Origin of the sequence: Marinobacterium sediminicola (assembly GCF_022343685.1) — a bacterium.
Classification (GTDB): Bacteria; Pseudomonadota; Gammaproteobacteria; order Pseudomonadales; family Balneatricaceae; genus Marinobacterium; species Marinobacterium sediminicola.
The window spans coordinates 1-57,671 of record NZ_CP092123.1 but is presented as its reverse complement, the minus strand read 5'-3'; the positions used below and the strand labels follow the sequence as shown (position 1 = coordinate 57,671).

Annotated in this window: 46 protein-coding genes and 3 tRNA genes; 27 read left to right on the top strand and 22 right to left on the bottom strand. The window is 56.9% G+C overall.

Going from position 1 to position 57,671, the window contains the following annotated elements:
* The first annotated feature begins 86 nt into the window (after window positions 1-86).
* From LN244_RS00245 to LN244_RS00230, 4 genes are all read left to right on the top strand, one after another.
* Window positions 87-2,234: an AsmA family protein gene (locus tag LN244_RS00245; RefSeq protein ID WP_239040863.1), complete on the top strand. Its 2,148-nt coding sequence runs from the start codon at window positions 87-89 to the stop codon at window positions 2,232-2,234.
* Complete coding sequence (gene mutY / locus LN244_RS00240; protein WP_239040862.1) at window positions 2,231-3,274, top strand: A/G-specific adenine glycosylase; 1,044 nt, start codon at window positions 2,231-2,233, stop codon at window positions 3,272-3,274. The genes LN244_RS00245 and mutY overlap by 4 nt, the downstream gene beginning before the upstream one ends.
* Before the next feature lie 14 nt (window positions 3,275-3,288).
* The gene (locus LN244_RS00235) at window positions 3,289-3,561 is read left to right on the top strand and encodes an oxidative damage protection protein (RefSeq protein ID WP_239040861.1); all 273 of its coding nucleotides are present in this window, start codon (window positions 3,289-3,291) and stop codon (window positions 3,559-3,561) included.
* 53 nt (window positions 3,562-3,614) lie between these two features.
* Window positions 3,615-3,690: transfer RNA gene (locus tag LN244_RS00230), tRNA-Phe, on the top strand.
* A gap of 197 nt (window positions 3,691-3,887) precedes the next feature.
* Here LN244_RS00230 and LN244_RS00225 read toward each other — a convergent pair.
* Both LN244_RS00225 and LN244_RS00220 read right to left on the bottom strand, forming a co-directional pair.
* Entirely contained in the window at window positions 3,888-7,130 is a 3,243-nt protein-coding gene (locus LN244_RS00225; RefSeq protein WP_239040860.1) for a PAS domain-containing protein, read from the bottom strand.
* 14 nt (window positions 7,131-7,144) lie between these two features.
* Window positions 7,145-8,725: a methyl-accepting chemotaxis protein gene (locus LN244_RS00220; RefSeq protein ID WP_239040859.1), complete on the bottom strand. Its 1,581-nt coding sequence runs from the start codon at window positions 8,723-8,725 to the stop codon at window positions 7,145-7,147.
* A 340-nt stretch (window positions 8,726-9,065) separates the two neighbouring features.
* Between LN244_RS00220 and LN244_RS00215 the strand changes: the two genes are divergently transcribed.
* Together LN244_RS00215 and LN244_RS00210 are read left to right on the top strand one after the other, a co-directional pair.
* Window positions 9,066-10,085, top strand: a complete 1,020-nt coding sequence (locus LN244_RS00215) for a substrate-binding domain-containing protein (protein WP_239040858.1) — start codon at window positions 9,066-9,068, stop codon at window positions 10,083-10,085.
* Complete coding sequence (locus LN244_RS00210) at window positions 10,085-12,160, top strand: putative bifunctional diguanylate cyclase/phosphodiesterase (protein WP_239040857.1); 2,076 nt, start codon at window positions 10,085-10,087, stop codon at window positions 12,158-12,160. The genes LN244_RS00215 and LN244_RS00210 overlap by 1 nt, the downstream gene beginning before the upstream one ends.
* Window positions 12,161-13,144: 984 nt before the next feature.
* On the opposite strand, the gene LN244_RS00205 is transcribed toward LN244_RS00210, so the two are convergent.
* The 3 genes from LN244_RS00205 to znuA form a co-directional block, all read right to left on the bottom strand.
* Window positions 13,145-13,231, bottom strand: a tRNA-Leu gene (locus LN244_RS00205).
* A 76-nt stretch (window positions 13,232-13,307) separates the two neighbouring features.
* A tRNA-Leu gene (locus LN244_RS00200) sits at window positions 13,308-13,394 on the bottom strand.
* A gap of 53 nt (window positions 13,395-13,447) precedes the next feature.
* A complete protein-coding gene (gene znuA, locus LN244_RS00195) occupies window positions 13,448-14,416 on the bottom strand; it encodes a zinc ABC transporter substrate-binding protein ZnuA (protein ID WP_239040856.1) in 969 nt (322 codons plus the stop codon).
* A gap of 74 nt (window positions 14,417-14,490) precedes the next feature.
* Here znuA and LN244_RS00190 point away from each other — a divergent pair, with 74 nt between their 5' ends.
* From LN244_RS00190 to LN244_RS00165, 6 genes are all read left to right on the top strand, one after another.
* Window positions 14,491-14,982, top strand: a complete 492-nt coding sequence (locus tag LN244_RS00190) for a Fur family transcriptional regulator (protein WP_239040855.1) — start codon at window positions 14,491-14,493, stop codon at window positions 14,980-14,982.
* Window positions 14,975-15,763 (top strand): zinc ABC transporter ATP-binding protein ZnuC, encoded by a 789-nt coding sequence (gene znuC, locus LN244_RS00185; RefSeq protein ID WP_239040854.1) that lies wholly within the window; start codon window positions 14,975-14,977, stop codon window positions 15,761-15,763. Before LN244_RS00190 ends, znuC begins: the two co-directional genes overlap by 8 nt.
* Complete coding sequence (gene znuB / locus LN244_RS00180; protein ID WP_239040853.1) at window positions 15,756-16,553, top strand: zinc ABC transporter permease subunit ZnuB; 798 nt, start codon at window positions 15,756-15,758, stop codon at window positions 16,551-16,553. Before znuC ends, znuB begins: the two co-directional genes overlap by 8 nt.
* Window positions 16,550-17,893: an MATE family efflux transporter gene (locus LN244_RS00175; protein ID WP_239040852.1), complete on the top strand. Its 1,344-nt coding sequence runs from the start codon at window positions 16,550-16,552 to the stop codon at window positions 17,891-17,893. The genes znuB and LN244_RS00175 overlap by 4 nt, the downstream gene beginning before the upstream one ends.
* Before the next feature lie 61 nt (window positions 17,894-17,954).
* A complete protein-coding gene (locus LN244_RS00170) occupies window positions 17,955-19,049 on the top strand; it encodes a PQQ-dependent sugar dehydrogenase (RefSeq protein ID WP_239040851.1) in 1,095 nt (364 codons plus the stop codon).
* A gap of 114 nt (window positions 19,050-19,163) precedes the next feature.
* A complete protein-coding gene (locus LN244_RS00165) occupies window positions 19,164-20,213 on the top strand; it encodes an LbtU family siderophore porin (protein WP_239040850.1) in 1,050 nt (349 codons plus the stop codon).
* A 48-nt stretch (window positions 20,214-20,261) separates the two neighbouring features.
* Here the strand turns inward: LN244_RS00165 and LN244_RS00160 are convergent, their stop codons facing one another.
* The 3 genes from LN244_RS00160 to prlC are packed head-to-tail and all read right to left on the bottom strand — an operon-like array spanning window position 20,262 to window position 23,187.
* Window positions 20,262-20,867: a DNA-3-methyladenine glycosylase I gene (locus LN244_RS00160; RefSeq protein WP_239040849.1), complete on the bottom strand. Its 606-nt coding sequence runs from the start codon at window positions 20,865-20,867 to the stop codon at window positions 20,262-20,264.
* A 2-nt stretch (window positions 20,868-20,869) separates the two neighbouring features.
* Entirely contained in the window at window positions 20,870-21,145 is a 276-nt protein-coding gene (locus tag LN244_RS00155; RefSeq protein ID WP_239040848.1) for a YheV family putative zinc ribbon protein, read from the bottom strand.
* A gap of 11 nt (window positions 21,146-21,156) precedes the next feature.
* Window positions 21,157-23,187, bottom strand: coding sequence for an oligopeptidase A (gene prlC, locus LN244_RS00150; RefSeq protein WP_239040847.1), 2,031 nt, complete (start codon window positions 23,185-23,187; stop codon window positions 21,157-21,159).
* Window positions 23,188-23,302: 115 nt separating this feature from the next.
* Here prlC and LN244_RS00145 point away from each other — a divergent pair, with 115 nt between their 5' ends.
* The 5 genes from LN244_RS00145 to LN244_RS00125 all read left to right on the top strand — a co-directional run bounded on the left by LN244_RS00145 (window position 23,303) and on the right by LN244_RS00125 (window position 28,899).
* Entirely contained in the window at window positions 23,303-23,848 is a 546-nt protein-coding gene (locus LN244_RS00145) for a gamma carbonic anhydrase family protein (RefSeq protein WP_239040846.1), read from the top strand.
* Between the two features lie 139 nt (window positions 23,849-23,987).
* Entirely contained in the window at window positions 23,988-25,301 is a 1,314-nt protein-coding gene (locus tag LN244_RS00140; protein ID WP_239040845.1) for an imelysin family protein, read from the top strand.
* A 7-nt stretch (window positions 25,302-25,308) separates the two neighbouring features.
* The gene (locus LN244_RS00135) at window positions 25,309-26,730 is read left to right on the top strand and encodes a di-heme oxidoreductase family protein (protein WP_239040844.1); all 1,422 of its coding nucleotides are present in this window, start codon (window positions 25,309-25,311) and stop codon (window positions 26,728-26,730) included.
* Window positions 26,730-27,806: an imelysin family protein gene (locus LN244_RS00130; RefSeq protein ID WP_239040843.1), complete on the top strand. Its 1,077-nt coding sequence runs from the start codon at window positions 26,730-26,732 to the stop codon at window positions 27,804-27,806. Before LN244_RS00135 ends, LN244_RS00130 begins: the two co-directional genes overlap by 1 nt.
* On the top strand, window positions 27,796-28,899 hold the full coding sequence (locus LN244_RS00125; protein WP_239042441.1) for a DUF1513 domain-containing protein: 1,104 nt from the start codon (window positions 27,796-27,798) through the stop codon (window positions 28,897-28,899). Before LN244_RS00130 ends, LN244_RS00125 begins: the two co-directional genes overlap by 11 nt.
* Window positions 28,900-28,975: 76 nt before the next feature.
* On the opposite strand, the gene LN244_RS00120 is transcribed toward LN244_RS00125, so the two are convergent.
* The 8 genes from LN244_RS00120 to LN244_RS00085 all read right to left on the bottom strand — a co-directional run bounded on the left by LN244_RS00120 (window position 28,976) and on the right by LN244_RS00085 (window position 37,792).
* On the bottom strand, window positions 28,976-31,348 hold the full coding sequence (locus LN244_RS00120) for a Lon protease family protein (RefSeq protein WP_239040842.1): 2,373 nt from the start codon (window positions 31,346-31,348) through the stop codon (window positions 28,976-28,978).
* Window positions 31,349-31,479: 131 nt separating this feature from the next.
* Window positions 31,480-32,310, bottom strand: a complete 831-nt coding sequence (gene aroE, locus LN244_RS00115) for a shikimate dehydrogenase (RefSeq protein WP_239040841.1) — start codon at window positions 32,308-32,310, stop codon at window positions 31,480-31,482.
* Window position 32,311: 1 nt separating this feature from the next.
* Complete coding sequence (gene hemF / locus LN244_RS00110; RefSeq protein WP_239040840.1) at window positions 32,312-33,226, bottom strand: oxygen-dependent coproporphyrinogen oxidase; 915 nt, start codon at window positions 33,224-33,226, stop codon at window positions 32,312-32,314.
* A gap of 34 nt (window positions 33,227-33,260) precedes the next feature.
* Window positions 33,261-33,818: an L-threonylcarbamoyladenylate synthase gene (locus tag LN244_RS00105; RefSeq protein ID WP_239040839.1), complete on the bottom strand. Its 558-nt coding sequence runs from the start codon at window positions 33,816-33,818 to the stop codon at window positions 33,261-33,263.
* 81 nt (window positions 33,819-33,899) lie between these two features.
* Window positions 33,900-34,964, bottom strand: a complete 1,065-nt coding sequence (gene purK, locus LN244_RS00100) for a 5-(carboxyamino)imidazole ribonucleotide synthase (RefSeq protein WP_239040838.1) — start codon at window positions 34,962-34,964, stop codon at window positions 33,900-33,902.
* 5 nt (window positions 34,965-34,969) lie between these two features.
* Window positions 34,970-35,458 carry a 5-(carboxyamino)imidazole ribonucleotide mutase gene (gene purE, locus LN244_RS00095; protein ID WP_239040837.1) on the bottom strand — a complete coding sequence of 163 codons (489 nt, stop codon included), beginning with the start codon at window positions 35,456-35,458 and terminating at the stop codon, window positions 34,970-34,972.
* 171 nt (window positions 35,459-35,629) lie between these two features.
* Window positions 35,630-36,736 carry a DNA-processing protein DprA gene (dprA, locus tag LN244_RS00090; RefSeq protein WP_239040836.1) on the bottom strand — a complete coding sequence of 369 codons (1,107 nt, stop codon included), beginning with the start codon at window positions 36,734-36,736 and terminating at the stop codon, window positions 35,630-35,632.
* 21 nt (window positions 36,737-36,757) lie between these two features.
* Window positions 36,758-37,792, bottom strand: coding sequence for a LysM peptidoglycan-binding domain-containing protein (locus LN244_RS00085; RefSeq protein WP_239040835.1), 1,035 nt, complete (start codon window positions 37,790-37,792; stop codon window positions 36,758-36,760).
* Window positions 37,793-37,955: 163 nt separating this feature from the next.
* On the opposite strand from LN244_RS00085, the gene def reads away from it, so the two are divergent.
* The 5 genes from def (at window position 37,956) to LN244_RS00060 (ending at window position 43,644) form a co-directional block, all read left to right on the top strand.
* Complete coding sequence (gene def / locus LN244_RS00080; RefSeq protein WP_239040834.1) at window positions 37,956-38,474, top strand: peptide deformylase; 519 nt, start codon at window positions 37,956-37,958, stop codon at window positions 38,472-38,474.
* A 66-nt stretch (window positions 38,475-38,540) separates the two neighbouring features.
* On the top strand, window positions 38,541-39,491 hold the full coding sequence (gene fmt / locus LN244_RS00075; RefSeq protein WP_239040833.1) for a methionyl-tRNA formyltransferase: 951 nt from the start codon (window positions 38,541-38,543) through the stop codon (window positions 39,489-39,491).
* A gap of 1 nt (window position 39,492) precedes the next feature.
* Complete coding sequence (gene rsmB, locus LN244_RS00070) at window positions 39,493-40,812, top strand: 16S rRNA (cytosine(967)-C(5))-methyltransferase RsmB (RefSeq protein WP_338037897.1); 1,320 nt, start codon at window positions 39,493-39,495, stop codon at window positions 40,810-40,812.
* Window positions 40,809-42,185: a Trk system potassium transporter TrkA gene (gene trkA / locus LN244_RS00065; protein WP_239040831.1), complete on the top strand. Its 1,377-nt coding sequence runs from the start codon at window positions 40,809-40,811 to the stop codon at window positions 42,183-42,185. Before rsmB ends, trkA begins: the two co-directional genes overlap by 4 nt.
* Before the next feature lie 10 nt (window positions 42,186-42,195).
* Complete coding sequence (locus tag LN244_RS00060; protein WP_239040830.1) at window positions 42,196-43,644, top strand: TrkH family potassium uptake protein; 1,449 nt, start codon at window positions 42,196-42,198, stop codon at window positions 43,642-43,644.
* A gap of 26 nt (window positions 43,645-43,670) precedes the next feature.
* Here the strand turns inward: LN244_RS00060 and LN244_RS00055 are convergent, their stop codons facing one another.
* Window positions 43,671-44,567 (bottom strand): lysophospholipid acyltransferase family protein, encoded by an 897-nt coding sequence (locus LN244_RS00055; RefSeq protein ID WP_239040829.1) that lies wholly within the window; start codon window positions 44,565-44,567, stop codon window positions 43,671-43,673.
* A gap of 168 nt (window positions 44,568-44,735) precedes the next feature.
* Here LN244_RS00055 and glyQ point away from each other — a divergent pair, with 168 nt between their 5' ends.
* The 4 genes from glyQ (at window position 44,736) to LN244_RS00035 (ending at window position 49,159) form a co-directional block, all read left to right on the top strand.
* Entirely contained in the window at window positions 44,736-45,701 is a 966-nt protein-coding gene (gene glyQ / locus LN244_RS00050) for a glycine--tRNA ligase subunit alpha (RefSeq protein ID WP_239040828.1), read from the top strand.
* A complete protein-coding gene (glyS, locus tag LN244_RS00045) occupies window positions 45,701-47,749 on the top strand; it encodes a glycine--tRNA ligase subunit beta (RefSeq protein ID WP_239040827.1) in 2,049 nt (682 codons plus the stop codon). The genes glyQ and glyS overlap by 1 nt, the downstream gene beginning before the upstream one ends.
* Window positions 47,750-47,886: 137 nt before the next feature.
* Window positions 47,887-48,459 carry a glutathione S-transferase family protein gene (locus LN244_RS00040; protein ID WP_239040826.1) on the top strand — a complete coding sequence of 191 codons (573 nt, stop codon included), beginning with the start codon at window positions 47,887-47,889 and terminating at the stop codon, window positions 48,457-48,459.
* Window positions 48,460-48,793: 334 nt separating this feature from the next.
* On the top strand, window positions 48,794-49,159 hold the full coding sequence (locus tag LN244_RS00035; protein WP_239040825.1) for a hypothetical protein: 366 nt from the start codon (window positions 48,794-48,796) through the stop codon (window positions 49,157-49,159).
* Between the two features lie 74 nt (window positions 49,160-49,233).
* Here LN244_RS00035 and LN244_RS00030 read toward each other — a convergent pair.
* Window positions 49,234-50,309 (bottom strand): IS3 family transposase gene (locus LN244_RS00030; RefSeq protein WP_239039826.1). Its coding sequence is split into 2 segments (ribosomal slippage): window positions 49,234-50,060 and window positions 50,060-50,309, totalling 1,077 coding nucleotides; the frame shifts between segments, so codons are not numbered across the junction.
* Here LN244_RS00030 and LN244_RS00025 point away from each other — a divergent pair.
* Window positions 50,259-51,203 carry a hypothetical protein gene (locus LN244_RS00025; protein WP_239040824.1) on the top strand — a complete coding sequence of 315 codons (945 nt, stop codon included), beginning with the start codon at window positions 50,259-50,261 and terminating at the stop codon, window positions 51,201-51,203. The two genes, LN244_RS00030 and LN244_RS00025, sit on opposite strands and share 51 nt — an antisense overlap.
* Before the next feature lie 142 nt (window positions 51,204-51,345).
* On the opposite strand, the gene gyrB is transcribed toward LN244_RS00025, so the two are convergent.
* Genes gyrB through dnaA form a run of 4 tightly spaced genes read right to left on the bottom strand, consistent with a single transcriptional unit; the run spans window position 51,346 to window position 57,671 of the window.
* Window positions 51,346-53,766 carry a DNA topoisomerase (ATP-hydrolyzing) subunit B gene (gene gyrB / locus LN244_RS00020; RefSeq protein ID WP_239040823.1) on the bottom strand — a complete coding sequence of 807 codons (2,421 nt, stop codon included), beginning with the start codon at window positions 53,764-53,766 and terminating at the stop codon, window positions 51,346-51,348.
* Window positions 53,763-54,872: a DNA replication/repair protein RecF gene (gene recF / locus LN244_RS00015; RefSeq protein ID WP_239040822.1), complete on the bottom strand. Its 1,110-nt coding sequence runs from the start codon at window positions 54,870-54,872 to the stop codon at window positions 53,763-53,765. Before recF ends, gyrB begins: the two co-directional genes overlap by 4 nt.
* A 44-nt stretch (window positions 54,873-54,916) precedes the next feature.
* The gene (gene dnaN, locus LN244_RS00010) at window positions 54,917-56,020 is read right to left on the bottom strand and encodes a DNA polymerase III subunit beta (RefSeq protein ID WP_239040821.1); all 1,104 of its coding nucleotides are present in this window, start codon (window positions 56,018-56,020) and stop codon (window positions 54,917-54,919) included.
* A gap of 28 nt (window positions 56,021-56,048) precedes the next feature.
* Window positions 56,049-57,671 carry a chromosomal replication initiator protein DnaA gene (dnaA, locus tag LN244_RS00005; protein WP_239040820.1) on the bottom strand — a complete coding sequence of 541 codons (1,623 nt, stop codon included), beginning with the start codon at window positions 57,669-57,671 and terminating at the stop codon, window positions 56,049-56,051.

The window sequence follows — 57,671 nt, the reverse complement described above, 5'->3', positions numbered from 1 at the left end:
AGGTTCATACTGCGGGATAACAAAGGATCATTCAGATCCGCTATACTCAAGCTCGTCTAATGTTCAGGGAAATGACGGGACCTTTCATGAAAGCAATCAAGCTGATTTTCGCCCTGCTGCTGGGCCTGCTGCTCCTGATCGGAGTTGCACTGGCAGCCCTTACCACACTGATCGACCCCAACGACTACAAGAACGAGATCCGTAATGCGGCGCTCGAGCAGGCTGGCATCGAACTGAAGATCGACGGTGATATCGGTTGGTCCTTCTACCCTTGGCTGGCGCTGGAACTGAACCAGATTGGGGTCAGCTACCCTAACAAGCCGGCATTGGGTCAATTGAACCGTGCCGAAGTCTCGGTCAGCATTCCCGCCCTGATCGGTGGCGAACTGCAAATGAACCGACTGCTGGTCGACGGCCTTGCACTGGAGCTGGTACAGGACCGTCAGGGCGGCAATAACTGGACCCCGACCAGCCCCGCGGCTGGCGGCGAAGCACAGGACCAGACATCAGGGGAGTCGGACAGCGCGGCATCAAGCTCACGTGAAAAAGGCCTTTCGATCGATATCGAAGCGATCGAGATCCGCAACGCTGCGCTGACCTTTACCGATCAGGCGAATAACAGTCGTATCGAACTGAGTGATCTCAACCTGACGTCAGGCCGGATCAGCGAAGGAGAGGCGTTCCCACTGGAGCTGGGAGCCAGCCTGCGTCAATTCACTGCTGAACAGCTGCAACTGCACAGCCGCGCCACGCTCGAAACTCAGGTAACACTCGATCTGGCAGGCAACCGTTACCAGCTGTCCGGCCTGACCAGCACACTGGAACTGATTGAAGGCGCCAGCATTCCGGCGGCATTGAAATTCGGCCTTGCCGCCGACCTGGACGCCCGTCTCAATGAGCAACAGGTCGATATTCGCCAGCTGAAGATTGATGCTGATCCTCTGACCCTCAGCGGCGAACTCAGCCTGAGCAGCTTCAGTCAGCCTCAGCTCAGTGGTCAGCTGAGCAGCAATACGTTCAACCTTAAACAGCTACTGACCACCCTTGGCCAGGCAGCTCCGGAAACCAGCGACAAGAACGCTTTGACCGCTCTCGCCTTCAGCGCCACCCTGGGAGGCCCTGCCGGTACCGTTCAGCTGAAGCCCTTGAGCCTGCAGCTGGACGATACCCAATTTAACGGTGAGGCCAGTTTCGGCCTGGATAGCCAGCAGATCGGTCTGAAGCTCAAGGGTAATGCACTGGATGCCGACCGCTATTTGCCGCCGGCAACCGAGACGACCCCGTCTCAGGCCCAGGCGGGTTCTGGCTCAAGCAAAGGCTGGCCCAAGGATGAAATCATCCCCATGGAACCCCTGCGCGCGCTCAATCTCAATGCCGAACTTGATCTCGAAAGCCTGAAGATCAATGGTATTCAGTTGGGCAAGCCGGGATTGACCCTCGCTGCCAGCAACGGCCTGATCAAACTGACCCGCTTCAACACCAGTGCCTTTGAAGGCCAGATCAGTACCACCGCTCAGCTGGATGCCCGCAAGGCGCCTCTGCGCATCAGCCTGGCACCCCGTGTAACCGGTTTGCAGCTGGGTAACGCCCTGAAAACACTGGCCGATACCGACGTTGTGGCAGGCAAGCTGGACAGCCGCGCCGACATCAGCATGAGTGGCCAGTCGATTCACGCCTGGGTCAACTCTCTGAACGGCAGCGCCAACGTGCAGATGGCTGAAGGCCTGCTCAAGGGTATCGACGCTGCCCAGTCCATGTGCCAGGGCATCAACAACCTGTCCGCACTCTGGATCAACGCCGAGCAGGTAGACAAAACCACGCCCTTCGCCGATCTGGGTGCGAACTTCAACATGCGTAACGGGGTCGTCAGCAACAACGATCTGACGGCCAGACTGGATGCCATGACAGTCGCTGGCCGGGGCAACGTTAACCTGCCTCAGCAGGCGCTGGACTATCGCGTGGGCCTGACCCTGGAAGGCAACCTGTTCAACGAAAGCTGCTCGGTAAACAATCGACTGGAAGGGGTGGAGGTACCGGTCAACTGTAAGGGTGGTTTCTACGATGAACCTGCCAAGTTGTGCCGTCTCGATACCAGCTTCATCTCCAACATCATCAAGGCAGAAGCCAAACGTAAGGTGGAAGAGAAAGTGGGCAGTCAGGTCGAGGAAAAACTGAAGGAAAAACTGGGCGAGGAAGGCGCCGGTCAGGTGCTCAAGGGGCTGTTCGGCCGATGACATCTGAGCAGTTCCACAGCGCCGTGCTGGCCTGGTTTGACCAGCACGGCCGCCACGACCTGCCCTGGCAGGCCGAGAAAACCGCCTACTTCACCTGGATCTCGGAGATTATGCTGCAACAGACCCAGGTGAAAACGGTCATCCCCTACTTCCAGCGTTTTATCGCGCGTTTCCCGACCGTACATGATCTGGCAGACGCCGATCAGGACGAGGTACTGCATCTGTGGACCGGGCTGGGCTACTACGCCCGTGCCCGCAACCTGCACAAGGCTGCACGCATCGTCAGTCGTGACCTGGGTGGCGACTTCCCCAAAAGCGTCGAAGAGATGGAGGCCTTGCCCGGCATCGGCCGATCCACGGCAGGCGCCATCATCTCCATCTCGACCGGACGACGTGCCGCCATTCTCGATGGCAACGTCAAACGTGTACTGGCCCGTTTCTACGCCGTGGAAGGCTGGCCGGGTACTCCCGCCGTGATGAAAGAGCTCTGGGCGCATGCCGAACGTAATACGCCGGACCATCGCGTGGGCGACTACACCCAGGCGATGATGGATCTGGGGGCAACGGTCTGTACGCGCAGCAAACCCGGCTGTCTGCTCTGTCCCTTGCAGGCCGATTGTCAGGCCAGAGCCTTGAACCTGACCGATCGCTTGCCCTCTCCCCGCCCGAAGAAAACCTTGCCGGTCAAGCAGACCATGATGCTGTTGCTCCGCAACGAGAATGGTGAGGTACTCTTGCAACAACGCCCTCCCAGCGGCATCTGGGGCGGGCTTTGGAGCTTGCCCGAAGTCGCCGACCTGCGTGACGCCCCTTCAACCCTCGGGCTGGAACTGGACGACAGTGCCACTGAAGTGCTGGAGCCGTTGCGCCATACCTTCAGTCACTACCATCTGGATATCACTCCCGCACGGGTGCAGGCCAAAAACCCCACAAACTCTGTCATGGAAGGCACGCCGGCACTCTGGTATAACGTGGAGCAACCCGCAAATATTGGCCTGGCGGCACCGGTCAAGCGACTGCTTGAGCGCTACGCCAGCTGAACCGGAGATCATCAATGAGCCGTACCGTTTTCTGCCGCAAGTACAAACAGGAACTGGAAGGACTGGACCGCCCGCCTTACCCCGGCGAACTGGGTCAGAACATCTTCGACAATGTATCCAAGAAGGCCTGGCAAGAATGGACCGATCATCAGACCATGCTGATCAACGAGAAGCACTTGAACCTGATGGATCCGGAGAGCCGCAAGTACCTGCAGCAGGAAATGGAAAAGTTCCTCTCCGGTGAAGAGTACGATCAGGCTGAAGGTTACGTGCCGCCGGAAAAATAATTTCGGCAAGTGCTTGACCTGTGGGGCGGTTTCCGATTAAATACGCCCCCGTTGCCCAGATAGCTCAGTCGGTAGAGCAGGGGATTGAAAATCCCCGTGTCGGTGGTTCGATTCCGCCTCTGGGCACCAAGATTCCTCAAAAAAGCCTCGTGAAAACGGGGCTTTTTTGTTTCCGGAATTTGACAGCCTCCTCGCCCAGCGATCACTGGAATCTGACAGTTACAGCCGCATCCGGCTATCGACCGGCCTGACAGTCCTTTCCCGATACAGGCGGGCAGAAGGCCCATTCAACCGATTGCGTCAAACAGGCAACAACTGTTGAACGCTTACCCAGTCTCCTGATCCAGTACCAGAATCTCCTCAATCGCCTCGAGAAGCACGGGCACTTCAAGCGGTTTGGTCAAATAGCGCTTGAATCCGGCCGCTAACCCTTTCTCAATATCCCTGCTCATGGCGTTGGCGGTCAGGGCGATGATCGGCGTATCGGCGAATGCCGGTATCTGCTTCAGAATCTTCAGCACCTGGTAGCCATCCAGGCCAGGCATGTTGATGTCCAGAATCACCAGATCCGGATGCGATTGTTTAACCAGCTCTATCCCCAGGTCTGGCGTATGGGCATCCAGGAGTTGAACGCCCGGGTAGCGCCCCAGTATCCCGCGTATCAGCTTGATATTTGACGGATTATCATCCACATAGACAACCGTCTTGCAGGGCATTCTCTGCTCGGTGGCAACCGTCCTGGTTGCAGCCGGCAAGTCATCTTCTGGCTCTGCCTCAGTGTCCAAAGGCATATCAATCCAGAAGCGGCTGCCGATGTTCAACTGACTGTCTGCCCCTATGCTCCCCCCCATCAGTTCAACCAGCTGCTTGGTCAACGTCAGCCCAATCCCTGTGCCTTCGATACCGCTTTTCTCGGCTCCGATGCGGTTAAACGGCTGAAACAGCCCTTCCAGACCTTCGGATGAAATGCCATACCCGGTATCCTCAAATATCAGCCGCAGCACATTGCCCTCACGCAGTTCACTGCAGAGTGAGACACTGCCATGATCACGGTTGTATTTGACCGCATTTGACAGCAGATTCAGGATCACCTGCTTGAGCCGCGTCTTATCGGCGATGACCCGCACGGGTTCGAGATGATCGGCCAGCAGCCTGATGCCTCTATCCCTGGCCAAGGGACGAACCAGGCTGCAGCTCTCGCTGACCAGATCGGACAGATCAACCGGTTCCAGCGAGATCGTCATATGACCCGATTCGACCTTGGCAAGATCAAGGATTTCGTTGATCAAATCAAGCAGATGGCGCCCCGCTTTAAGAATTTCATGCACGCTGTCCTTGTGTTCTGCTGCCAGGTCGACGTCATATTCCATTAACTGGCCAAAGCCCAGAATGGCATTCATGGGCGTGCGCAACTCATGGCTCATACTGGACAGGAAGTGGGACTTGGCGCGGTTGGCACGCTCAGCTTCATTGCGTGCAGCAATCAATGCGGCTTCATCCTCTTTCATCCGCGTGATGTCACTGTGGATCCCGATCATCCGCAAGGGTTTGCCATCAGAGTCATGCTCTACCACGACGCCACGGCACAGGACCCATTTGTAACGGCCGTTTTTGCACCTCAGTCTCAGCTCAACGTGATAGCGCTCTCGCCTGCCCGCCAGATAGTCTTCCAGAATTTGGCTGACTCCAGGCATATCATCAGGATGCACACTCTCGGTCCAGGTGCTGATATGGTGTGGCAGTTCATCCTGCTCGTAGCCCAGCATCTCCATATAAAGCCGGGAATGCGTCATGGCACCGGTGCTGATATTCCAGTCCCAGATCCCGTCGCCGGCCCCTTCAACCGCGAACGCAAAGCGCTCTTCCGTTTCCCTCAGTTTGCGCTCCGACTCAACCCGCTCGGTAATATCCTGCACCGTACCGGACAGGCCAATCAGGTTACCGGCTGCATCCCTTTCAGGCTGGCCCAGTTGATGAACATAACCCATTGAGCCATCAGGACGGATGATGCGGTTAATGACATCAAATCCACCCGACACCGTGGATTTTGCATAGGCCTGCTGCACGAGGGTACGGTCACTCGGATGGACAAGCTCCCAGAAGGCGTGAATGCTGGGAGGCTCCTGCGCTGACTGACCACCATAAATTTCGGCGGCGATGTCCGACCACTGCAGACGATCAGTAACGTAGGTGTAGCTCCAGTTGCCGATTCTCGCCAGGCGCTGAGCGCTTTGCAGCTCGGCCTCTCGCTTTTCAAGCCTGAGCTGTGTTTCCTTGCGCTCGGTAATATCCTGCACCACGCTGAGCAGCTTGGCCGGTGAGTCATTGCCGCCCTGCACCAGGGTGCCACGCTCCATCAGCCAACGCACTTCGTCCGCGGAGTCCTGCCTGATAATTCTGTATTCGATCTCGTAACTGCTTTCAGCTTCAAAGCCGTTGAAGTGCGCTTCCCTGAACAGATCTCGATCTTCCGGATGCACCGCACGGAACAATTGCCCCAGGCTTGGCTGAAGCTGATCAGGGAAACCGAACAGCGAGGGGATCTGCTCTGACCAGAAAAACTCACCGGAGACCAGATCACTTTCCCAGGTACCGATATTGGCAAATTTCTGCCCCAGACGCAGACGCTCTTCGGTCGCTGCCAACTCCCGGGTTGTGTTGAATCGGGCCATGGCACTGAGCAACATGTTGGCCAGCAGTACAACCTGGTCACCACATTCTTCACGCCATGTCGGTTGCAATTGCTCCGACGAGAACAGGATGACTCCTTCCATTCGGCGCTCGCCATTCAGGGGCACAACAAGCAAATCCCCCTGGTACTGTTCTGCCGAAAGGCCGGGGACTGCCTGAGCCAGATCTGCGAGTGTAAAGAATCGCGCCCGATCCCGGCTGGATCCGAGATCATGCATGAACGAGTTCAAGGCCGCGTCGAGTGGTCGTTGCCGGACTGCGTCACCGTTGGCCAAGGGCCAGTCAGTTTGCAACACGAGAGCCCCTCGTTCGACTCGGAAGAGCGAGGCACTGCCGGCACCAAGCACTGTGGCTGCGTCTGCCAGCACCTCATGCAAGACCTGCCCATAGTTTGAAGGCTGCAGCGCCAACAGGCGCTGGGCCACCCGCGTCAGGCACTGCTGCATCTCGCTCTGCCTGAGCAGCTTCTCCTGAACCGCCTGAACGTGAGTGATATCGGTGCGAATGGAAACGTACTGAAACGGTTTTCCCTGAGCATTCAGGAAAGGCGTAATCGTGGACTCCACCCAGTAGAGCGTTCCGTCCTTTCGACGATTACAGACCTCTCCTTTCCACAAACGGCCCGAGGTGATGGTCCGCCACATGTCTTCGTAGAAGGCTGGCTCATGCCGGTCAGACTTCACGATTCGATGGGTGTTACCCAACAGTTCATCACGGCGATATCCGCTGATCTCGCAGAACAGGTCGTTCACATAGGTAATACGGCCGGCAGCATCGGCCACACTGACAATGGCATGCTGGTTCAGTGCCGCAAACTGCCGTTCCCATTCGTATTCCAGCCGCGCCGAGCCGGGATCAAGCCTGATCATCTCAATCATGTCTTCGCCAGGTATCAGCGGCCCTGCTGGGCCCAGAACTGATTCGCCAGATCCCTGAACCCGGTGGCGACACCCAGTACTTCTGCACTGGCTGAGCCTGACTCACCGGCGACCTCCAGGTTCTGCTCCGACATGTCCCGTATGGTCACCACACTGCGATTGATTTCGTCGGCCACACCACTTTGCTGCTCGACGGCCGTCGCGATCTGCATGCTCATTTCATGAATCTGGTTGATGGAACGCCAGATCTCTTCCAGAGAGGACACGGTGACACTGCCCTGGTGCACACACTGTTCAGTCTGCCGCTGACCGGCTTCCATCACCTGAACGGCCATGCCCGAGTTGCTTTGCAGCTGTTCGATGATCTTGCGGATCTCATCGGTTGAGTTGCCGGTGCGGCTGGCCAGAGAGCGCACTTCATCGGCTACGACCGCGAAGCCTCGACCGGCTTCACCCGCACGCGCCGCTTCAATGGCGGCATTCAGCGCCAGCAGATTGGTTTGCTCGGCAATTTCATTGATGACGTTCAGCACTGTCGAGATTTGAGTGCTGCTGCTCTGTACCTGGCCGATCACATCAGCGGCCTGCTTGATTTGACCTTCAAGGGATGCGATGAGGTCCACCATGTCGGTCACGACCTTACGTCCCTGCTCCACCTGGCTGCGCCCCTCATTGGCATTGACCGAGGTACTCTGGGCGTTATCAGCCACTTCCTGGATGCTCGCGGACATTTCATTCACCGCCGCAGCCACCTGATCGGTTTCTGCAAACTGGCTCTGAACACCATCCCGTGAGCGGGCAACCGCTTCCCCCAGGCTGCTGGAGCTATGCATCATGTGCGCAGCTGAATCGGCAATACGGCCAATCAGACCCGCAGTTTCGGACTCAAGCGCTTTCATTGCCAGCAGCAGCTGGCCCACATCATCCCGGCGCCCCGTGTAGATATAGCGCGCCACCGGGTTGTTTATCACGCTGGATGCCTTGCTCATAGCCAGTTTCAGCGGTTGAAGCGTCAACATCTGTCCCAGAGCAGCCAGAATGACACCCGAACAGGCAACAGCCCATTGCGCCACGCCGGGCTCAGGCACCAGCCATGCCGACAGGAAAATACTGAGCAGGGGCAACAGCAGCCAAAGCAGGGTTTTACTGCTGAGAGACAGGGTATTTTTGAGGACTCTCGGTGTCTTGCCGGCCATCAGTTGAGGGTACACCTCCTCGGCACGCTGAACGAACTCTCGTGCCGGCTTACGACGCACCGATTGGTATTCGGCGACCGCACCACCCTTTTTGATCGGTGTTACATAGGCGTCAACCCAGTAGTGGTTGCCGTTCTTGCAACGGTTTTTGACCATGCCCATCCAGGACTCGCCAGACTTGACGGTGCCCCACAGCTGACCGAATGCCGCTGGCGGCATGTCCGGATGGCGGACAATGTTGTGATTCTGACCAAGCAGCTCATCGGTGTGGAATCCACTGACCTTGATGAAGTCCTCATTGACGTAGGTGATCGCACCCTTGAGGTTGGTCGTTGAGAGGATGTTCGCTGACGCGGGGTAATCTTCTTCTACATGTGTAACGGGCAGGTTTTTTTTCATTTTTTCTGGCACCTTTTATCGCATGACTGAATGCGATCACAACATGATGGTGTACCAAGGTATAACAGAAGCGTCTCCGAACAACCACACACAAATTAAGGAAAAATTCAGGTTGGGTGATATCTATCAGTAATTTTTTCATCCAGCCCAGCACAAACAAGAACCACAGCCTTTGATCGCTGATGGTCGCCATAAGCGAATCCATAGCCTGTCATCAGACTGTCACTGACTCTTCGGACCATGACCTTAGACAAATTCAGCCTGTATCCTGGCTTCAACTCGACAGGGATAGTGGTACTCTAGATCTCAATCGGGAACTACAGCCTTGGACCTGTACGCTATGCCTAAGGACTTATCGGCCACCTTCGTTATGCTGAAACAACTCATGTTGACCGGGTTGCTCAGTTGCATGCTGGCACTTCCCGCATTGGCCACGGAAAGGATGACCACCGCTGAAAATACTGTTCAGCCCCGCCTGGTCTACATCACCTCGGATACCCGCATCCCGTTCTGGGATATCATGGCACGCGGCATTCGGCGCCAGGCGCACGAATTAGGTTACGGCATTGACATCTACAGCGCTCATAATGACGCACGGCGGGAGCTCGAGCTGATCGCTGACGCCATCAAGCAGAAGGCTGAAGGGCTGATCATCTCCCCCACCAACTCTTCGGCCGCAGCCACGCTGATCAAGCTGGCCGACCGGGCGGGTATACCCGTGGTCATTGCCGATATCGGTGCCGATTCCGATGGCTATATCAGCTATATTTCGTCGGACAATTACACCGGTGCCTACCGAATTGGTCAGGTGCTGACGCATGCCCTTGAGGTCCGGGGATGGCAACAGGGCCGCGTCGGTATCATCGCCATCCCGCAAAAACGTCTAAACGGTCAGGCCCGTACCGCAGGGTTCATGAAGGCACTGGACGAAGCCGGTATCCATAACGCCGCCATGCGCCAGCAAGTGGATTTTTCCCATGACGAAACCTATCGTTTCAGTCGTGAGCTGATCGAAAGCATACCGGATCTGCGCGCCCTCTGGCTGCAGGGGTCCGATCGTTACCAGGCTGCGCTGGATGCCATAGCTGATACGGGCCGCCGTGGTGAAATTCTGCTGGTCACCTTCGATGCCGAGCCCGAGTTCTTGCAGTTGATCCCTTCAGGAGTACTGGTAGGTGCTGCCATGCAGCAGCCCTTCCTGATGGGAGAGCAGGCAGTTAAAAACCTGCATCAGCACCTGCAGGGACTGACCGTGGAACATGAACAGAAGCTACCGGTGCTGGCCATCTCGGCAGACAACCTGGACGACAACCTGAAGACTATCAGGCGGAACGTTCTGGGGCAGGAGGCCACACCCTGATGCATCACCAGCCGGTCACGCCCTCCATCTTCATCCTGTTGCTGTGCATCATCCTGCCCACTGTATTCATCACCGTTGCCAGCAGTGCTGCCGTCGACTACTTCATTGCCAAACAGCGCATGTCAGAAGAGATGCAGGAGCGCACCACACGAAAGCTCGACACACTGCAGCAGAACATTACCGGTCTGATGGAAGCTTTTGCCGTCAATGAGTATGAAAAGATTCTGATCAATGAAGTCAGCCTCAACGCCAACTGCGCCGTGCTGGTCAAGGACTTCAAACTGGGCAGTATCCTGGGTGAAGCCGCTTACATTAGTGGCCAGCTTCGTTCAGAAGCCAACAGGCTGGTAACTTTCGAGCCCGACAACCCCAACCACTGGAAACATCTGGACAACTGCTATTACTCGGACAGCCGCGACGTCCTGAACGCGTCTGGCGAACTCATCGGCCAAATTCACCTCTACGCATCGAGTGCTGAGATTGACGCCAAGCTGAACGCGATCATTCGAGAGTCCCTGATCAACACGCTCATCATCTGCACGCTTATTGTCCTGATACTGCTGATGATGACTCGGCGCTTTATCCTCACGCCTCTGAACAGCATCATCACGACCATCGGCAATACCGACAAGAGCGGTATTCCAACCCATATGGTGCCTGACAGAGGCCCCCGCGAAGTGCGCACCCTGGCTCACAGCATCAATACCATGATCACGTCGATTCGTGAGTCTCGTCTCGACTTGCAGGCGCAAAAGGATGCGCTGGACCACATGGCGCATCATGATGCCCTGACCGGCCTGGCCAACCGAACCCTGTTCAATGAGCGTCTCACCCATGCGGTCGTGCAGGCAGCCCGTCAGAGACACAAGGTCGCCGTGCTCTTCGTAGACCTGGATCACTTCAAAACCATCAACGACTCACTCGGCCATAATACCGGGGACAAGGTCCTCAATATCATCACCAACCGGCTGACTCGATGCCTGCGAGCGACGGATACGCTGGCGCGCCAGAGTGGCGATGAATTCTCCATTCTGCTCGAGGGCGTGGATAACGTCAGTCAGGCGACAGAAGTCGCGCAAAAAGTTCTGCACAACATCAGCCGGCCTCTGCAGATCGATCAAACCGAACTCTATACCAGTTGCAGCATCGGTATCAGTCTCTTTCCTGACCACGGACAGACTGCCAATGAGCTGCTGATGCAAGCCGATGCCGCCATGTATCAGGCCAAGAGTGAAGGTCGCAATACCTTCCAGTATTTCAATACCGAGCTGACCCAGAAGGCTCTGGATCGTCTGTCACTCGAAGCCCAGCTGCGTTCCGCCCTGCTCAATTCAGAGCTGATCCCATTCTTTCAGCCCCAGATTGATGCCGCCAATGGCACCATTATCGGTTTCGAGGCGCTGGCCCGCTGGCAGCACCCGGAACAAGGCATGATCCCTCCGGCCCGCTTTATTCCACTGGCAGAAGCGACAGGATTGATCCATCAGCTGGATCTGGAAATCATTCGTCAGGCGATGGCTCAGTTTGCCGGCTGGTACCGGCAAGGCCTGAACCCCGGCATCCTTTCGGTGAATCTGACCGTGCGTCACTTCCAGCAGCTTGAGTTTGTCGATACGCTGCTGGAGCTGATCAAAGAGACCGGCTTTCGTACTGAGTGGCTGGAGATCGAAGTCACGGAAAGTCAGTTGATGACCAAGCCGGAAGCGGCTATTCAAGTGCTGCAACAGATTCATCAAACCGGTATCCGTATCGCGCTGGATGACTTCGGTACCGGTTACTCATCTCTGTCTTATCTGAAACGGTTGCCGGTTACCAAACTGAAAATCGATCAGTCCTTCGTGCGTGACCTGCCCCATGATGAAGAAGATATCTCTATTACCTGTGCCGTGATTGCGCTCGCCAAGAGCCTGGGGCTGGAGATTATCGCAGAAGGTGCGGAGACTCGTGAGCAGGTTGAGTTCCTGCTTGACCAAGGCTGTCACCAGATTCAGGGCTATTTCTACTCTCGCCCACTGCCCGCCGGCGAAATCGAACGCTTCATGCTGGATTACGAGGGGATTGCTCAAGGCGCCTGATCCTGATGATTGCAAGCTCCTGCTTGAATCACTTCTGAGCGTATATCTGTTGGGCTTTACGGCGTTGATCTCCGCTCGCTACCAACAACTCATCCACTCTTCATCGAGCCAGAACGATACTGCTTCCCGATTGCTCCTGGCAGCCCGATGTTTTATCAACAAGCCAGACCAGGTCCTGTGGGCAGCCTGAATAACTTTGAGAACCCCAGTGTTGCGAGCAGATCGTGTTGAAAACTTTTCTGATTTTATATCCACATCACCAGTGAGCGCATCTGTGGGTAAGCTTTTAACAAGGTCGTAACACCTGCCCCCATCCCTTGCAGTACGGGGCTTGTAGAATCCTGATCAGTTTTCGCCCAGCCGATGGGATAACGAATGTTACTAACAGGTTGTTAATAGATATCTTGTAAAAAAGAAGCCACTGAAAAAGCGGGACACTTTAATGATAAGCTGTGTACAAGCCACACCCTGTGGATATTGCATGTGAGTAAATGTGTGTCACTACCGTGTCATATACTCCATTTACTATCTACTGGACTGCTCAGGACAAGTAGCAGAGGGACAGGCACGGAAGCCACACCCAAAACCGCCTACGTCCACCCCCTGTCATTCCGTGATCCAGAATAATCAGACAGCCTATTCGTCCCAGATCAATCAGGTGTATCCGCTGATGAAGTGGATAATGGAATGGCTGCAAACTGTGCGTGAATACTGGCCAATACCAGCAAACCCTTTATCGGGTTTCAGCAATTAGGCACACGGCGGGAAGATAAAGAGACGACAGCATGACAACCCTGGGTCATTTGACCTTGGTTGCCGCGACCGTCGAAATCCATGAGATGGATCGCTGTTTACACCCTGCCAAGCGGCTAAACACACATCATGGATGGAAAATAAAACGCGGAACGGCCCGAAGACGCGGAGCTTTGGAAATTCTGCTTAAAGTATTATGGAAACTGTATCCGAACTCAGGACGAACCCGTATGGTGCAGATGGGGAGACTCGAACTCCCACGCCCGTGAAGGCACTAGCACCTGAAGCTAGCGTGTCTACCAATTCCACCACATCTGCATTGGGTGTGACGTTTTAACGTGCGTTACCACTTGATTTTCAGCTTTCGAAGAGCCTTACATCTGTCGATGAAAGGTGGTGCAGATGGGGAGACTCGAACTCCCACGCCCGTGAAGGCACTAGCACCTGAAGCTAGCGTGTCTACCAATTCCACCACATCTGCTTCGAAAGTGGGGCGCATTATATCGGCCCCATATGACCTTGTGAAGTCCTTTTTTAATTTTCTTCAGATTTTTTCTGCAGGCACGAAACAACCTTGTCACTCAGCATCTGCAGGTAGTCCGTATAGCCATGAACGCCCGGCTGAACATCCCGCGCCAAGGGGTCAAGCTCCCCCAGATTCACGTCGATGCCACTGGTAATCGCATCGACAACCGCACTGGTAAACTGAGGCTCACTGAAAACACAGACGGCCTTGCTTTGCTCCAGCTGATGACGAATCTCGGCCAGATGGCGCGCCCCGGGTTTACGTGCCGGATCTACGGTAAAGTAGCCCAGCTGGTTAAGGCCGTAGTGATCAACAAACCCTCTGTAGGCATCGTGGAATACAAAAAATCCATTCATCCGCACGGCTGCCAGCTGCGCCCGGATCTCCGCATCCTTGTTGCGGACGGCCTGTTCGAAAGTTTCCCGATTGGCAAGCAATCGAGTCTGATGATCCGGAAAGGCTTCAACCAAGGTTGGCAGTATCTGATCGGCCATATCCAGCGCATTCAGTGGATCCAGCCAGATATGAGGATCCTCACCGGCAGCGTGAGAGTGATGCTCATGTTCACTATGTTGCTCCTCTTTATGAGCATCATGAGCGTCATGAGCGTCATGAGCATCGTGTTCATTCCTTGCATGCGATTCATGTGCCTGGCTATCCGGGAGCAGGGTTACAATCTGCGCACCGGTGCGGGACAATGGTTTCTGCAAGAACTGCTCAAGTGCCGGCCCCACCCAGATCACAACACGGGCATCCGCCAGCTTGCGCATGTCAGACGGTTTGAGTGCGTAGTGATGAGGCGTGCCGTCCGGCGGCAGCAGCAATTCAGGCTGGGTTACGCCCTCGGTCAGAGCAGACGTGATCAGTTGTAATGGCTTGATACTGGTCACGACCTCTGCGGCCCCGGCCGGCAGCACAGCCAGCATCGCTGCCGAGAGAGAGAAGGTCGACATGATTGTACGAAGTCGGGATTTCATCAAAGCACTATCTCATGTATTCAAACAATTAAGTTATAATATAACAGAATAGCGGTTAAACGAACTGGATAACTATGGACAACCTGGCATTTGAATCCGGCCATGATCATCAGCACTGCATTGACCAGGCGCTACAGCAGGCACGACAGCTTTGCCGCGAACGTCAGCAGCGTCTGACACCGGTGCGTGAGCTGGTGCTGAAACTGATCTGGCAAAGTCACCAGCCGATCGGCGCCTATGAGCTACTGCCGGCACTGGCTGAGGCCGGGTTCAATTCTGCACCACCGACCGTCTATCGAGCACTGGAGTTTCTGCAGGAGCAGGGTCTGGTACATCGCATCGCATCCTTGAATGCCTTTGTCGGCTGTCCCCATCCAGAACAGTCCCATCAGGGCTGCTTCCTTATTTGCCGGCAGTGCCACTCAACGTCAGAACTGGATGCAGCACCAGTTCGAGCCTCTCTGGAGCAGAGCGCACATGCAGTCGGCTTTGTCATTGAACAGGAAACGGTCGAAGTCACAGGCCTTTGTCCCAACTGTCAGCGCGGGGAGGGAAGGGATGCCTGAACATAACCCCGATCTGGTGCGCCTCGAGCAGGTCAGTGTCCGGTTCAACAAGCAGACGGCCTTGAACACCATCGACCTGCACCTGCACGACAACTGCATCACAACGCTGATCGGTCCCAATGGGGCGGGCAAGACCACTCTGGTGAGGGTAGTGCTGGGGCTGATTAAACCTTCCACCGGGAAGGTATGGCGAAGGCCCGGTTTACGCATTGGCTACATGCCGCAGAAACTCCATATCGATCACACCTTGCCATTATCAGTGGAACGTTTTCTCAATACGCCCAAAAAAGTCGATAAGCAACTGATGTTAAAGGCACTGGAGGATGTTGGCGCCATACACCTGGCCAAACATTCTCTGCACAATCTTTCGGGCGGCGAGACCCAGCGCGTACTGCTGGCGCGCGCACTGTTGCGCGACCCCGAGTTGCTGGTCCTGGACGAGCCCGTTCAAGGCGTCGACCTGAACGGCCAGCTGGAGCTGTATCAACTCATCTCCGATATCCGTAAACAACGCCGCTGCGGCGTGTTGATGATCTCCCACGACCTGCACCTGGTAATGGCTTCCACTGATCATGTTATCTGTCTGAATCAGCATATCTGCTGTTCCGGCAACCCCGAACATGTCAGTAGCGACCCCTCGTTCATCGAACTCTTCGGGCCGGCCCAGGCCAGTACGCTGGCGCTGTACAATCATCACCACGTGCACCGGCACGACGCCCACGGCGACATCATTGTCGATCACCCCCAACCTGACGAATGTAGCGGACATCATTGTGGCTGAGTTTCTTGTACTGGCTCTGGCCGGTGGACTGGGTATTGCGGCACTGGCCGGTCCTCTGGGTGCGTTTGTCGTCTGGCGCCGCATGGCCTATTTCGGCGATACCCTGGCTCACTCGGCACTGATGGGTATAGCGTTGGGATTCCTGTTCGATATCAACCTGAATCTGGCCGTGGTCGCCTGTTGCGTGCTGTTGGCGGTCATGCTGGTGTCACTGCAGCGCCAGCATCTGGTTGCCACTGACACACTGCTGGGTATTATGGCCCACAGTTCACTGTCGCTTGGCCTTGTGGCCGTCGCACTGCTGGATAACGTGCGCATCGACCTGATGGAATACCTGTTCGGTGATCTGCTGGCCATTGCCCCGACTGATCTGTACTGGATCTATGGTGGTGGCGCCCTGGTGCTACTGCTGCTCTGGCGCTTGTGGAACCCGTTGCTTGCGATCACGATCAATGAAGAGCTGGCACAGGTGGAAGGGGTACCCGTCGCACGCACTCGGCTGGCACTGATGCTGTTGATTGCCGTTGTCATCGCCGTGGCGATGAAACTGGTCGGCATACTGCTGATTACGTCCTTGCTCATTATCCCGGCAGCCGCCGCCCGACGTCTTGCCCGAACGCCGGAGCAGATGGCGGTTTTCGCGTCTTTACTGGGCATGCTGGCCGTGGCCGGTGGCATTTCCGCTTCCTGGTTCTGGGATACCCCTGCAGGTCCCTCGGTGGTCGTCACGGCCCTGATCGAATTCCTGCTGCTGTACACACTACCCATCAGGGCTCTGCAACCCCGATGATTCGACCGGCATACTGGCCCGATAAGGCTACCCACGCCCGCGTGTGGTCACTGGCATGGCCGATGATGCTATCCAACATCACCGTGCCGCTGCTGGGCCTGGTCGATACCGCCGTCATTGGCCATCTGCCCGATCCTCATCATCTGGGTGCCGTAGCCGTTGGCAGCATGATCTTCTCCATCCTCTACTGGGCATTCGGTTTCCTGCGCATGGGCACGACCGGCATGGTGGCGCAGGCCTGTGGTCGCCAGGATGGCGAACGCATTCGTACCTTACTGGGACAGTCACTGGTCCTCGGCGTTACGATCGGCATACTGATTCTGCTTTTGCGCACGCCGCTGACCTCGTTGGCATTACAGCTGATGGACCCGGAGCCGACGGTACTGGCTTCTGCGGCCGAGTACACGGCAATACGGGCGTTTGGAGCCCCTGCGGTGCTATGCAACTTTGCCTTGCTGGGCTGGTTCGTTGGTAACCAGAACACCCGCATCGCCCTGATCCTGTTAACCAGCACCAACCTGCTCAATATGCTGCTCGACCTGCTGTTCGTGTTCGGCTTTGGCATGGCGGCAGACGGTGTGGCACTGGCCACCGTCTGCGCAGAATACTTCAGCCTGTTGCTGGGGTTATGGTTCTGTCGCCGCCTGCTGGGCCATCTCCCTGGCCGCTGGATCTGGCAACAACTTCACCGCCTTGGCGACTATCGCGAACTGATCAGCGTAAACCGCTACCTGTTCGTTCGCACACTGCTGCTGTTGATGACCTTTGCTTTCTTCACGGCCCAGGGTGCCAAGCAGGGCACAACCATTCTGTCGGCCAATGCTGTGCTGCTCAACTTTCTGCTGCTGATCTCCAACGCACTGGACGGGTTTGCGCATGCCACCGAAGCACTGACAGGCAAGGCGCTGGGGGAGAAAAAACGCAGCGGATTCTATCGGGTTCTTGTCTGTGCCACTCTGTGGTCAGCCCTCAGCGCCTGCTTGCTGACACTGCTGTTCTGGCTTGGGGGCAAGCCGATCATCCACCTGTTAACGGACATCCCCGAAGTCCGCCATGAAGCGGTGCTCTACCTGCCGTGGATCGTCATCCTGCCTCTGATCGGCACCTGGAGTTTTCTGCTGGATGGCATTTTCATCGGCACGACCCGAGTCAAAGCGATGCAGGACACCATGCTGGTGTCGGTTTTGCTGGTGTTCGCACCGGTCTGGTGGTTCAGTCAATCGCTGGGCAACCAGGGACTGTGGCTGGCCTTTATCGCCCTGTTCGCGGCTCGTGGCCTGACCGGCGCATGGGTATTCTGGCGGCTTGACCGGCAGGATGCCTGGTTTTCTCGCGGCTAAAACCCTGGCGCAAAGTCGGCAGGACGACCAGACTCTTCTTATTGCACCATAAGGAGAACCCATGATGCGCTGGCTACTACTGCTGATCCTGCCCCCACTGACCGGTTTCAGCGAAGCGCTGCCGCTGGAGAGGCTACAACTGCCTCCAGGATACCGAATCGAAGTTGTCGCCGAAGTACCTGACGCCCGCCAGATGACACTGAGTCCCTCTGGCACCCTGTATGTGGGTACCCGGCGTGACGGTCGCGTTTTCGCGCTTCAGGATCTCGATGGTGACCAGCGTTATGAGCGCCGATATACGCTGCTGTCGAGGCGACGCCTGCCCAATGGCGTAGCCTGGTCTGAGGGAGATCTATACATCGCCGAGTTGACCGGCCTGATTCGCCTGAACGATATCGACAGCCGTCTGGCCGACCCTCCGGCCCCGGAGATGGTCCTCGACAACCTCCCCGACATCACCCATCACGGCTGGAAATATCTGAAGCAGGGGCCCGACGGTGCCTTTTACTTCACACTCGGTGCACCCTGCAATGCCTGCCTGCACACGGACCCCCGTTTTGCCAGCATCATGCGATTTGACCCTGAAACCGGCGAATCCGCTCCCTGGATACGCGGTGTGCGCAACTCGGTTGGCTTTGCCTGGCATCCCGAAGACGGCAGTCTCTGGTTTACCGACAATGGCCGCGACCATCTGGGTGACGACCAACCGGATGATGAGCTCAATCGCGCCGAGCAGGGTGGACTGCATTTTGGTTTCCCATTCGTTCATGGCAACGGACTTCCTGACCCTCTGTTCGGTGATGGCAGCCGAGCCATCAACAGTGAACCGCCGGTCGCGCTGCTCGGCGCTCATGTCGCAGCCCTGGGTATCAGCTTCTATACCGCAACGCAGTTTCCCGACACGCCGAACACCACGCTGTTCATGGCCCAACACGGCTCCTGGAACCGTTCCAGCAAGGTGGGTTACAGGGTCATGCGGATCGCCACTGCCGGAGATAAGGTGCTGTCCGTGGAAGCATTCATCACCGGCTGGCGGCAGGGTGAACGTGCCTGGGGACGCCCGGTTGATGTACTGATCGAGCCAGATGGCGATCTGCTGATTTCCGACGATAAGGCCGATGTCATCTACCGCGTCTGGTACAACCCCTCCAACTGAGGAACCTGCTGCCACACACAGGAACGCAGCCTGTGGTACTTGCAGAGAGTCATTTTAATGGAATACAATTAATAACGATTCGCATTAAACATAACGTTACTTTCTGGAATTACCGTGAAAAAATCTCTGCTCTCCATCACCTGCGCCTCCATCATGGCACTCCCTTTGGTTACCCAGGCCGCCGACAACTCTGTCGCTGCCGAGATCGAGGCGCTGAAACAGCGCATCTCTGAACTGGAGGCTCGCCAGGCAAGCCAGCCTGATGCCGCATCAGGCGCTGTGGCAAACCAGTGGACCGATCGCATCACCCTGAGCGGCAAAGCCGAATTTCTGGCCACTCACAGTGAACTGGAAACAGGCAGCACCAACGATCTGGATGTAGATGCTGTCAAACTGGTCGTGGATGCACAGGTCAACGAACTGATCAGTCTCTCAACCACTTTGAAGTACAAGGAAGGCGATGAGTTCTACGTCGATGAAGCGATCGCTACCCTCGCCAAAGAGGGTAACCCGCTGTCCCTGACCATCGGCAAAAGCGGTATCCCCTTCGGCGTGATTGAAAGCGCCACCTGGACCGATCCTCTGACCGACGACCTGACCGATAACACTGACGATCTGGCGGTGCTGAGCTACGCTCAAGCGGGTTTCAGCTCTGACTTCTACCTGTTCAAGGGTGATCAGGACAACGATGACAGCGTTAATAACGCGGGTGTGAATCTGGGTTACGCCTTTGGCAATGGCCTGTCTGTAGGCGCCGGCTACCTGAACAACATCGGTAATACCGAGCTTTTCCTGGATGCCGGAGTGGATGAAAAACAGTCTGCCTGGCGTCTGAACGTTGCAATGGAACTGGGTGAAGCAGGCATTTCAGCCGAATGGGTACAGGCCGACGCTTTCGACTCGCTCGCCGGTGCCAAGCCCAGCGTCTGGCACCTGGGTGCTCACTACAATACCGCAGTATTCGGTGCTCCAGGCACGCTGGCACTGGGTTACAGCGAATCGGACGAGGCCGCTGACCTGGATTTGGCAGAAAAACGCCTGGCCGCCAGCATCAGCCGAGAGTTGGGCGACAATGCCGAGCTGATCGCCGAGTATGTGCGCGAGGAAGGTTACACCGACGAGGACGCTGACACTCTGAATCTGGTTCTGGCAACCTACTTCTGAAGTCAGTGCCCTCGGGCAAAAGCCGGCCTTGCAGACACGGCCGGCTTTTCAGACACTGACCGCTCGCCCCAGCTCAAGGCAAACCTGATGGCGGGGACAGTGGCGTAAGTGATCATTCACCAGTCCCACCGCCTGCATGTAGGCATAGGCGATGGTCGGGCCAAAAAAACGTACCCCTTCGCGTTTGAGGTCTTTGGCCAGCTGCTGTGACAAGGCGGTCTGGGCTGGAATCTGCTCCATGCATTCAAAGTCGGACTGAACGGGCCGGCCATCCACATATCGCCAGAGAAATTGGGCGAAACTCCCGTAACGGGCCTGAAGCTCGAGGAAAACCTTCGCATTGTTGATCGAGGCCTCAACCTTGGCACGATTACGGATGATGCCCGCATCAGCCAGCATGCGGACAATTTCGACCTCGCCAAACGCCGCCACCCGCTCCGGGTCAAAACCCTGATAGTGATAGCGGTAGCCTTCCCGTTTTTCCAGCACCGTGCGCCAGCTCAGACCGGCCTGCGCCGATTCCAGCACCAGAAATTCGAACAGCACCTGATCATCGGTTTGGGGCACACCCCATTCACGGTCGTGATACTCATGCTCCAGCGGGCTTTGCATCGCCCAGCCACAGGGCATGGGCGATAGCGGGGAAGTGAGCACGATCAATGATCCCGGCGCAGGGTACCGGGATCCATGATGCGGATCGGCTGTGGGCTGTCGTCCGCCACCGCCGCCGGCGCCTTGTCGGAGCGCTCGCCGCTGACGCGGGTTTCAATTTCATTGGGGTCAGGACGACCATCCAGGCGCAACGAGTCGGCAAAACCGCACTTGATGCACTCGCGATGTTCGCGCTCGTCATCGCGGTACATGCGTACCGTGTCCATTTCACCGCAGCGAGGACAGACCGCGCCCGCAATGAATCGCTTTTGTACACTCATGTTCAAACCTCTCAACGGATACCGGAATGACGTAGCAGAGCGTCTACACTGGGCTCACGACCACGGAAAGCAACAAACAGATCCATGGGATCACCCGAGCCGCCCTGTTCCAGAATCTCCTGGCGGAAGGCAAGCCCGGTGTCCGTGTTGAAAATGCCTTCTTCTTCAAAGCGGGAGAAGGCGTCTGCAGACAGCACCTCAGCCCATTTGTAACTGTAATAACCGGCGGCATAGCCCCCAGCGAAGATATGGCTGAAACCATGCTGGAAGCGGTTATCGGCCGGCGGGCGAATCACTGCCACCTGTTCACGTACGCCATCCAGCAGTGCCTGGATCTCGGTCTTGCCCGGCTGGTACTCATGGTGCAGACGGAAATCGAACAGCGAAAACTCCAGCTGACGCATCATCATCATGCCGGACTGGAAGTGTTTGGCCGCCAGCATCTTGTCCAGCAGCGCCTGCGGCAGCGGCTCGCCGGTCTCGTGATGACCGGAAATCAATGCCAGTGCTTCCGGCTCCCAGCACCAGTTTTCCATGAATTGGCTCGGCAGCTCCACCGCATCCCAGGCGACACCATTGATGCCGCTGATGTCGGCTTCCTCCATCTGCGTCAGCATATGATGCAGGCCGTGACCGAATTCGTGGAACAGGGTGGTCACCTCGTCATGGGTCAGCAACGCCGGCTGGTCAGGCAAGGGCGGTGTGAAGTTGCACACCAGATAGGCTACCGGCAACTGCAGCTCGGCCTCGCTGAGGCGGCGACGTACCCGGCAGTCATCCATCCAGGCACCGCCACGCTTGCCGCTGCGGGCGAAGGGATCCAGGTAACAATAAGCAAAGGTTTCGCCACTGCGCTTGAGCGCAAACAGGCGCGCATCCGCATGCCAGCTGTCAAATGTCGGCTGCTCTTCCACCTCCAGGTCAAACAGGCGACCGGCGATGGTGAACATGCCGTCCAGTACCTTGGGCAGCGGGAAGTAGGGACGCAACTCCTGCTGCGAAATCTCGTACCGGGCCTGTTTCAGCTTTTCGCCATAGTAGGTCACATCCCAGGCATGGAGTGCTTCGATACCATCGCGTTCACGTGCGAAAGCTTGCAGTTCGGCCACTTCCTGCTCGGCGACCGGACGCGTTTCGGTTGCCAGATCTTCGAGGAAGCTCACCACCTGCTGCGGCGATTGTGCCATTTTGGTCGCCAGCGAGTAGTCGGCGTAGGTGTCGAACCCGAGCAACTGGGCCAGCTCATGGCGCAGCGCCAGAATCTCGTTCATCACCTCGGAGTTGTCCCATTCACCCGCCTTGGGCCCCTGATCCGAGGCCCGGGTGCTGAAGGCTCGATACAGCTCTTCACGCAGGCTGCGGTTGTCGGCAAAAGCCATGACCGCATAGTAGGCCGGGAAGTCCAGCGTGATCACCCAGCCATCCAGTTCCCTGGCCTTGGCGGCTTCTCTGGCAGCAGCCACCGCATGCTCGGGCAAGCCAGACAGTTCAGCTTCATCGCGGATCTCTTTCCACCAGCCCTGGGTTGCATCAAGTACGTTCTCGGCAAATTTCGTCGTCAGTTCCGACAGACGCTGCTGCAGTTCGGCATAGCGCTTCTGCTGGGCTTCCGGCAGGGCAATGCCAGACAAACGGAAGTCGCGTAAAGCGTTATCCACAACCTTGCGACGCGCAGGGCTCAACTGCTGATATTCATCACTGTCAGCCAGTGCCTCGAACGCCTTGAACAGGCCCTGATGCTGGCCCAATTCCGTCCAGTACTCTGACAACTTGGGCAGGCAGGCGTTATACGCCTCTCGCCAGGCATCCGAGTTCATCACGGCATTAAGATGAGAGACCGGTGACCAGGCCTGGGCAAGCTCATCGTTGAGCTGTTCCAGCTCAGCCACCAGCGTCCAGCCACTTACAGAAGCATCCGCGGTCAACTCGGCGATACGGGAACGGTTGCGCGCCAGCAGCTCATCAATGGCGGGCTCGGCATGCTCCGGCAGGATACGGCTGAACGGTGGCAGCAGATGACGCTCGAGCAGAGGGTTGGACATGGGGATCTCTCCATTATGGATCGGTATTCAAAACCGGCATTGCAGGGTCAACTTTCTAATTCAGTATACAATGGGGCTCAGCAGAGGCGATTTCAATCAGATTCAGGAGAGCCGCATGAATGTAAGACCCTATCAGGGCATGACCCCGAAACTGGCCGACAACGTTTTTGTCGACCCCAGCGCCGTGGTACTGGGTGACGTGGAGATCGGTGAACACAGTTCCGTGTGGCCGATGACCGTGATCCGTGGTGACATGCACTATATCCGCATTGGCCGCTATTCAAGTATTCAGGACGGCTCGGTACTGCACATTACCCACGCAGGCCCCTACAATCCGGATGGCTTCCCACTGATCATCGGCGACCATGTCACCGTCGGTCATCAGGCAATGCTGCACGGCTGCACCCTGGGCAGTCGCATCCTCGTCGGCATGGGGGCCATGATCATGGACGGCGCGGTGATTGAGGATGATGTCATTATCGGAGCCGGTAGCCTGGTACCACCAGGCAAGACACTCAAAAGCGGCTATCTGTATGTCGGTCGCCCGGCCAAGCCTCAGCGAGAGCTGACCCAAAAGGAAAAAGAGTTCTTCACCTATACCGCCGAAAACTACGCCCGCTTGTCAGCCAAACACAACGCCGAGGATTGGGCCCAAAGCTGATCGCATCAGCCCACAATGGTGGTATACCAAACCGGCAAAGCAACTGCCGGTTTTTTTCACCCATGACATTAAATATTATTGATAACGATTTGCATTTAGTTTAGTGTAGCCAAATCCTAACTTGATTCAGGGAGTTGTCATGACACTGAAACGTCTTCTGCTGCCCGCCGTCATCGCGGCAGCGCTTATGTCACCGTTCACCCCGGTTGCCATCAATCAGGCCAGCGCAACCAGTGCGGTCGTCGACACCAGGGCCAGTTCGGTCAACCAGCATTACGCCGACATTGCGGAAGCCGTTTTTGCAGACTCCCTGACCGCAGCCAAGCAGTTGCAGGCGGCTATCGACACGCTGCTGGCGAAGCCCACGGACGCGAACCTGAAAGCGGCTCGCGAGGCATGGATTGCCGCTCGTGTGCCATACCAGCAATCCGAAGTATTCCGCTTCGGCAACGCGATCGTCGATGACTGGGAAGGCAAGGTAAACGCCTGGCCACTGGATGAAGGCTTGATCGATTATGTGGATGACACCCACTACGGCAGCGAATCCGACATCAACGCCTGGTACAGCGCCAACATCATCGCCAACCCGAGGCTGAATATCGGCGGCAAGCAGGTCAACGCAAGCCGTATCGACAAGGCACTATTGGCAGAAACCCTGCACGAAATCGATGGTGTCGAGGCCAACGTAGCGACCGGTTACCACGCCATCGAGTTCCTGCTCTGGGGCCAGGACCTGAACGGCACCCAGCCGGGAGCCGGCAACCGTCCCGCCACGGATTTTGATACCGAAAACTGCAGTAATGGCAATTGCGACCGTCGCGGTGCCTACCTCAAGGCGGCCACCGACCTGCTGGTCGATGACCTGACCGAGATGGCCAACAACTGGAAACCCGAAGGCGAGGCCCGCAAGCAGCTGGCCGCCAAAGGCGAGCGGGGCGCTCTGGCCACCATCACCACCGGCATGGGTAGCCTGTCCTATGGTGAACTGGCCGGGGAAAGAACCAAGCTTGGTCTGATGTTGCATGATCCTGAAGAGGAACACGATTGCTTCTCTGACAACACGCACTGGTCGCATTTCTACGATGCGCTCGGCATTCGCAATGTCTACCTGGGTGAATACTCCCGAATGGATGGTTCTCGGTTGAGCGGACCTTCGCTGTCCTCGCTGACACAGGCGCTTGATCCGGCTCTCGATGAGAAGATGCGTGCGCATCTGGATGCCACTCAAACAGCTGCTCAGGCGATGGTGGATGCTGCGGAGCAGGGTGAAACCTTCGACGTACTGATTGCCGCCGGCAACACTGAAGGGAATGCCCGGGTACAGGCCTTCGTAGATGCTTTGACCGCACAGACACAGGTCCTCGAAGAGGTGATGGCAACCCTGGGTATTTCAGACGTGGAGCTGGAAGGCTCCGACAGTCTGGATAACCCTTCAGCTGTGCTTGGCAGCTGATTCATCGATGACCCGTTTTGCACTCAGTCTGACAGGCTGGCTCTCCCTCTGGCTGGCGTTGTGCACCAGCCAGGTCGCTATGGCAGTGGCGACCGCTTCGGACCGGGCTCTGCCCGGTCCATCCTTTTCAGCGAAGGACCGACAGGCCTTCATGCAACCGGTCGCAGGTCTTCCATTCGAACAGCGTATGAGCTTTGTCCTTGGGCGCGCCATTTTCGACAAGATCTGGGTGTCGTCACCCTCATCGACTACCGCCAGTGATGGCCTTGGCCCCCTGTATAACGCGCGCTCCTGCTTACAGTGTCATATCAACAATGGCCGCGGCCTGCCACCCGACACTCATGGCAGCAGCAATCGTAACGGGCTGCTGATCCGCCTGAGTATTCCCGGCGACGGACACCTTAAGCCTCAGGGCGTGAAGCCGGAACCCACGTACGGCACCCAGTTGCAGACCTTTGCCGTGGGGGGCCTGAAGGCCGAAGCCCACCTCCGCCTTGAGTACCGTACCCACAGCGTCGAACTGAACGGAGGCGAGCGGGTTGAACTGCGCCAGCCTATCTACCAGTTGGCCAATCCGGGCTATGGCCACTTCCATCCGCAGACTCAAATCTCCCCCCGTCTGGCACCGGCCATGATCGGGCTGGGATTGCTCGAACTGATCCCCGAAGCTGACCTCCTGGCACGGGAGGATCCACTGGACCGTGACAATGACGGCATCTCCGGTCGGGCAAACCGGATCTTGCTGAATCAACATGATCAGCCGCGCCTGGGCCGTTTCGGCTGGAAAGCGGGACAACCCGACCTGCGCCAGCAAAACGCCAGCGCCCTGAACAACGATATCGGCATTTCCAACCCTGACTCTCCGTTCCCTTCAGGCGACTGCACGACCGCCCAGTACGACTGCCTGAATGCGCCCAATGGCAATACCACCGCTCAGGATGGTCTTGAAGCTTCGGCGGTCATGATGGATATGCTTCTGTTTTACACACGGCACCTGGCGCCCCCCCCACGTCACCATGCCGAGGCGGCCGCAGTAAAGGCCGGAGAGCAGCTGTTCTCTGCAATCGGCTGCAGCCGTTGCCACACGCCCGCTCACAGGACCGGATCAGCGGCTGACCGACCGGCACTAAGCAACAGGCTCATCTGGCCCTATACGGACCTTCTGCTGCACGATATGGGCACGGGACTCGCAGATGGGCGTTCAGAATTTGCCGCTGACGGCCAGGAATGGCGGACCCCCCCCCTTTGGGGGCTGGGTCTTCACCGGACCGTGAGTGGCGAGCGCGCCCTGCTGCATGATGGCCGTGCGCGCAACCTGACCGAAGCCATACTCTGGCATGGTGGTGAGGCGAAAGCGGCACGTGAACGCTTCCGTGAACTGACACCACAACAGCGCACACAATTGATCTCGTTTCTGGAGTCACTTTGATGCAATCAACACACACCCGCATGTGGCCAGTCTGGCTGGCCGCCACTGCTCTGGTTCTGCTGGCAGGCCTGGCCCATGCCAGCCCACAAGAACCCGACTGGCCCCACTTCAATCACCAGCTGGTGCAACAGCACCTGCTGCCCCGGTATGCACAACTGGACAGTACGGCTACCGCCCTGTCTCAGGCATCGGCCACACTTTGCCGGGCGCCCAACCAACAGGCGCTGCAAACGGCGCGTGAGGCCTGGTTTGACAGCATGCAGGCCTGGCAGGGCATCCAGCATGTGCAGTTTGGGCCCGTTCAATTCTTGATGCGCAACTTCAGCCTGGAGTTCTGGCCGGACCGCAAGAACATCGGTGCCCGTCAGCTACGCCAGACACTGGCGTCCGACCTGCCCTATGATGACGAATTCTTTCGTCATGCCAGCGTATCCATTCAGGGCTTTCCGGCTCTGGAGCGCCTGTTGTTCGACGATAATGCTCTGCAGCACCTGCAGCAGGGGCGCAGTTGCGAACTGACTACAGCAATCGCGGCTCATATCGCGCAGATCAGCCAAGCGATTCATCAGGAATGGCAAACCAAGGCCCTGAACGAGTTCTCGCCAAAGCAGGATACCGATACGGCAGCTGATCTGGCTGTTGAGTTGATGGCATCACTGGTCGAGCCAATCGAAGTGATCCGTGACAGCAAACTGCTCAAGCCGATGGCTGACAGTACCCAGACAGCGAAACCCAAACTGCTCGAAAGCCACCGCAGCGGCAGCTCACTGGCCAACATACGCAGCAATCTCGCCGCCCTGAACGAACTCTATCAGGGCACCGATGCCAGTGTTGACCAGTTGTTACAGCAGGCTGATGCTGCAGAGCTGGCACGGGATATCCGTCTCAGCTTCACCAACCTCGACCGGGCACTGAGCCAGATATCATCTCCTCTAAAGATTGCCGTGGCTCAGCCTGAAGCCCATGTTCAGCTGGTCAAGATCAGTACTCAGCTCAAGCAGCTGAATGATCAACTGCACAGTGCCATGGATGTTCTTGGTATCCAACTGGGGTTCAACAGCCGTGATGGAGACTAATCGCCGCCGCTTCATGGGCCTGATGGCCGCGGGGTTGATGCTGCCTGTTACCGGTGTCCTGGCCAATACCGGCCGGTCACGCCCCCTGTTGATCAGCGCCGCCAGCCATGCCAACCGACACTGGCTGCTGGGAACAGATGACACCGGCGCCACTCGGCTGCACTATCCCTTGCCCAGCCGCGCTCACCATGTGGAACTGCACCCGCGACAGCCCTGGGTTGCTGTTGCCGCTCGGCGCCCGGGTGATTACATAGAAGTGGTCGACTATCAGAACGGACATCAGATAGCCCGTATCCCGGTCGATCCCGGCTACCTGTTTAACGGCCATGTGGTTTTCTCTGATGATGGTCGTTGGCTGGTCAGTACCGAGGAGCGGGCCTCCGATTCTGCGGGACAGGTCGTCATACGTGACGTGGAGCAGAGCTTCGCCATCGCCGAGCGCTATTCGACAGGGGGTATCGGCCCCCATGAACTGCTGCTGCACAATAACGAGCTGATCATCGCCAATGGCGGCATCCACACCCATGGACGGGAGAAACTCAATCTGGACAGCATGGAGCCATCACTGGCCTATCTCGACTTTGCCAGCGGCCGCCTGAACGAACAGGTATTCATGCCCGCTGAGCACTTCCAGCTCAGCATTCGTCACATGGACCTGAACCCGGACGGCATCCTGGCCATCGCCATGCAGTATCAGGGAGATTCGGGTGATCACAAGCCTCTGGTGGCCTTGCACCGTCGCGGCCAGCCGTTGCAACTGCTGGCGGCACCTGAAGCCATCAACCGCCAGATGAAACAGTATTGTGGCAGCATACGACTCGATAGTAGCGGACAGATCGCAGCCGTATCCTCACCCCGAGGCCATGTCGTCACATTCTGGGACCTTCCACGGGCCCGTTTCCTGACCATGATGCACTGCCGCGACGGCTGCGGCCTGAGCGCCACGGGTCAGCCAGGAGAGTTTCTGGCCAGTTCTGGCCTCGGTCATCTCTACCGCATGAACCCGCGCACCCATGAACGCGAGCGTCTGCCTCTGGACCCGGCAGCCGCCCGTCTGCACTGGGATCATCACATGAAACTGGCCAGCGTCTGAACCTTGCCTGCAATCACCATAATGGCTGGATAAACCGGCTGGCGGGGTCTGTAGAGAATCAGATCCCGCCCGCCGGTTACGCCTTGGCCTTGGCCAACTCCCGCAGTCGCTTGACCACCTGCGCATTGATACTGCGCTGGGTAAAGTGACCATCATCCTTGCGTACGCCTGCTGTACGTCCCATCAGGATCTCCAGGCACTCGTCGACGCTGGACACCGCATGGATATGAAACATGCCTTCCTCGGCTGCCTGCACCACCTCATCCTTGAGCATCAGGTTACGCACATTGGCACGGGGGATGATGCAGCCCTGCCAGCCGGTCAGGCCGCGGGTTTTGCACAGATGAAAGAAGCCCTCGATCTTTTCGTTGACCCCTCCGATCGCCTGCACTTCGCCATACTGGTTGATTGAACCCGTGATGGCGTACTGCTGGCGAATCGGAATATGGGTCAGGGCCGAGATCAGGGTGCATATTTCGGCCAGGGACGCGCTGTCACCATCCACGTAGCCGTAGGATTGCTCCATTGCCAGACTGGCCGACAGCGTCAATGGAAAATCGGTGGCGTACTTGTGGCCCAGGAAGCCGGATAGAATCAGCACGCCCTTGGAATGGATCGGCTGACCCAGCGCGACTTCACGCTCGATATCGACGATGCCCTTGTTGCCCGGGTGGACAGTTGCGGTGATTCGCGCCGGGCTGCCGAAGGAAACATCGCCCACCTGCAATACCGTCAGGCCGTTGGACTTGCCGACCGCCTCGCCATCGGTATCAATCAGCACCGTCTCGTTAAGAATGCTTTCCAGAATTTTCTGCGACAAACGCCCGGTACGACGCTCCTTGGCCTCCAGCGCCAGCTCCACATGTTCGGCATTGATCAGCGCATCGTTCTGCTCGCGGCGACGGAAATCGGACTCGCAGAGCAGGTCGACCAGCTCGCCCACATGGGCCGAAAGCAGGTCCTGATCACCGGCCAGACGGGAGCTGTGTTCCACCAGGCGGGCAACTGCCCGACGCGTCAGCGGAGCCAGCCCTTCCTCGGTGGCCAGGGTTTTCATCAGCCGAGCATACTGACGAATGGAGTGGGGCGTACGGTGTACATCCTCGTCGAAATCGACGACTACCCGGAACATCTTCTCGAAGTCGTGATCAAGCTCCTGCAACAGGTAGTAGGTATCCCGCTCTCCGACCAGAACGACCTTCACCTTGAGGTTGGCCGGCTGAGGGCTCAGGGTAATGGCACTGATGCCCGTGTATTCGCTGACCGGGTTTTCGATGCGGATCTCGTGGGCCTTGAGCGCACGCTTGAGCGCGGCATAGACGAAGGGCTGCTCCAGCAGCTTTTCCGCTTCCAGCACCAGGTAGCCGCCGTTGGCACGGTGCAGGGCACCCGCACGGATCAGCGTATAGTTGGTGACCATCGCGCCCATATCGCTGACATACTCGACTCGGCCGAACAGGTTTTCATAGCTCGGGTGCGACTCGAAGATTACCGGAGCACCCTTGGTCTTGTGGTTGTCGACCAGCATGTTGAGGCCGTAGTTCTGTTCCAGATACTCTCGCCGCACGACATCACTTTTGCCCTCGAGCGCACCATCCTCGCCCAGCAGATCACTGGCATTGCGGATCAGGTCCACTTCGACATGCTTGAGGTAATCGACGATGCCGGTAATGTTGGCATACTTGTCACGCAGGGGCTGAATCAGCGGCTCAACCGCCTGGCGTGCGGTATCCCTGTCTAATACACGCATGCGTTCTGCCGCTTCACGACGCCAAACCGGCAGACCGGTGAGACTGTCGTTAAGCATTTCCTCCAGTTCGGAGATATGGGCCTGAATGGCGTCGCGTTCCTCCTCCGGCAGCTGGGAAAAACCCGCTTCGTCCATCGCCTGACCATTGGCGACAGGGGTAAAGCCTACCGTCGCGCCATCACGGTAAACCGCGATGCTGTATTCGCGGCCCTTGCGCTCGACCCGGTTCAACGCCTCGTCATAGTGACGATTGAAGTCACGCTCGACCTGGCTTTTCATGCGCTGATAAGCCGGGTTTTCATAGGCGGCCGGCAGTTCAGCCAAGACGCTGTCGAGCAGATAGCGGATATCCCGCTTCAATTGGCCGGCTCGGCCCGCAGGCAGCTCCAGCACCACCGGATAGCGGTTATCGCTGAGATTGTTCAGGTAGCACCAGTCGCTCGGCTTGCTCTGCTTCTTGGCCGAGGCTTTCAAACTCTCCATGGCAAAGGAGAAACGGCCGGTATGCGGGTTACCCATGACAAACAGGTTGTACCCGGGCCGCTGCATGCCGATGCCGAAGGCCATCGCCTCAATGGCACGATCCTGGCCGAAGAAACCGGCAAAAGGCTCCAGAGATTCAGTGGTCTTGAAGGGCAGGAGTTCAGGGTCGCAGGTACGATAGAGCGCCGCGGGCGCCAGTGGCAGATGCTTGTCCATGCGCGTACTCCACTAACAGAGGGTGTGTCTCTGTTATACCGCCTCGCATTTGCCGGATGCAAGGCGGTTTTAGAAAAAGGCTTTCAGATTCAGTGGACTAGCACCGAAGTCTGACGCCTTGATGAAGCCTGTCAGATGGCCCTGAGCGCCGCACGCAGGGCTTGCATCACCGGTGCCGTGTCGGGCTGAACCCCACGCCAGATACGGAAAGACTCAGCGGCCTGTTCCACCAGCATGCCCAAGCCATCGATCACCCGTGCAGCACCCAGATCGGATGCCCAGCGGCAGAAGGGGGTCGGCTCAGCGCCGTACATCATGTCGTAACAGGCGGTCTGCATACCAACTGTAGCCACGGGTATCGGCGGCAGTTCACCCTGCAGACTGGCCGAAGTGCCGTTGATGATCAGATCGAACGCATCGGCGGGTACCTGATCAAATCCGCAAGCCTGCACTCGGCCATCCTCGGCAAACAGTTCGGCCAGGGTTTCAGCACGAGACACTGTACGGTTGGCCACCAGAATCGAAGCCACGCCCGCGGCCAGTAACGGCTGAAGTACGCCACGGACGGCACCACCGGCGCCCAGCACCAGTACACGCGCTCCCTGCAGGACAACTCCGTTGTTGTCATCCAAGTCACGTACCAGGCCTATACCGTCCGTGTTGTCACCGGCAATGCGGCCATCGTCCAGCCGGTAGAGGGTATTGACCGCTCCAGCCAGTTCCGCTCGCTCGCTGCGCCATTGCGCCAGCGCCCAGGCACGCTCTTTGAACGGCACGGTGATATTCAGCCCCTTGCCATTCCCCTGCAGAAAACGCTCCACGGCCGCTTCGAAGTCGTGCTCTTCGATATGCTCGGCGCTGTACGTCAGGTCCTGCCCGGTCTGTTCGGCAAAGCGGGCGTGGATCTGCGGTGACTTGCTGTGCGCGATGGGATTACCAAACACCGCATAACGGTCTGCCATTTCAGGCCTCCAGCCAGTTGCGCGGCTGCAGATACCGATCGTACAGCTGAGCTTCTTCAGTGCCCGGCTCCGGTTTCCAGTCATAGTCCCAGCGCACTTCCGGCGGCAACGACATCAGGATCGATTCGGTACGGCCACCGGACTGCAGACCGAAGAGCGTTCCACGGTCCCAGACCAGATTGAACTCCACATAACGGCCACGGCGGTGCAACTGGAAATCGCGCTGGCGCTCACCGTAAGGGGTCTCCTTGCGCTTCTCGATGATCGGCACAATTGCCGGCACATAGGCATCTCCGATCGACTGCATCAGTGCGAAGCTGCGCTCGAAGCCCAGCTCATTGAGGTCGTCGAAGAAGAGGCCGCCGATACCACGAGGTTCCTGTCGGTGTTTCAGGAAGAAGTAGTCATCACACCACTGTTTGAAGCGCGGGTAGATATCCTCGCCAAAGGGTGCGCAGGCGTCATGGGCCACCTGATGCCAGTGACGGCAATCATCATCGTTGCCGTAATAGGGTGTCAGGTCAAAGCCTCCACCAAACCACCACACCGGTTCTTCACCTTCTTTTTCAGCGATAAAGAAACGCACGTTGGCATGAGAAGTGGGTACATAAGGGTTGTGCGGATGGATGACCAGAGAAACACCCATCGCTTCGAAACGACGACCGGCCAACTCAGGACGGTGTGCAGTGGCTGAAGCGGGAAGGGCATCGCCATGCACATGGGAGAAATTGACGCCGCCTTTCTCAATCACAGCCCCCTTGCTGATGACGCGCGTGCGACCGCCACCACCTTCGGCACGCTCCCAGCTGTCCTCGACGAAGCGACCTTCTCCATCGGCCTGCTCCAGAGCAGAGCAGATACGATCCTGAAGGTCGAGCAGATATTCTTTCACCAGTTGTGCGTCGGGTGCTGACATAGCGTCTCTCCAAATAATGTTAGCGAATGCTCACTTACGCTCTAACCAAATTCATGTCTACTAAACTGCGTATTACGGTCGGCTTATCCAAGCCCCCAAGCTCACCCGGCAATATAAAATCGAGCTTGCAGCCGAAGTAAGCACTGACTTTCAACTTGGACCTTGCAGGATCTGCGGCGCTTCGATTAGCAGAAGTGGAAATCAGGGGGCCGCCATATGCCCGACAGAGTGCCTGTACCAGCGGATGCGCACTGACTCGGACCGCCACCTGAGCGTGACGCCCCTTCACCCAATGGGGAATGAGATTCTTCGGATCAGGCAAAAGCCAGGTATTGGGCCCCGGCCAGGTTTCACGCAGACACTGGCGCTGACTGTCCGTCAGGACTGCCAACAGCGGCTCTATCTGGGCTTCATCAGCCGCGACCAGAATCAACCCCTTGTGCTCAGGTCGTCGCTTGAGATCCAACAACCGCTGTACGGCCTGTCTATTATAGGGGTCACACCCGAGCCCCCAGACTGCTTCAGTCGGGTAGGCGATAACACCACCATTATTGATACAACGAACCGCTTCTTTGAGCTGCCAGTGATTCATAATACACCACCGCGAAGAAGGGAAAACGGAGGGGCAGCGTCTGGGCGACCCTCCGCAGGATGAACTGCGCCTTGAAAGGGTTCAGGCCTGCAACTGACCGATGCTCCAGTCAAATACGACCTTGTCTTCGTCGTCAACCAACGCCTGCAGAGCTTTCAGGCTGTCGATCAGCGAACCTGCATCGGGACGGCAGATATTGACGTGTCCGACCTTTCGACCAGGACGTATCTCCTTGCCATACCAGTGTACGTGCACACCCGGTACCTGCAGCCATTCCGGCTTCCAATTGCGCCCCAGCAGGTTATACATCACCGACATACCCTCGACCGGCGGTGTAATCAGCGGCAGATCAGCCAAGGCCCGCAGATGCAGCTGGAACTGGCTGATGGCCGAGCCTTCCTGTGTCCAGTGACCGGAGTTGTGTACACGCGGCGCCAGCTCGTTGACCAGCAACTTGCCATCAACCACGAAGCACTCCATTGCCATCACGCCAATGTAGCCTTCGTCATCCATGATGCGTCCAAGCCATTCTTCAGCACTTTTCTGCTGTTCCGCCGAGACCGACAGGTTGGCAACGCTTGCACGCAGGATACCGTTCTCGTGCCAGTTGCGCGTCAGCGGGTAGAACACTTTCTCACCCGCTGCATTACGGGCACCCACCAAAGACACTTCGTGGCTGAAGGGGATCATTGCTTCAGCGATGCATTCACCGGCCCATTCTGCTTCTGGCTCGTCGCCCTGTTGCCAACGCCACTGACCACGGCCGTCATAACCGCCGCGACGGCGCTTGACGATAACCTTGTCGCCAACCGATTCCAGCTGTGCCTGCAAGTCGCCCGCCTCCAGGCTGACCCAGGGAGAGGTCGGCACCTGTAAACGATCCAGCAGCGCTTTCTGGCGCTGACGATCAATGACCGCATAGAGCGCTTCGGCATTACGGAAGTTCGGGTGCTGCTTCAGCTGCAGGCCGCTGACACTGTCCGACCAGTGCTCGATCTCAACCGTAATAACGTCATCAGGGCGCAGGCCCAGCTCGATATCGCCATTGGGATCAACCGGCATCACTTCCAGCTGCATGGGCGCGCCAGCCTGTTGCAGCATCTGGCCCAACTGACCGTTACCGGCTACGACAATACGTGGCAGCATGACAATCAACCTCGCGGATCAGGATTATCGAGAACGGTCTGTGTCTGTGCCTGACGCCAGTCCGCCAGACGCTGGGCCAGGGCCTTGTCTTCAGTCGCCAGCATCTGCGCTGCCATCAGGCCCGCATTGAATGCTCCGGCGCCACCAATGGCCAGCGTTCCGACCGGGATGCCACGCGGCATTTGCACGATCGACAGCAGGCTGTCTTGCCCGTTCAGCGCCTTGCTCTGTACCGGCACACCCAGTACCGGTACCAGGGTTTTGGCCGCAATCATACCCGGCAGGTGCGCCGCACCACCGGCACCCGCAATAATCACCTTGTAGCCGTTATCGGCAGCCTGTTCGGCGAAGCGGAACATCTTGTCCGGTGTACGGTGTGCTGACACCACCTCGGCATGATACTCAACACCCAGGGTATCGAGGATTCCTGCCGCTTCCTCCATGGTGGGCCAATCCGAACGCGAACCCATCACGATCGCCACTTTTGCACTCATCTGTTACTCCCGTCATCATTCTGACTGCGCAGCAGGGCAGAGGCGCCGCCACCACACGTACGGTTTGGCTTCCGGCCGGACCGGAAAAAGGAAAGGGCGCAATTATAGCAAGCACTGGATGAAAATTCCCCACTTCCAACGTGACGACTGTCATCATTGGCAGCAGAAGCCTCATCGGGTCCGGCGCACCCGTGATCCGCTGATTTCGATATGACCGTCCAGCTCCAGCAGCATCAACCCGGATTGCAGTTGTGCCATGGGTAGTTGGAGCTCGGTTGCCAGCTGATCCAGCCATATACTGTCAAAGGGAATCTGTGCGAGCAGGGGATTGTTGTCAGCTACTTCATGCTGAATATCCGGCTTTTGGTCCATATCAGACGGCACCAAGGCTCCCAGCATGGGCCCCAGTTGCTCGATGATCTGGCCGACCTCCTCGACCAGTGTTGCGCCTTCACGAATCAGCGCATGACAGCCGCGACTGAGGGGGTTATGGATGGAACCGGGTATGGCAAAGACCTCGCGCCCCTGCTCCAGTGCCTGACGCGCAGTAATGAGCGATCCGCTGCGCGGCGCTGCTTCGACCACCAGCGTCCCTACAGCGAGTCCGCTGATGATCCGGTTACGTCTGGGAAAGTTACCGGGCAGAGGGGCCGTGCCAGGCGGGTACTCAGAAACAATAGCGCCACCCTGTTCAACAATTCCTGCTGCCAAAGCTTGATTTCGATGAGGGTACACACGGTCCAGCCCGGTGCCCACCACCGCCAGCGTCGGCGCCTGTCTGTCGACACAGGCTTGATGCACAGCCGCATCCACCCCCAGTGCAAGGCCACTCACCGGCAGCAGCCCCGAAGCCGACAAGGTTGATGAAAACTCATATGCCAGCCGACAGCCGGCCCGACTGGCCTTGCGACTGCCAACCACAGCCAGCTGAGGCATTGATAATACGCCAGCATCCCCACGCACCCACAGCAGCACCGGCGGGTCAGGGATTTGTTGCAGCAATTCCGGATAATTGGGATCAGACAGGCTCAGCAAATGAAACTGCTGCTGTTCAGCATATTCCAGCAGCCGTTCGGTACGAGCGTAAAGTTCACCACGAGATTGATAGTCGTGCACAGCTGAAAGGGTGTCCGACCGCAGCCGGATGCCCTGTGGCAGACTGATCTCTCCCCTGAGCAGGCGGGGCAGATCAACGCCGTCCTGACGGAGTCGCGCCAGCGTCACCGGGCCTACGCCCGGCAGCAGACTGGCAGCGATCCATTCCTTTGGATCGCACATATCGGGGTCCTGCGAGAGGTTTTAGGGCACGCGCAGCTCGTCACCAACGGAAATGACGTTGGTGGCTTTCATCACCAGCGCATAGCTGACGCGCTCGAAGGTCTTGAACACCATCAGCTCACCCGCACGCTCGGAAGGCAAGGTGACGATCTCGCCGTTGACCGGATCCTTGACCGCTTCGCCTTTCTTGAAAATGGCGTAGACATCCCCCGGCTCCAGTCCTTCAAACTCACCGGCGCTGATCGCTACGGCATCAAACTGGCCTATCTTCGCCACACCGCCAAGCACGTCAATGATCACGCCATCGCGCAACTCATCCCCCGGCTGCGGATGAAACACGGACTGAATGCGCTCCGAACGATTAGGCAGCAAGCGATCACGCGTACGCACCTCTTCCCGGGTCTTGCGCAGATCCAGTGTGATGATGTCGCCCTCAGTCGCGGCCACGCTTACGTCCGCAACCTTATACAGCTCATAACCCAGGTGTTCACCCGTTACCGGGTGGGTATATTCCCGTGCCGGACGGTACAGGGTCTGCTGCTCAATTTCGCCATCGATCAGGGAACCACGGGCATAGACTCGGTCACCGGCCCCGGCAATGATGCTCTCGTTGCGGCCGCCGACCACATAGGGCGCAACCGACAGTTCGTCTTCCTGAGTCACCAGGTTGTCATTGAGGAAGCTGGCGATGTCGCGCAGCGGAATGGCCGGCACCGGCTGTTCCAGTGCCTGAACCCTTACCTGCGGGCTCAGCTTGCGAATACCTCGACGCAGATTCAAGCGCGGCTTCCCATCGACCCACGTCAGATAGATCTGGTCGCCCGGATAAATCAAATGGGGGTTATCGATCTGCGGGTTAACGTCCCAGACTTCCGGCCAGCGCCAGGGGCTCTGCAGAAAACGGCCCGATATGTCCCAGAGGGTATCCCCCTTGACCACGACGTACTCGGTCGGATGGTCCTCCTGCAACTTCAATCGGTCTGCGCGCTCGGCGGCGGTCGCGGTGCCCGCCAGCATCAGGCAGGCGCCGACCACGCCATACAGCAATCCTCTCATTGTTCAGCTCCCTTGTACGTTTATGGCCTCAGACAACCCGCCGTTTCCACGTGCTCCTGGCCTGCAAAGCAATGCAATAGACAAGTAATTCAGTATAATGATGGCAGTTGATTTTTTTTGCCACTCAAGGGGCGAATTTTAACGCCCGAAAAAGCAGATACATATGGCTAAGCTCAATATTCTTGAATTTCCTGATCCGCGTCTAAGAACCATTGCCGAGCCGGTCGAGCAGGTCGACGATGAGATCCGCCAACTGGTCGACGATATGTTCGAGACCATGTACGACGCTCCGGGCATCGGCCTGGCCGCAACCCAGGTCAATGTGCACAAGCGCGTGGTGACCATTGACATCTCCGACGACAAGAGCGAGCCGCTGGTTCTGATCAACCCTGAGTTCACCGTACTGCAGGAAGATCTGGACAGCATGCAGGAGGGCTGCCTCTCTGTACCCGGCTTCTATGAAGATGTTGAGCGGCCGAATCGTATCCTGCTCAAGGCACTGGATCGCGATGGCAATCCCTACGAGCTGGAAGCGGAAGGCCTGCTGGCGGTGTGTATCCAGCACGAACTGGACCACCTGAACGGCAAGCTGTTTGTCGATTACCTGACCGCATTGAAGCGCAACCGCATTCGCACCAAGCTGGAAAAAAAGCACCGGCTTGAAGCCCAGCACCAGGCCTGAGCGGCACTGGCATGACCCGAAACAGGTTTGCGCATGCAAGCCTGTTTTTGTATGGAGTCCCGATTAATGAGTGATACCCCCCTGCGCATCGTTTTTGCTGGCACCCCGGAATTCGCCGCTGAGAGCCTGGCCGCCGTGCTTGAAACCGAACATCAGGTAGTGGCCGTTTATACCCAGCCCGACCGCCCGGCGGGCCGAGGGCGCAAATTGCGCCCCAGCCCCGTGAAGGCACTTGCACTGGAACATGACCTGCCGGTCTATCAGCCGCTCAGCCTCAAGGATGCGGAGCAACAGCAGATACTGGCCGACCTGAATGCCGACCTGATGATTGTCGTCGCCTATGGCCTGCTGCTGCCTCAAGCGGTGCTCGACACGCCACGCTTGGGCTGCATCAACGTCCACGCCTCCCTGCTGCCACGCTGGCGGGGAGCCGCTCCCATTCACCGAGCACTGTTGGCAGGAGATATCACCACCGGCATCACGATCATGCAAATGGATGCCGGACTGGACACTGGCGACATGCTGAGCAAGGCTGAATGCACTATCGAGAACAGCGATACCAGTGGCACCCTTCACGATCGACTGGCCGTACTGGGTGCCCAATTGCTGGTTGAGACTCTGGCACCGCTGGCCGCCGGGACCCTGTCACCCGAACCCCAGGATGGTAGCCTGGCGACCTATGCTCACAAGCTTGAGAAGCAAGAGGGACAGATCGACTGGAGTCTTCCGGCAGAAGAGGTGGTGCGCCGAGTCCGTGGCTTCAATCCTTGGCCGGTGTGTTTCACCCAGTTGGGAGATGACAACCTTCGCGTATGGTCTGCCGAACTCGATGAAGACAGCGTCAGTTACGAGGCCGGAACCATTCTTGCAGCGGACGGCAAGGGCGTGCGTGTGGCCTGCGGAGAGGGCTCGGTTCGACTGACCCAGCTCCAACTGCCGGGTGGCAAGGCACAACCGGTCAAAAACTTGTTGAACGCGCATAAAGAGCGCTTTGCTCCAGGAGTGCGTCTTGGCTGAAGTGATCAACATCCGAGCCATGGCGGCCGGCGTGCTGGCCCCACTGCTGCGCCAGCATGGCTCCCTCAGTACTCATTTGCCGGATGCGTTGGCACACTGCCCACCTCAGGATCGAGCGCTGATGCAGCAGTTATGTTACGGCACCATGCGTGAAATGTTCCGGCTCCAGTCACTGGCAGCCAAACTGCTGAAGAAACCATTTAAAGCCCAGGACATGGACCTGCAGGCTTTGCTGCTGATAGGTCTTTGGCAGTTGAGATCCAGTCGCATACCCGCGCATGCAGCCCTGCATGAGACTGTTGAAGCGACTCATGTTCTGAACAAACCATGGGCCAAGAAACTGTTCAATGCCATTCTGAGGCGCTATCAACGTGAACATTCGGCGCTCGAGTCCCAACTGGGCAATGATCCATGTTTCACGTGGAACCATCCTCAGTGGTTCATCGATAAGATCAGTCATAACTGGCCAGAGCACTGGCGTGAGATCCTTGCCGCCAATGACCAACAGGCCCCTCTGACCCTGAGGGCCAATGCACGGCAGCTGACACGCGAACAAGCCCTCGCCAACCTGAGGGCTGAAAGCATCAACGCCACACCTTGCCAGTACAGCAAAGCGGGCCTGACTCTTGAAGAGCCGATGGACGTCAGCGCCATTCCCGGTTTCACCCAGGGACAACTGAGTGTACAGGATGAAGCAGCTCAGTTGGCGGCAGAGCTGCTCGCCGCTTCACCAGGAGAGCGGGTGCTCGATGCCTGCGCCGCGCCCGGTGGCAAACTCTGCCATCTGCTTGAGGAGTGTAGCGGCCTGCAGGAAGTGATCGCTGTTGAACTGGAGCCCGCTCGGGCACAGCGCATCCTGGACAACCTGCAGCGATTAGGCCTGGAGCTGGAGTGCCGAATCCTGACCGCCGATGCAAGTAGCCAGGACTGGTGGGACGGAAACGCCTTCGACCGCATTCTGGTCGATGCGCCTTGCAGTGGCACCGGCGTCATTCGTCGCCACCCGGATATCAAGTGGCTACGCAAAGGGGATGAGATCGCTGCGCTGGCACAGGTACAGTTGAACATCCTGACAAACCTCTGGCAGATGCTCAAGCCAGGTGGCCGACTGGTGTACGCCACCTGCTCAATTTTCAGCCAGGAAAACGAGCGCATAATCGAACGTTTCTTGCAGCAACACAGTGATGCCCGCCATCAACCCATTGAGGCAGAGTGGGGCGAGCTTAGGCCTTACGGTCGCCAGCTGTTCCCACAGCCAGGTGGCCACGACGGTTTCTACTATGCGGTTCTGAACAAAGTGACGGACAATTCGACAGCATGAAGATCATCATTCTGGGTGCAGGCCAGGTAGGCGGCTCTCTGGCTGAACATCTGGCCAACGAGGCCAACGATATCACGGTAATCGACACCGACAGCGCCCGACTGCGAGAGCTGCAGGACCGGCTCGATATTCGCACCATTGAGGGCAAGGCCTCTTACCCCAGCGCACTGGAGCAGGCAGGCGCCCAGGATGCGGACATGCTGATTGCGGTCACCAACAGTGATGAGGTCAACATGACCGCATGCCAGATTGCCCGAACCCTGTTCAACATCCCGACCAAAATCGCCCGAGTCCGTGAACATGACTATCTGCAACGTGACCACGCCATTTTTGGCGAGAAGGGTATTCCCGTTGACGTTCTGATCAGCCCGGAAGAGCTGGTGACCCAGCACATCAAGCGCATGATCCAGTATCCGGGTGCGCTGCAGGTACTGGATTTTGCATCCGGTCAGGCACAGCTGGTTGCCGTAAAAGCCTACTACGGTGGCCCTCTGGTCGGCCGTGAGATCTCTTTCCTGCGCTCCCACATGCCCAATATCGACACCCGCGTCGCCGCCATCTTCCGCCAGGATCACCCCATGATCCCCAAAGGCGATACGGTCATCGAGGCTGATGACGAAGTCTTCTTCATTGCTGCTCGTCGTGATATCCGCGCCGTAATGAGCGAACTGCGCCGCCTCGACCGTTCCTACAAGAGAATCATGATTGCCGGCGGTGGTAACATTGGTGCTCGTCTGGCTGGCTCGCTTGAGAGCGACTACCAGGTCAAGCTGATCGAACGCAGCCTGGACCGCTGCAACTGGCTGGCACGGGATCTGAACAACACCATTGTCCTGCACGGCAGCGCCTCCGACCGGGACCTGCTGGTCGAGGAAAACATCGAGGATACCGATGTGTTCTGCGCCCTGACCAACGATGATGAGGCCAACATCATGGCGTCCATGCTGGCCAAGCGGCTGGGGGCCCGTACCGTCATGACGTTGATCAACAACCCGGCTTACGTGGATCTGGTGCAGGGCGGGGTCATTGATATTGCCATTTCACCTCAGCAAACCACCATCGGGGCCTTGCTGACCCATGTTCGCCGCGGTGATGTGGCGGCCGTTCACTCTCTCCGGCGTGGCGCTGCCGAGGCGCTGGAGGCAGTCGCCCACGGTGACAAGCGCAGCTCCAAAGTAGTTGGCCGTGCGATTGAGGAGATCGATCTGCCGCCGGGCACGACCATTGGTGCCATTATTCGTGGTAACGAGGTGTTGATTGCCCATGATGACCTGGTCATCGAAAACAATGACCACGTGATTCTCTTCCTGGTCGACAAGCGCCGCATTGCCGAAGTCGAGCGCCTGTTCCAGGTTGGCCTGGCCTTCTTCTGAGGTTCTGTCGATGCATTTTCAAGTGATACTGCGCATTCTGGGGATACTGCTGATGATCTTCAGTATCACTCAGTTACCGCCGCTGGCGGTATCGCTCTATTACCAGGACATGGCTCACTGGGCGTTTAGCACCGCATTTGCCATCACCCTTGCAACGGGATTTATCATCTGGGTGCCGGTCTATGCGGTACGACAGGAGCTGAGCATACGTGACGGCTTTCTGGTTACGGTACTCTTCTGGAGCGTTCTGGGTGTATTCGGTTCACTGCCGCTGATGCTCTCCGAGCACCCGGGCCTGTCCGCCGTGGATGCGGTGTTTGAATCCATCTCGGGCCTGACCACGACCGGCGCTACCGTAATGACCGGCCTGGACCAACTGCCTCGTTCGATTCTCTACTATCGCCAGCAGCTACAATGGCTGGGAGGAATGGGCATCATCGTGCTGGCTGTCGCCATTCTGCCCATGCTCGGCATCGGTGGCATGCAGCTGTATCGCGCCGAAACACCAGGTCCGGTCAAGGATAACAAGCTGACGCCCCGCATCACTGAAACTGCCAAGGCACTCTGGTATATCTATCTGTCGTTGACAGTTACCTGTGGCGTCGCCTACTGGCTGGCGGGAATGAGCCCCTTCGATGCCATCGGCCACAGCTTTTCCACCGTGGCCATCGGCGGCTTCTCGACCCATGACGCCAGTATCGGCCACTTCGATAGTGCCGCCATTGAAGCCATTGCCATCTTTTTCATGGTCGTGGCAGGTATCAACTTCGGGCTCCACTTCTTTGCCTGGCGGCATCGAACGTTAATGCACTACCTGCAGGATCCCGAGCTGCGTTTCTACCTGTCGCTGCTGGGCCTGATCACGTTACTGACGCTGTTTGTACTGGTCGTGACCGAGACCTACCCGGCGGTGGACTCGCTGCGCAAGGCGGCTTTCATGGTGGTTTCTGTGGCGACAACGACCGGTTTTGCGACGGCCGATTTTGCCCACTGGCCCGCCATGCTGCCGTTTATGCTGTTTGTGCTGGCTTTTGTCGGTGGCTGTGCAAGCTCAACCGGCGGCGGTATGAAAGCCATACGTGTGCTGTTGATTCTCAAGCAGGGTTATCGTGAAATTCTGCGCCTGATTCACCCGAATGCGGTCATACCGGTCAAACTCGGGCAAAGACCGATTCCCGACCCGATCCTGCAGGCGGTCTGGGGATTCTTTTCGGTTTATCTGATTGTCTTCGTCGTGATGCTGGTTGCGCTGCTGGCGACCGGCCTGGATCAGGTCACAGCCTGGTCGGCGGTCGGTGCAACACTTAACAACTTGGGGCCGGGACTGGGTGAAGTGGCGGCACACTTTGGTGATTTGAACCCCACTGCAAAATGGATTCTTTGCCTGGCGATGCTGCTGGGACGCCTTGAGGTTTTCACCATGCTGGTACTGTTCACCCCCGCCTTCTGGAGACGCTGAGCAGCATCAGGCTGCTCGGCGATCGATCATTCGTAAAAGCGAGGGGCGCCCTCTGGACGAGTACTGAAACGGCGATACTCCCACTGATACTGCTCAGGCAGTGCTCTGACGCAATTTTCTACAGACAGGTTCATCGCCGTAGCAGCTTCTTCCAGGTCACGACTGTTAATACGCTCATCGGCCGCCACAAAATAAAGATCAAAACCCTCTGCATCCGGAAGGCGCTCAGCATAACCACAGACCACTACTGCACCGGTCTGAGCAGCCAACTGAGGCAAGAGCTTCATGGTCAGGGCCTCTACGCCGAAGAAGGGGACATGGATACCACCACTGCGGTCTGGCTCCTGATCCGGCAGAATGCCAACCATTTCGCCGCGTTTTAGCGCTTTCATGACCATACGCACGCCCCGGGTATCGGCAGGTGCCATCCGTGTACCCAAACGCGCTCTCATCCGCTTGACCAGGTCGTCCATCAACTTTAACCGTGGCGGTTTGTACATGGCCGTAAACGGGTACTGATCCGACAGATACAGGTTCAACACCTCCCAGTTACCCAGATGGGGGGCTATCAGAATCACGCCCTTGCCAGTGGCGACCGCCTCTTGAACCAACTCTTCGTTGTGCACCCGACGAATCTTTTTCAGCGTCCGCTTGGCTGGCCAGAGCCAGGACATCCCCATTTCACACAGTGAACAACCCGTCTGCTGCAAACTGGCATGTACCAGCGCTTCACGTTCGGACTCTCCCCACTCAGGGAAACAGGCGTTGATATTCTGTCTTGTCTGCCGGGTCATCTTGGCTGCATCCCCCTTGCGCCAGTAACGATCGCCCAGCTTGCGTCCAAGCGCCTGTGACAGGCGAAGCGGCAGCAGTGACAGCAACCCGAGCAGGGCAACCGCCAACAGCGACTTGATCAGTTTCACAACATTCTCCATCCGATGCCTTAAGCGGTGATTATAGACAGACCTGCAAGCGGGGGGTAAGCACTGAAGGATAACGGCAGAAATATGCCTTGGGGTCAAGCGGAGTAGGGCCATTCCTGGCTGTGATCATGTATAATTCTGCTCCTATTTCGACCACATTCAACAGCAATGGTGATTTCCGTGACTGACAAGGTGACTCCAGACGTTAGCACATTCCAGGGACTGATCCTGGCCCTGCAGCAATACTGGGCCGAACAGGGCTGTGTCATCGTGCAGCCACTGGACCTGGAGGTGGGTGCCGGTACCTTCCACCCCTGTACCTTCCTGCGGGCGATCGGCCCCGAAACCTGGCGCTCTGCCTACGTGCAGCCCAGCCGCCGTCCGACCGACGGCCGCTACGGTGAAAACCCCAACCGCCTGCAGCACTACTACCAGTTCCAGACTGTACTCAAGCCTTCACCCGACAACATTCAGGAGCTTTACCTCGGTTCCCTTGAGCATCTGGGCATCGACCTCAATGTGCACGATGTGCGCTTTGTAGAAGACAACTGGGAATCGCCGACACTGGGTGCCTGGGGCCTGGGCTGGGAAGTTTGGCTCAATGGTATGGAAGTCACCCAGTTCACCTATTTCCAGCAGGCAGGCGGACTGGAATGCTATCCGGTGACCGGTGAAATCACCTATGGTCTTGAGCGAATTGCCATGTACCTGCAGAACGTAGACAGCGTGTACGATCTGGTGTGGGCACGCTATCCGGATGGCAGCGTGGTCACCTATGGCGATGTTTTCCATCAGAACGAAGTGGAAATGTCGACCTACAACTTCGAGCATGCTGACGTGCCGGCTCTGTTCACCAACTTCGACCACTATGAAGCAGAGTGCCAGAAGCTGCTGGCCGCCAACCTGCCGCTGCCGGCATATGAAATGGTGCTCAAGGCTTCTCATACCTTCAACCTGCTGGATGCCCGCCACGCCATTTCCGTGACCGAACGCCAGCGTTACATTCTGCGTGTACGTACCCTGGCACGCGATGTGGCACACGCCTATTTCGAAGCACGTCGTGCACTTGGTTTCCCGCTGGCTCCCGAAGCGATCCGGGCAGAAGTACTCGCTGCCTGTGAGGAGGATAAGTAATGTCACAACATGATTTTCTGGTCGAACTCGGTACAGAAGAACTCCCACCGAAAGCACTGAAAACGCTTTCGGGTGCTTTTCTCGACGGTATCACCGCTGGCCTTGATGCAGCTGGAATCGGCTATGTCGAAGCCCGTCCTTTTGCAGCACCACGCCGACTGGCCGTACTGTTAACTGGCATCGAGCTTCAGCAGCCGGACCGTGAGATCGAGAAACGCGGCCCGGCAACCCAGGCACCGGAAAAAGCGGTCCAGGGTTTTGCAGGTTCATGCGGCGTCAGCATCGATCAGCTGGAGGTAATGGAAACCCCCAAGGGTAGCTACTACGTGTACCGCGGTGTCGAAAAGGGGCAGAGCACAGCATCCCTTTTGCCTAGCATTATCAGTGAGTCACTCAACAAGCTGCCGATTCCAAAGCGCATGCGCTGGGGCTCTTCACGCACCGAATTCGTACGTCCGGTCAAATGGCTGGTCATGCTGCTCGGTGATGAAGTGGTTGAAGCCGAGATTCTCGGCCTGAATGCCGGCCGCAAGACCCGTGGACATCGCTTCCACTACAACCACGACATTGAGCTGATCGCCCCAGCCGACTATCCCCGAGTACTGAAAGAAACAGGCAAGGTCATCGCGGATTTTACCGAGCGTCGCGAACTGATCCGAGAGCAGGTTATTCGTGAAGGTGAGCGTATCGGTGGTATCGCACAGATCGATGAAGACCTGCTGGATGAAGTCACCGCGCTGAATGAATGGCCGGTAGCCCTGACGGGTCGGTTCGAGGAACGTTTCCTTGACGTACCGGCTGAAGCACTGATTCTTTCCATGAAAGAAAACCAGAAGTACTTCCACGCGCTGGACGCCAGCGGCAAGCTGATGCCGTACTTTATTACCCTGGCTAATATCGAGTCCAAGGACCCCCAGCAGGTGATCGAGGGTAACGAGAAGGTCATTCGTCCACGTCTGGCCGATGCCGCGTTCTTCTTTGAGACCGATAAAAAGCAGCCGCTGGACGCACGTATCGAGAAACTCAAGTCGATCGTTTTTCAGCAGCAGCTGGGTACCGTTTACGACAAGACGCAGAGAATCGAAGGCCTTGCAGCCTCGATTGCCGAGCTGATCAACGGTGACGCCAACTATGCCCGTCGCGCCGCGGCGCTGAGCAAGTGCGACCTCATGACCGACATGGTGTTCGAATTCACCGAACTCCAGGGCCTTATGGGCTACCACTATGCGCTGCATGACGGTGAGCCGGAAGAGGTTGCCCAGGCAATGAACGAGCAGTACATGCCGCGCTTTGCGGGTGACGAGCTGCCCGCGACCCGAACCGGTATTGCCCTGGCGATCGCTGACCGACTGGACACCCTGACCGGCCTGTTCGGCATCAATCAACCGCCGACCGGTTCCAAGGACCCGTTCGCGCTGCGCCGTGCCGCCTTGGGCGTACTGCGCATCATTGTCGAACACAAACTGGACCTGGATCTTCACCAGCTGCTGACCCTGGCCGCCGAACAGCACGGCGACCTGCCGGGCAGCGAAGGCCTGGCCGACCGCGTACTCGACTTCATGCTGGACCGTTTCCGCGCTTGGTACGATGATCGCGGCATCAGTGCCGAGACCTTCCTGGCAGTACATGTATTGCGTCCGACCAGCCCGCTGGATTTCGATCGCCGTATCGATGCTGTCAGCCACTTCCGCAACCTGGCTGAAGCCGAGTCTCTCGCCGCTGCCAACAAGCGTGTGAGCAACATCCTCAGCAAGCAGGAGGGTGATATCAGCACTGAGGTCAATGACGATCTGCTTCAGGAAGAGGCAGAAAAGGCGCTGGCGTCTGCATTGCTCTCAGCCGAGCATGATCTGCAGCCGGTGTTTGAGCAGGGTGACTACCGCACTGCACTTGAACGTCTCGCCAGCCTGCGTGAAGTGATCGATAGCTTCTTCGACAACGTGATGGTCATGGCTGATGACGAAGCGGTGCGCACCAACCGGTTGGCATTGCTCAAGCGTCTGCGTCGACTCTTCCTCGGCGTCGCTGACATTTCATTGCTGGGCTAACCGCTCACCTCTCTTAAAGCCCCGCCATTGCGGGGCTTTTTTGTTTCATGTGAAGCCATTCTTTCTGCTGCCAAACTCATCCTATAATGAACTCAACCTATGTGTTCCACGTGGAACCACAACCAAGGAGCGCCTGAATGGAACTGATCGGATCTGATACATCACCTTACGTACGACGTATACGCTTGTTGCTGGCCGAGCAAGCACACACCTACACCTCTCTGGATATCTATTCAGAAGGTCGAGCCGCACTGGCAGAGAAAACACCGATCATGAAGATTCCGGTTCTGATCGACAATGAGCGAACCCTGTATGACTCACGGGTGATAGCACGCTATTTGTGTGAGACACATAGTATTGGTGAACCATTGAGCTGGGATCAGGAAAACCTGCTCAGCCTGATCGACGGGGCACAGGACTCATTGATAACTTTACTGCTGAGCCAGCGCTCGGGCATCGACACGGACACGGACACATTGTTCTATCGACTGCAGAAAGAACGGATCAGTCAATCAATGGCTGTACTGGAGGAAAAGGCCAGGCAGGGAGAGTTTACGAACTGGAACTATCCCGCTATCTGCCTGTTCACCCTGATTGACTGGGCCAGCTTTCGCAACCTCATCAATCTGGACGACTACCCCTTCCTCAAATCCTTTAGAGCGTCACACACCAAACAGAAAGGCGTGATCGAAACAGACCCTCGCGGATAATCACGAGAAACACTGATAATAACTAAAGACCACGGGGGCAAAGCTCATCCACTGGCTCACCTGAAACGGCATCACAAGGCATGTTCTTTATACGCGAATAAAGAGCCAGAGCCCCTGGGTCAAAATGTTACTTCCCTGATCACGGGCATAAAAAGGCCCTTAAGAGAGGTGCCCGACTTGAGTACATATCTGTCTTGCAGGATCATCAGCTCTGGCGTGTCGGATCGGATGATGACGGGGTCAAGGCAACGCATACCCTGAACTCAGCAAACAAACAGCTGAGGCATGCACACTGATAGAAAATAATTAAAGCGGGTAAACAGGTAGCAAAGAGATGTATTTTGGACTCGCTATAGCCTTCGCGATTGCCGGCTTTTTCGTCTATTGGCCAGCATTGATACTGGCCGTGCTGTTCCTTTTTGCGAGCCTCCTGGGCGATTTGAGGAAACTTGCAAACAGTTTCCAATCACACAAGAGCAATACAGGCGCAGAAACCGACCAGCCAGAGGAACGCAAGGCCGATACGACCAATCCTCAGCAGCCACCCGAAAAGCAGGCCTATTCATCCCCGGAGCTCTATCCGAAGGATGAGGAGCTGCAACAAGAGGTTAACTCCAGCCTGGTCATCACGGTCGTCATTATCGGCTTGCTTGCAATAATCACCCTGGTCGCCATCCTTAGCCTCAGTACGAGCGCATGAGCTTAGGGTCCAGGCAGATAAAAGCTGAGCCGTTGGGTAATCCTCCCCTTTTTAGCTGATGCCAAAAGTAGAGGCTAAGCCACTTTTAGTGGTGGCTGGCCACCATTGGCTTTGTGCGGCCGCTCATGATTGTAAAACCAGAGCCACTGCGTTGCATAATCCTGAACGTCCTCCAGTGTTTCGAATAGATGCTTACTGACCCAGCTGTAGCGGAGCGTTCGATTGTGACGCTCGATGTAAGCGTTCTGTTGAGGCTTGCCGGGTTGAATATACTCAATCCGGATGTCATGTTTACGAGCCCAGTTGGTGAATTCGTGACTGATGAATTCTGGGCCGTTGTCACAGCGAATGTGCGATGGTTTTCCCCTCCACTCAATCAACTGAGACAGGGTGCGTATCACTCGCATGGATGGCAGAGAGAAGCCTGCTTCTATTGCCAGTCCTTCTCGCCGGTAGTCATCGATCACATTGAGCAGCCGGTAGCTTCTGCCATCCGACAGCTGATCGTGCATGAAGTCGATCGACCACACCTGGTTGCGTCGCAGGGGCTGTTTCAACGGCTCCGGCTTATGGCGCTTTAGGCGCCGCCGAGGCCGTATGCGCAGATTCAATGCAAGTTCACAGTAGATACGGTATACGCGCTTATGGTTCCAGCCGAAGCCTTTCACATTACGCAGGTAGTCAAAGCAAATACCAAAGCCCCAGTCTGAATCCTGTTCAGTCAGGCGGATCAACCAATCTGCAATCTCAGCATTCTCCGATGACAGCTTGGGTTGGTACCGGTAGCAGGATTCGCTGATACCAAAGGCAGCACAGGCAAGCCGGATACTGACGCCACGGGAAGCAACATAGGTCTGTGCCATCTCCTTGCGCCGAGACGGCTTCACCACTTTTTTTGCAGTGCTTCCTGGACGATCTCGGCCTTCAGCCGCTCTTCAGCATACATTTTCTTCAGGCGGCGGTTTTCATCTTCAAGCTCTTTCAGCCGAGCCATCAACGAAGCATCCATGCCGCCGTATTTCGCCCGCCACTTATAAAATGTGGCGCTGCTCATCCCATGTTCACGACATAGTTCGGGAACTGGGGTACCTGCTTCCGCTTGTTTCAGTATCGCCATGATCTGGCTGTCGGTGTATCGGGACTTCTTCATGCAGAACCTCCTGCGTATACATTACGAGAAAATTCTACTTTTGAGCACTGCTACTTTTCGGGGGGATTACCCATTGACAGCTCACTTCTATTTTTGGAATCAAAGAGAGATACCTACCAGAAATATATCACTGCATCTGAAAATGTCGTCGAGAGGTGCTTATCCGCTTTATCATTTTACCGCAAAAAAATATCGTTAAAGCGTGAGCAGCTTGATAGTATATCAATAGACCTTACGTCACCAAGTGCGGAAGCGCTTAGATCAAAATATGAGAAACTCGCCGAAATAAAATTTAGAAAAAATGAATTAAAAGAATTTTCTGACTTTCTATCTAGCTTCAGGAACGACCTTAAAGAAATTAGAATAGGATATGTCCTACTTGAAAAAGAAGAAAAAAGATTGAGGAATTTAAAGTCGGTAGATGAAGAAAAAGTCAAAAACTTCAAAAATACATTCCTAAACTATTTGGATAGCTTCGGTTATCGCAGTAACGGTGTATATAATATAACAATCAATGATGACTCATCGCATCGCCTACTGCCGATTGTCCGTATTGAATCTCAGCAGCCACAGTATATTCGTTATGTTTCATCTGCGAGCGACTTCGTAAGGTCAATCTGGGCTTACTATATAGCGCTGCTAAATTTAGCCGAAAATCACCCAGGCTTTTTAGTAATGGATGAGCCCGGACAGCACCAAATGCGTGTAGACAGCATGCAAGTGCTTCTGAAGCTTTCAGCTAATTTGGGGAAACAATTTATCTTGGCTATATCTCAAGATAGAAAATATGATTCAAAAAATGTCAATATATATGAGTTAGTAAAAGATATCAGTGATAAAGATTATACTTTACACCATATCGAGGATAACCAAAGCTGTATATCACTGATTTAAAATAAAATAGGCAGCCATGTAGCTGCCTATTTTGTTCACTTAATTAACCGCTCAAAATATCTCCCATCTCACTTAGATGAGACGGGAGAGCACACAAATGAGACGTCAGAGCACGCTAGATGAGATCTGACAGAATCAGCGATCAAACGTCCAGGTTGGCAACACTGAGTGCATTGGACTCGATGAAGTTGCGGCGCGGCTCAACTTCATCACCCATCAGGGTGGTAAACAGCTGGTCTGCCGCGATGGCATCATCCACAGTAACCTGCAGCATGCGGCGGGCATCCGGATCCATGGTGGTTTCCCACAGCTGCTCCGGGTTCATCTCGCCAAGACCCTTGTAACGCTGGATGGTATTGCCACGGCGGGACTGCTCAAGCAACCAGCGAATACCCTGTCCCAGTTCGGTGAGCGCGAAGCGTCGCTCGCCACGGGCGAGGTAAGCCCCGTCATCCAGCAGGGACTGCAGCTCCTGTCCAAGCTCGACAATCGACTGGTAGTCACGTGAGCGGAAGAACTCCACGTCGATGACGTAATCAGTATCAACGCCGTGCTGAATGATCTTGATCAGCGGCAGGAAGAGGCTGTGCTCACGGTCTTCCTTCAGCGAGCACTCATAGCGTTCACCACCATCCACATAAGTTGCCAACGCCTCGCAAAGCTGCTCAGACCACTGACGAACCGTATCAGCAGACGACAGCTGGTCCAGTTTAAGCGCAGGCAGGTAAAGCAAACGCTTGAGCACTTCCAGCGGGTAAACGCGGCTCAGACGCTGACACATCCGCTCGACCTGACGGTAACGGGTAATCAGTGTCTCCAGTGCCTGACCGGAGATGGCCGGAGAATTTTCACTGGGGTAAAGGCTGGTACCATCCAGTGCACCCTGCAGCAGGTGGTTATCCAGCGCCTCGTCATCCTTGAGATACTGCTCCTGCTTGCCTTTCTTGATCTTGTACAGCGGCGGCTGGGCGATGTAGATATGACCGCGTTCGATCAGCTCCGGCATCTGGCGGAAGAAGAACGTCAGCAGCAGGGTACGGATATGCGAACCATCCACGTCGGCATCGGTCATGATGATGATGCTGTGATAGCGCAGCTTGTCCGGATTGAACTCTTCGCGACCGATGCCGCAACCCAGTGCCGTGATCAGGGTACCCACCTCGGCAGAGGTGAGCATCTTGTCGAAACGCGCCTTTTCCACGTTCAGGATCTTACCCTTCAGCGGCAGAATTGCCTGGGTGCGACGATCACGCCCCTGCTTGGCAGAACCGCCTGCGGAGTCACCCTCCACCAGGTAGAGTTCAGACAGCGCCGGATCCTTCTCCTGACAGTCCGCAAGCTTGCCCGGCAGACCCGCCACATCCAGAGCACCCTTACGACGCGTCATCTCACGCGCCTTACGCGCTGCTTCACGGGCACGGGCCGCGTCGATCATCTTCTGCACAACCGACTTGGCGTCCTGCGGGTTCTCAAGCAGGTACTCCTGCAGCTGTTGACCCATCAGCTGTTCAACCGCTGTTTTCACTTCGGAAGAAACCAGCTTGTCCTTGGTCTGGGAGGAGAACTTGGGATCGGGCACCTTGACCGAGATAATCGCGGTCAAGCCTTCACGGCTGTCATCACCACTGGTGCTGACCTTGCCGTTCTTGTTCAGCTGCTCAGCCTCGATATAGCTGTTCAGGCTGCGGGTGAGGGCTGTACGGAAGCCGGACAGGTGAGTACCGCCATCACGCTGCGGAATGTTGTTGGCAAAGCAGTGCAGGCTTTCCTGGAAGCTGTCGTTCCACTGCATGGCGATCTCAACGCCGACGCCGTTTTCGTGCATCAGGTTGAAGTGGAAGATCTTGTTGATCGGTGACTTGTTCTGGTTCAGGAATTCAACGAACGCAGCCAGACCACCCTCATACTCGAAGACTTCTTCACGCCCGCTGCGCTCATCCTTCAGGCGAATACGCACGCCGGAGTTGAGGAAGGAGAGCTCGCGCAGACGCTTGGCCAGGATATCGTACTGGAACTGAATGTTGCTGAACGTTTCTTCGGACGGCTTGAAGCGAACGATGGTGCCCGTCTGATCGGTTTCACCGACAACCGCCAATGGCGCTTCGGGTACACCGTGATGGTAAATCTGCTCATGCACCTGACCTGCACGACGAATGGTCAGTTTAAGGTCAGAGGAAAGGGCGTTCACAACGGACACACCCACACCATGCAGACCACCGGATACCTTGTAGGTATTGTCGTCGAACTTGCCGCCGGCATGCAGTACGGTCATGATTACTTCGGCCGCAGAAATGCCTTCCTCTTCATGGATATCGGTCGGGATACCACGGCCGTTGTCAGACACGGTCACGCTTTCGTCCGGGTGGATGGTTACACCGATCTCCGAGCAGTAGCCTGCCAGTGCCTCGTCGATGCCGTTGTCGACCAGCTCGAATACCATATGATGCAGACCACTGCCATCATCGGTATCACCAATGTACATGCCCGGCCGCTTTCTGACCGCATCAAGTCCCTTCAGAACCTTGATACTGGACGAGTCGTAACTCTGGTTTTCACCACTCATGTTTGATCTCCTGGCGCACCTTCGTGCGTTAACGTACCGGATTCCACCCTGAACAATGCAACATCAGTGTCAGGCTGCCAGATCCGGCTCAACAGGCCGGGCTCTACGCAGGTGATAAAGCACTGATTGGCACTCGCCTCCAAAAACTCACAAAACTGCCGACAGTGACGCTCATCGAGCTCGGACGGCAGGTCATCAATCAGATAGATACAGGCGCGGTTGCTGAGGCGATGAAACAACGCGCCCTGAGCCAGCCGGAAAGCGCTGACCACCAGTTTCTTCTGACCACGGGACAATCGGTCGGCGGCATTCAGGCTGCCAACCTTGAATCTGAGGTCAGCTCGTTGCGGACCCAGACTGGTAAACCCCTGACGCAGATCTCGCTCGAAGCTCTCTGCCAGCAGCACCTCAAGCCCCTTTTTACGATCCCAGCCGGGGCTGAACAGCAAACGCACTTCAACACCCTGCAGCAACGCGCTCAACGCCGCTTCGAAATCCGGCAACAGGCGGTCGATATAGACCTGCCGCAGCTCCGTCATCTGCTCGGCATAATGGATCATCTCCGCGTCCCATATCTTCAGAACGCGAGGGTCGATTTTACCACATTTCAACAGTGAATTACGCTGCTTGAGCGCACGTCTGAAACCGCGCCAGTGCTGAATGAATGCGGGATCCGCATGGAATGCCCCCCAGTCCAGAAACTGGCGACGTACGCCTGGGCTGCCATCCAGCAGATCGAAGGTATCACTGTTGATGACCTGCAACGGTAACAGCTCGGCAAGGTCGGTTGCGCCCAGGCTCTGACCGGCAAAACGGGCCCGTACATCACCATCCAGAGTGCGCTCCACCCCCAGAGGCTTGCTTTGGCCCTGGCCCAGCGGATCGGCCTGAGCAAAAACGAGTGCCTGTGTCTGACCTTCCTGCAACAGATGACGGAACTGGCTACCCCGAAAGGAACGGGTTAACCCAAGAAAGTGAATCGCCTCCAAAACACTGGTCTTGCCGCTGCCATTGTCACCGTGAAGAATGTTGATGCGGCTCAACGGCGACAGACTGACCGAGGAAAGGTTACGGATGTTCTGGATTTTGAGCTGCTTGAGCGGCATGAGGGTGCAGAAAACAGGGCGCCCAGATCGGGCGCCCGGCGTGATCACATGCGCATCGGCATGACGACATACAGGGCTTCAGGTTCATCATACCCCTGGATCAGCGCACTGCTGTTGGAGTCGAGGAGGGTGAAGCGCACCACATCGGAGTTGAGGATCGACAATACGTCGAGCAGATAGTTAACGTTGAAGCCGATTTCCAGATGACCGCCCTGGTAATCGACCGCTACGGTCTCTTCCGCCTCTTCCTGCTCAGGGTTGTTCGCCATCACCTGCAGATAACCGTCATTCAGTGTCAAACGAACACCACGGTACTTCTCATTGGAAAGAATCGCGATACGGCTGAATACCTGACGCAATTCCTGACGGTCGCCAAGCAGCTCCTTGTCGCCATTGCGCGGAATAACGCGCTGGTAATCCGGGAACTTGCCATCCACCAGCTTGGAAGTGAAGGTAAAGTCACCGACATTGGCACGGATATGATTGGCACCAATCACCAGTTTGACATGCTCATCTCCACCCTGAAGCAGACGTGCCAGCTCCAGGATACCCTTGCGGGGTACGATGATCTGCTGCTGTGAGGTCACGTCGGTCTGTACCGGGCTGACCGAGGTCGCCAGTCGGTGGCCGTCGGTTGCCACACTGCGCAGCTCGCCATCCTTGACCTCCAGCAACATGCCGTTGAGGTAATAGCGAACATCCTGCTGGGCCATAGAAAAGCCGGTCTGCTCGATCAGGCGACGCAGTGCAGACTGCGGCAGTTGCAGCTCGAACGTCTCCGGACTGTCTTCCACATTGGGGAACTCATGTGCCGGCAGAGTCGACAGGCTGAAACGACTGCGGCCTGACTTGATCATCATCTTCTGGCCGGAGAGTTCCAGCTCGATGCGGGCATCGTCAGCCAGTGATTTGCAGATATCCATCAGCTTGCGAGCCGGGACGGTCACCGAGCCAGCCTCAGCCGGTTCATCCAACTGAACGCGACCAACCAGCTCGACCTCCAGGTCGGTACCGGTCAGCGACAACTGGTTACCCTCAGCGACCAGCAGGATATTGGACAGCACCGGCAGCGTCTGACGGCGTTCCACAACACCAGCGACCAGCTGCAGTGGTTTGATGAGCGCTTCGCGGGATATAACAAGTCTCATGATTCAGGCTACCCTGTCAGGTCCATCACTACGCCGTCAGATGACGCAGCAGGTTTTTGTAATCTTCAGCAATATCGGTATCGGTCTCACGCAGTTCCTTGATCTTACGACAGGCGTGAAGCACTGTCGTGTGATCGCGGCCACCAAAGGCATTACCGATCTCGGGCAAACTGTGGTTGGTCAGCTCTTTCGCCAGACTCATGGCGACCTGACGAGGCCGTGCCACTGAGCGACTGCGACGCTTGGAGAGCAGATCAGCCACCTTGATCTTGTAGTAATCGGCCACAACACGCTGAATGTTATCAATACTAACCTGTTTGTCCTGCAACGCCAGCAGATCCTTCAGGGATTCCTTGATAAAAGGCGTATTGATCGCATTACCGGTGAAGTGAGCATTCGCTATCACGCGCTTCAACGCACCCTCGAGCTCTCGCACGTTGGAACGAATCTTCTGGGCGAGGAAGAAAGCGGCATCGTCGGGCAGGTTAACCTGCGCCTCCTGAGCTTTTTTCATCAGGATCGCAACCCGGGTTTCCAGTTCGGGCGGTTCGATCGCTACCGTCAGGCCCCAGCCAAAACGGGATTTCAACCGCTCTTCCACACCATGAATCTCTTTCGGGTAGCGGTCACTGGTCAGAATCATCTGCTGACCGCCTTCCAACAGCGCATTGAAGGTATGGAAGAACTCCTCCTGAGAACGCTCTTTGCCGGCGAAAAACTGTATATCGTCGATCAGCAGCGCATCCACAGAACGGTAATAGCGTTTGAAATCGTTGATCGCATTCAACTGCAACGCCTTGACCATATCGGCGACAAAGCGCTCAGAGTGCAGATAAACGATTCGGGCATTGGGGTTGCGCTTGAGCATCTCCGTACCAACAGCATGCATCAAGTGGGTTTTACCCAAGCCAACACCGCCATAAATGAACAGCGGGTTATAGGATCCCCCCGGGTTATCCGCAACCTGCTGGGCCGCTGCCAGCGCCAGCTGGTTGGATTTACCCTGTACGAAGGATTCAAACGTGAACATCGGGTTCAAGTTGGACTGGTGACGGACACCACCCTCAACCTCAACTCGGCGGCCACCCATGGACTGAAGACCTCCCATAGGTTCCGGCTGTTCCAGCTGATCGAAAAAGCCCATCTGCGGAGTCGGTTCAACCACCGGTTCCGGCGTCGAGAAAGAGGCATCGGGCTCGATCATTGCGGACACGGCAGGGGAGGAGGCCTCAGGCTCTGCAAGGGGCGCCACCTCTGCAGGTTCGAATGCCGGAGCAACGGACTGGGAAACAGAAGGAACGGGGGACGGAGGCGGTGGCGCAATCGGCGCGGCGCGCTCGGCCACCGGACGATGGGATCGCATGCGACCTGGTGCCGTACGTGTGCGCGGCAACGCAGCACCCGCATGACCCGCCACGTCCAGACGTACCTCAATGCTCATGTCGCCAATGGCTTCGCAGACAGCCTGCTGTATCCGCGCCAGAAACTTGTCGGCCACCCAGTCCTTGACGAAACGGTTGGGTGCCAGCAACAGCAGCTCATTGTCGGCACTGTCCTGCGCACGCAGAGGTCTGATCCAGGTGTTGAATTGCTGGGAGGGAAACTCCTGCTGCAAGGCTCTCAGGCACTGCTCCCAAAGATCAACTGACAT

Excerpts from the sequence above, each read along its gene's own strand:
- LN244_RS00245 (WP_239040863.1), top strand. The coding sequence starts at position 87 with ATGAAAGCAATCAAGCTGATTTTCGCCCTGCTGCTGGGCCTGCTGCTC.
- mutY (WP_239040862.1), top strand. The coding sequence starts at position 2,231 with ATGACATCTGAGCAGTTCCACAGCGCCGTGCTGGCCTGGTTTGACCAG.
- LN244_RS00235 (WP_239040861.1), top strand. The coding sequence starts at position 3,289 with ATGAGCCGTACCGTTTTCTGCCGCAAGTACAAACAGGAACTGGAAGGA.
- LN244_RS00225 (WP_239040860.1), bottom strand. The coding sequence starts at position 7,130 with ATGATTGAGATGATCAGGCTTGATCCCGGCTCGGCGCGGCTGGAATAC.
- LN244_RS00220 (WP_239040859.1), bottom strand. The coding sequence starts at position 8,725 with ATGAAAAAAAACCTGCCCGTTACACATGTAGAAGAAGATTACCCCGCG.
- LN244_RS00215 (WP_239040858.1), top strand. The coding sequence starts at position 9,066 with ATGCCTAAGGACTTATCGGCCACCTTCGTTATGCTGAAACAACTCATG.
- LN244_RS00210 (WP_239040857.1), top strand. The coding sequence starts at position 10,085 with ATGCATCACCAGCCGGTCACGCCCTCCATCTTCATCCTGTTGCTGTGC.
- znuA (WP_239040856.1), bottom strand. The coding sequence starts at position 14,416 with ATGAAATCCCGACTTCGTACAATCATGTCGACCTTCTCTCTCTCGGCA.
- LN244_RS00190 (WP_239040855.1), top strand. The coding sequence starts at position 14,491 with ATGGACAACCTGGCATTTGAATCCGGCCATGATCATCAGCACTGCATT.
- znuC (WP_239040854.1), top strand. The coding sequence starts at position 14,975 with ATGCCTGAACATAACCCCGATCTGGTGCGCCTCGAGCAGGTCAGTGTC.
- LN244_RS00175 (WP_239040852.1), top strand. The coding sequence starts at position 16,550 with ATGATTCGACCGGCATACTGGCCCGATAAGGCTACCCACGCCCGCGTG.
- LN244_RS00170 (WP_239040851.1), top strand. The coding sequence starts at position 17,955 with ATGATGCGCTGGCTACTACTGCTGATCCTGCCCCCACTGACCGGTTTC.
- LN244_RS00155 (WP_239040848.1), bottom strand. The coding sequence starts at position 21,145 with ATGAGTGTACAAAAGCGATTCATTGCGGGCGCGGTCTGTCCTCGCTGC.
- prlC (WP_239040847.1), bottom strand. The coding sequence starts at position 23,187 with ATGTCCAACCCTCTGCTCGAGCGTCATCTGCTGCCACCGTTCAGCCGT.
- LN244_RS00145 (WP_239040846.1), top strand. The coding sequence starts at position 23,303 with ATGAATGTAAGACCCTATCAGGGCATGACCCCGAAACTGGCCGACAAC.
- LN244_RS00140 (WP_239040845.1), top strand. The coding sequence starts at position 23,988 with ATGACACTGAAACGTCTTCTGCTGCCCGCCGTCATCGCGGCAGCGCTT.
- LN244_RS00135 (WP_239040844.1), top strand. The coding sequence starts at position 25,309 with ATGACCCGTTTTGCACTCAGTCTGACAGGCTGGCTCTCCCTCTGGCTG.
- LN244_RS00130 (WP_239040843.1), top strand. The coding sequence starts at position 26,730 with ATGCAATCAACACACACCCGCATGTGGCCAGTCTGGCTGGCCGCCACT.
- LN244_RS00125 (WP_239042441.1), top strand. The coding sequence starts at position 27,796 with ATGGAGACTAATCGCCGCCGCTTCATGGGCCTGATGGCCGCGGGGTTG.
- LN244_RS00120 (WP_239040842.1), bottom strand. The coding sequence starts at position 31,348 with ATGGACAAGCATCTGCCACTGGCGCCCGCGGCGCTCTATCGTACCTGC.
- aroE (WP_239040841.1), bottom strand. The coding sequence starts at position 32,310 with ATGGCAGACCGTTATGCGGTGTTTGGTAATCCCATCGCGCACAGCAAG.
- hemF (WP_239040840.1), bottom strand. The coding sequence starts at position 33,226 with ATGTCAGCACCCGACGCACAACTGGTGAAAGAATATCTGCTCGACCTT.
- LN244_RS00105 (WP_239040839.1), bottom strand. The coding sequence starts at position 33,818 with ATGAATCACTGGCAGCTCAAAGAAGCGGTTCGTTGTATCAATAATGGT.
- purK (WP_239040838.1), bottom strand. The coding sequence starts at position 34,964 with ATGCTGCCACGTATTGTCGTAGCCGGTAACGGTCAGTTGGGCCAGATG.
- purE (WP_239040837.1), bottom strand. The coding sequence starts at position 35,458 with ATGAGTGCAAAAGTGGCGATCGTGATGGGTTCGCGTTCGGATTGGCCC.
- dprA (WP_239040836.1), bottom strand. The coding sequence starts at position 36,736 with ATGTGCGATCCAAAGGAATGGATCGCTGCCAGTCTGCTGCCGGGCGTA.
- LN244_RS00085 (WP_239040835.1), bottom strand. The coding sequence starts at position 37,792 with ATGAGAGGATTGCTGTATGGCGTGGTCGGCGCCTGCCTGATGCTGGCG.
- def (WP_239040834.1), top strand. The coding sequence starts at position 37,956 with ATGGCTAAGCTCAATATTCTTGAATTTCCTGATCCGCGTCTAAGAACC.
- fmt (WP_239040833.1), top strand. The coding sequence starts at position 38,541 with ATGAGTGATACCCCCCTGCGCATCGTTTTTGCTGGCACCCCGGAATTC.
- trkA (WP_239040831.1), top strand. The coding sequence starts at position 40,809 with ATGAAGATCATCATTCTGGGTGCAGGCCAGGTAGGCGGCTCTCTGGCT.
- LN244_RS00060 (WP_239040830.1), top strand. The coding sequence starts at position 42,196 with ATGCATTTTCAAGTGATACTGCGCATTCTGGGGATACTGCTGATGATC.
- glyQ (WP_239040828.1), top strand. The coding sequence starts at position 44,736 with ATGGTGATTTCCGTGACTGACAAGGTGACTCCAGACGTTAGCACATTC.
- glyS (WP_239040827.1), top strand. The coding sequence starts at position 45,701 with ATGTCACAACATGATTTTCTGGTCGAACTCGGTACAGAAGAACTCCCA.
- LN244_RS00040 (WP_239040826.1), top strand. The coding sequence starts at position 47,887 with ATGGAACTGATCGGATCTGATACATCACCTTACGTACGACGTATACGC.
- LN244_RS00035 (WP_239040825.1), top strand. The coding sequence starts at position 48,794 with ATGTATTTTGGACTCGCTATAGCCTTCGCGATTGCCGGCTTTTTCGTC.
- gyrB (WP_239040823.1), bottom strand. The coding sequence starts at position 53,766 with ATGAGTGGTGAAAACCAGAGTTACGACTCGTCCAGTATCAAGGTTCTG.
- recF (WP_239040822.1), bottom strand. The coding sequence starts at position 54,872 with ATGCCGCTCAAGCAGCTCAAAATCCAGAACATCCGTAACCTTTCCTCG.
- dnaN (WP_239040821.1), bottom strand. The coding sequence starts at position 56,020 with ATGAGACTTGTTATATCCCGCGAAGCGCTCATCAAACCACTGCAGCTG.
- dnaA (WP_239040820.1), bottom strand. The coding sequence starts at position 57,671 with ATGTCAGTTGATCTTTGGGAGCAGTGCCTGAGAGCCTTGCAGCAGGAG.